General features: G+C 68.1%; 37 protein-coding genes and 5 pseudogenes. 27 read left to right on the top strand and 15 right to left on the bottom strand.

Annotated elements, in window-relative coordinates; all coding sequences use genetic code 11:
- Nucleotides 1–1,060 precede the first annotated feature (1,060 nt).
- Both ACGFW5_RS33160 and ACGFW5_RS33155 read right to left on the bottom strand, forming a co-directional pair.
- Nucleotides 1,061–1,657, bottom strand: coding sequence for an MBL fold metallo-hydrolase (locus ACGFW5_RS33160; protein WP_393838038.1), 597 nt, complete (start codon nucleotides 1,655–1,657; stop codon nucleotides 1,061–1,063).
- A gap of 36 nt (nucleotides 1,658–1,693) precedes the next feature.
- Nucleotides 1,694–2,456, bottom strand: a pseudogene (locus tag ACGFW5_RS33155) (transposase); the annotation flags it as partial.
- An 871-nt stretch (nucleotides 2,457–3,327) separates the two neighbouring features.
- Between ACGFW5_RS33155 and ACGFW5_RS33150 the strand changes: the two are divergent.
- Together ACGFW5_RS33150 and ACGFW5_RS33145 are read left to right on the top strand one after the other, a co-directional pair.
- A complete protein-coding gene (locus ACGFW5_RS33150; RefSeq protein WP_393838037.1) occupies nucleotides 3,328–3,600 on the top strand; it encodes a hypothetical protein in 273 nt (90 codons plus the stop codon).
- 324 nt (nucleotides 3,601–3,924) lie between these two features.
- Nucleotides 3,925–5,046: an epoxide hydrolase family protein gene (locus tag ACGFW5_RS33145; protein ID WP_393838036.1), complete on the top strand. Its 1,122-nt coding sequence runs from the start codon at nucleotides 3,925–3,927 to the stop codon at nucleotides 5,044–5,046.
- A 1,349-nt stretch (nucleotides 5,047–6,395) separates the two neighbouring features.
- Here ACGFW5_RS33145 and ACGFW5_RS33140 read toward each other — a convergent pair.
- Nucleotides 6,396–6,524 carry a hypothetical protein gene (locus ACGFW5_RS33140; RefSeq protein ID WP_393838035.1) on the bottom strand — a complete coding sequence of 43 codons (129 nt, stop codon included), beginning with the start codon at nucleotides 6,522–6,524 and terminating at the stop codon, nucleotides 6,396–6,398.
- A gap of 638 nt (nucleotides 6,525–7,162) precedes the next feature.
- Here ACGFW5_RS33140 and ACGFW5_RS33135 point away from each other — a divergent pair.
- From ACGFW5_RS33135 to ACGFW5_RS33120, 4 genes are all read left to right on the top strand, one after another.
- Nucleotides 7,163–8,029 carry a helix-turn-helix transcriptional regulator gene (locus ACGFW5_RS33135; protein ID WP_393838034.1) on the top strand — a complete coding sequence of 289 codons (867 nt, stop codon included), beginning with the start codon at nucleotides 7,163–7,165 and terminating at the stop codon, nucleotides 8,027–8,029.
- A gap of 199 nt (nucleotides 8,030–8,228) precedes the next feature.
- Nucleotides 8,229–8,453, top strand: coding sequence for a hypothetical protein (locus ACGFW5_RS33130; protein ID WP_393838033.1), 225 nt, complete (start codon nucleotides 8,229–8,231; stop codon nucleotides 8,451–8,453).
- Nucleotides 8,453–8,965 carry an aldo/keto reductase gene (locus tag ACGFW5_RS33125; RefSeq protein WP_393838032.1) on the top strand — a complete coding sequence of 171 codons (513 nt, stop codon included), beginning with the start codon at nucleotides 8,453–8,455 and terminating at the stop codon, nucleotides 8,963–8,965. Before ACGFW5_RS33130 ends, ACGFW5_RS33125 begins: the two co-directional genes overlap by 1 nt.
- A 130-nt stretch (nucleotides 8,966–9,095) precedes the next feature.
- Nucleotides 9,096–9,875: an alpha/beta fold hydrolase gene (locus ACGFW5_RS33120; protein ID WP_393838031.1), complete on the top strand. Its 780-nt coding sequence runs from the start codon at nucleotides 9,096–9,098 to the stop codon at nucleotides 9,873–9,875.
- 626 nt (nucleotides 9,876–10,501) lie between these two features.
- Here the strand turns inward: ACGFW5_RS33120 and ACGFW5_RS33115 are convergent.
- Entirely contained in the window at nucleotides 10,502–10,813 is a 312-nt protein-coding gene (locus ACGFW5_RS33115; RefSeq protein ID WP_393838030.1) for a hypothetical protein, read from the bottom strand.
- 663 nt (nucleotides 10,814–11,476) lie between these two features.
- On the opposite strand from ACGFW5_RS33115, the gene ACGFW5_RS33110 reads away from it, so the two are divergent.
- The 3 genes from ACGFW5_RS33110 to ACGFW5_RS33100 all read left to right on the top strand — a co-directional run bounded on the left by ACGFW5_RS33110 (nucleotide 11,477) and on the right by ACGFW5_RS33100 (nucleotide 14,072).
- Entirely contained in the window at nucleotides 11,477–12,142 is a 666-nt protein-coding gene (locus tag ACGFW5_RS33110) for a DedA family protein (protein WP_393838029.1), read from the top strand.
- Between the two features lie 122 nt (nucleotides 12,143–12,264).
- The gene (locus ACGFW5_RS33105) at nucleotides 12,265–13,437 is read left to right on the top strand and encodes a sensor histidine kinase (RefSeq protein WP_393838028.1); all 1,173 of its coding nucleotides are present in this window, start codon (nucleotides 12,265–12,267) and stop codon (nucleotides 13,435–13,437) included.
- Nucleotides 13,437–14,072, top strand: a complete 636-nt coding sequence (locus ACGFW5_RS33100; RefSeq protein WP_393838027.1) for a response regulator — start codon at nucleotides 13,437–13,439, stop codon at nucleotides 14,070–14,072. The genes ACGFW5_RS33105 and ACGFW5_RS33100 overlap by 1 nt, the downstream gene beginning before the upstream one ends.
- Before the next feature lie 96 nt (nucleotides 14,073–14,168).
- Here the strand turns inward: ACGFW5_RS33100 and ACGFW5_RS33095 are convergent, their stop codons facing one another.
- Nucleotides 14,169–14,720 carry a hypothetical protein gene (locus tag ACGFW5_RS33095; protein WP_393838026.1) on the bottom strand — a complete coding sequence of 184 codons (552 nt, stop codon included), beginning with the start codon at nucleotides 14,718–14,720 and terminating at the stop codon, nucleotides 14,169–14,171.
- A gap of 822 nt (nucleotides 14,721–15,542) precedes the next feature.
- On the opposite strand from ACGFW5_RS33095, the gene ACGFW5_RS33090 reads away from it, so the two are divergent.
- Complete coding sequence (locus ACGFW5_RS33090) at nucleotides 15,543–16,358, top strand: RHS repeat-associated core domain-containing protein (RefSeq protein WP_393838025.1); 816 nt, start codon at nucleotides 15,543–15,545, stop codon at nucleotides 16,356–16,358.
- A gap of 166 nt (nucleotides 16,359–16,524) precedes the next feature.
- Complete coding sequence (locus ACGFW5_RS33085) at nucleotides 16,525–16,665, top strand: hypothetical protein (RefSeq protein ID WP_393838024.1); 141 nt, start codon at nucleotides 16,525–16,527, stop codon at nucleotides 16,663–16,665.
- A gap of 980 nt (nucleotides 16,666–17,645) precedes the next feature.
- Here the strand turns inward: ACGFW5_RS33085 and ACGFW5_RS33080 are convergent.
- A complete protein-coding gene (locus ACGFW5_RS33080; RefSeq protein ID WP_393838023.1) occupies nucleotides 17,646–17,930 on the bottom strand; it encodes a hypothetical protein in 285 nt (94 codons plus the stop codon).
- Nucleotides 17,931–18,407: 477 nt separating this feature from the next.
- Between ACGFW5_RS33080 and ACGFW5_RS33075 the strand changes: the two genes are divergently transcribed.
- Nucleotides 18,408–19,055 carry a hypothetical protein gene (locus tag ACGFW5_RS33075; protein WP_393838022.1) on the top strand — a complete coding sequence of 216 codons (648 nt, stop codon included), beginning with the start codon at nucleotides 18,408–18,410 and terminating at the stop codon, nucleotides 19,053–19,055.
- Nucleotides 19,056–19,479: 424 nt separating this feature from the next.
- Here ACGFW5_RS33075 and ACGFW5_RS33070 read toward each other — a convergent pair.
- Nucleotides 19,480–20,324, bottom strand: a pseudogene (locus tag ACGFW5_RS33070) (IS5 family transposase).
- Between the two features lie 114 nt (nucleotides 20,325–20,438).
- Here ACGFW5_RS33070 and ACGFW5_RS33065 point away from each other — a divergent pair.
- A complete protein-coding gene (locus ACGFW5_RS33065) occupies nucleotides 20,439–21,293 on the top strand; it encodes an IS5 family transposase (RefSeq protein WP_393838021.1) in 855 nt (284 codons plus the stop codon).
- 46 nt (nucleotides 21,294–21,339) lie between these two features.
- On the opposite strand, the gene ACGFW5_RS33060 is transcribed toward ACGFW5_RS33065, so the two are convergent.
- From ACGFW5_RS33060 to ACGFW5_RS33050, 3 genes and pseudogenes are all read right to left on the bottom strand, one after another.
- A complete protein-coding gene (locus ACGFW5_RS33060; RefSeq protein WP_393838020.1) occupies nucleotides 21,340–21,729 on the bottom strand; it encodes a hypothetical protein in 390 nt (129 codons plus the stop codon).
- Between the two features lie 251 nt (nucleotides 21,730–21,980).
- A pseudogene (locus ACGFW5_RS33055) lies at nucleotides 21,981–22,211 on the bottom strand (ATP/GTP-binding protein); the annotation flags it as partial.
- A gap of 1,577 nt (nucleotides 22,212–23,788) precedes the next feature.
- Nucleotides 23,789–24,001 (bottom strand): hypothetical protein, encoded by a 213-nt coding sequence (locus ACGFW5_RS33050; RefSeq protein WP_393838019.1) that lies wholly within the window; start codon nucleotides 23,999–24,001, stop codon nucleotides 23,789–23,791.
- 134 nt (nucleotides 24,002–24,135) lie between these two features.
- Between ACGFW5_RS33050 and ACGFW5_RS33045 the strand changes: the two genes are divergently transcribed.
- The 3 genes from ACGFW5_RS33045 (at nucleotide 24,136) to ACGFW5_RS33035 (ending at nucleotide 28,351) form a co-directional block, all read left to right on the top strand.
- Nucleotides 24,136–27,045 carry an NACHT domain-containing protein gene (locus ACGFW5_RS33045; RefSeq protein WP_393838018.1) on the top strand — a complete coding sequence of 970 codons (2,910 nt, stop codon included), beginning with the start codon at nucleotides 24,136–24,138 and terminating at the stop codon, nucleotides 27,043–27,045.
- Nucleotides 27,046–27,964: 919 nt separating this feature from the next.
- Nucleotides 27,965–28,102, top strand: coding sequence for a hypothetical protein (locus ACGFW5_RS33040; RefSeq protein ID WP_393838017.1), 138 nt, complete (start codon nucleotides 27,965–27,967; stop codon nucleotides 28,100–28,102).
- 102 nt (nucleotides 28,103–28,204) lie between these two features.
- Nucleotides 28,205–28,351 carry a hypothetical protein gene (locus ACGFW5_RS33035; protein WP_393838016.1) on the top strand — a complete coding sequence of 49 codons (147 nt, stop codon included), beginning with the start codon at nucleotides 28,205–28,207 and terminating at the stop codon, nucleotides 28,349–28,351.
- Between the two features lie 297 nt (nucleotides 28,352–28,648).
- Here the strand turns inward: ACGFW5_RS33035 and ACGFW5_RS33030 are convergent, their stop codons facing one another.
- Nucleotides 28,649–29,236 carry a PP2C family protein-serine/threonine phosphatase gene (locus tag ACGFW5_RS33030; protein WP_393838015.1) on the bottom strand — a complete coding sequence of 196 codons (588 nt, stop codon included), beginning with the start codon at nucleotides 29,234–29,236 and terminating at the stop codon, nucleotides 28,649–28,651.
- A 301-nt stretch (nucleotides 29,237–29,537) separates the two neighbouring features.
- On the opposite strand from ACGFW5_RS33030, the gene ACGFW5_RS33025 reads away from it, so the two are divergent.
- The 7 genes from ACGFW5_RS33025 (at nucleotide 29,538) to ACGFW5_RS32995 (ending at nucleotide 40,441) form a co-directional block, all read left to right on the top strand.
- Entirely contained in the window at nucleotides 29,538–29,822 is a 285-nt protein-coding gene (locus ACGFW5_RS33025) for a DUF4190 domain-containing protein (protein ID WP_393838014.1), read from the top strand.
- 532 nt (nucleotides 29,823–30,354) lie between these two features.
- On the top strand, nucleotides 30,355–31,002 hold the full coding sequence (locus ACGFW5_RS33020) for a hypothetical protein (protein WP_393838013.1): 648 nt from the start codon (nucleotides 30,355–30,357) through the stop codon (nucleotides 31,000–31,002).
- Between the two features lie 333 nt (nucleotides 31,003–31,335).
- On the top strand, nucleotides 31,336–32,493 hold the full coding sequence (locus tag ACGFW5_RS33015; RefSeq protein ID WP_393838012.1) for a hypothetical protein: 1,158 nt from the start codon (nucleotides 31,336–31,338) through the stop codon (nucleotides 32,491–32,493).
- Entirely contained in the window at nucleotides 32,490–35,834 is a 3,345-nt protein-coding gene (locus tag ACGFW5_RS33010; RefSeq protein ID WP_393838011.1) for a hypothetical protein, read from the top strand. The genes ACGFW5_RS33015 and ACGFW5_RS33010 overlap by 4 nt, the downstream gene beginning before the upstream one ends.
- The gene (locus ACGFW5_RS33005) at nucleotides 35,828–38,578 is read left to right on the top strand and encodes an RNaseH domain-containing protein (RefSeq protein WP_393838010.1); all 2,751 of its coding nucleotides are present in this window, start codon (nucleotides 35,828–35,830) and stop codon (nucleotides 38,576–38,578) included. The genes ACGFW5_RS33010 and ACGFW5_RS33005 overlap by 7 nt, the downstream gene beginning before the upstream one ends.
- An 834-nt stretch (nucleotides 38,579–39,412) precedes the next feature.
- A complete protein-coding gene (locus ACGFW5_RS33000) occupies nucleotides 39,413–39,697 on the top strand; it encodes a hypothetical protein (RefSeq protein WP_393838009.1) in 285 nt (94 codons plus the stop codon).
- 12 nt (nucleotides 39,698–39,709) lie between these two features.
- Complete coding sequence (locus tag ACGFW5_RS32995; protein ID WP_393838008.1) at nucleotides 39,710–40,441, top strand: helix-turn-helix domain-containing protein; 732 nt, start codon at nucleotides 39,710–39,712, stop codon at nucleotides 40,439–40,441.
- A gap of 574 nt (nucleotides 40,442–41,015) precedes the next feature.
- Here ACGFW5_RS32995 and ACGFW5_RS32990 read toward each other — a convergent pair.
- From ACGFW5_RS32990 to ACGFW5_RS32980, 3 genes and pseudogenes are all read right to left on the bottom strand, one after another.
- Nucleotides 41,016–41,327 (bottom strand): annotated as a pseudogene (locus ACGFW5_RS32990) (transposase); the annotation flags it as partial.
- Nucleotides 41,328–41,427: 100 nt separating this feature from the next.
- The gene (locus ACGFW5_RS32985; protein WP_393838039.1) at nucleotides 41,428–41,640 is read right to left on the bottom strand and encodes a hypothetical protein; all 213 of its coding nucleotides are present in this window, start codon (nucleotides 41,638–41,640) and stop codon (nucleotides 41,428–41,430) included.
- Nucleotides 41,641–41,687: 47 nt separating this feature from the next.
- A pseudogene (locus ACGFW5_RS32980) lies at nucleotides 41,688–41,810 on the bottom strand (transposase); the annotation flags it as partial.
- A 182-nt stretch (nucleotides 41,811–41,992) separates the two neighbouring features.
- Here ACGFW5_RS32980 and ACGFW5_RS32975 point away from each other — a divergent pair.
- Nucleotides 41,993–42,208 (top strand): hypothetical protein, encoded by a 216-nt coding sequence (locus ACGFW5_RS32975; RefSeq protein ID WP_393838007.1) that lies wholly within the window; start codon nucleotides 41,993–41,995, stop codon nucleotides 42,206–42,208.
- Nucleotides 42,209–42,436: 228 nt separating this feature from the next.
- Here ACGFW5_RS32975 and ACGFW5_RS32970 read toward each other — a convergent pair whose 3' ends face one another.
- Nucleotides 42,437–43,111, bottom strand: coding sequence for a hypothetical protein (locus tag ACGFW5_RS32970; RefSeq protein ID WP_393838006.1), 675 nt, complete (start codon nucleotides 43,109–43,111; stop codon nucleotides 42,437–42,439).
- Between the two features lie 789 nt (nucleotides 43,112–43,900).
- Here ACGFW5_RS32970 and ACGFW5_RS32965 point away from each other — a divergent pair.
- The 3 genes from ACGFW5_RS32965 (at nucleotide 43,901) to ACGFW5_RS32955 (ending at nucleotide 49,023) form a co-directional block, all read left to right on the top strand.
- Nucleotides 43,901–44,866 (top strand): hypothetical protein, encoded by a 966-nt coding sequence (locus tag ACGFW5_RS32965; RefSeq protein ID WP_393838005.1) that lies wholly within the window; start codon nucleotides 43,901–43,903, stop codon nucleotides 44,864–44,866.
- A gap of 318 nt (nucleotides 44,867–45,184) precedes the next feature.
- Entirely contained in the window at nucleotides 45,185–48,403 is a 3,219-nt protein-coding gene (locus ACGFW5_RS32960) for a type II toxin-antitoxin system prevent-host-death family antitoxin (protein WP_393838004.1), read from the top strand.
- The gene (locus tag ACGFW5_RS32955) at nucleotides 48,403–49,023 is read left to right on the top strand and encodes a hypothetical protein (RefSeq protein WP_393838003.1); all 621 of its coding nucleotides are present in this window, start codon (nucleotides 48,403–48,405) and stop codon (nucleotides 49,021–49,023) included. Before ACGFW5_RS32960 ends, ACGFW5_RS32955 begins: the two co-directional genes overlap by 1 nt.
- The last annotated feature ends 716 nt before the right edge of the window (nucleotides 49,024–49,739 follow it).

Here is a 49,739-nt window from a genome sequence, read left to right as displayed (position 1 = left end):
CGCTACGACAAGCGCGGCTACGTCTACCTCGGCACCGCAACCGCCGCAGCCCTCACCATCTGGCTCCGAACATGATCGGCAGGACAAGTCCTAGCCCCCGGCTTGTCACCGGTGTCCTTCCGATGTTCGTCAAACTGCGGCCTGGACGTGGCGCTGGACATGGGACCGGTTGGCTATTCGCCGAGTGTGACCTGTCAGTCACCACGAGCACAGCAGCGCGGGTCGAGATCTCAGCGCCCCGGGCCCTGCTCGCGAACAACGCATCGCCTGCTGTGCGCGACGGAGCGGCCCGGTCGAGCGAGGTGGGTGTCTCTCCTGCAGGCGAGGTGGCCGTTCTGGGCGGTGTACGTACGTACGTGGGTGGATGAGTCCGGGGCTTGCGCGTAGACGCGGTGGTCCGGCGTCAGGCAGGTGGCTTCGGGGGTGATGTCCAGGTCGGTCAGGAGTTGTTGCTGTTCGGGGCACAGATGTGTCCAGGCGGTGTGTTGTGCTCTGATCCAGTTTCTTGCGTCGGCGGGCGGCCCGTCGGCTGACGGCTGTGGTGTGGGCGCGGGTGTAGGCGCGTTGCCAGGTTAGGTCTCAGGGTGGGTTCCAGCGCGGGGCGATCGCGGTGAGGTTCTGGTGGCGGGCGTTGAGGGTGGTCTTGCGGCGGGCTTGTGGGCGTTGGTTGTTGAGCCAGCGCCGAGGGGAAGCCGTCGTGGACGGTTGGAGTAGGCCACGTCCAGGGTGTGGCGGGTGTCGGCGTAGGAGCGGGCATGCCGAGTGCGGTTTCGGCGTACGGGTCGAGAGCGCGGGTGTGGGTGGGTTTCGCGGGTGTGGCCGGTGGCGGGGAGGAGGCTGTGTGGGTCGGGGTGGGGATCGTTGTAGTGGGTGTGCTGCAGGCGTAGCCAGGGGCGCTGGGTGGGGGTGAAGTTGCGGGGGAGTGGTCGGCGTCGGGCCGGTGGTCGGTCGTGATCTGGTGGTGGATGTGTTGCCAGGCGGGCTGCTGTGCCAGGTTCCAGGGAGGGCACCACCCAGAACAGACACCGTTGTAGTACTCAGGACTGTCCCGTAACTCGGCTCAGGCCGATTCGCCGGGTCTCAGATACCGGTAGCCGCTGTTGGTCTCCTCGGTGAGCCAGCCGTTGACGCTGGCGAGGCCGCGATCGTTGATTTGGGCGTCGTGGATGGCGAACGCCCGCTGCGGTTGGATGGCGTTGACGAAGTCGATCGCTTCCGCCGTCTTCATCCACGATCCTTGGACCGGGACCAGGAGCGTTTCGATCCGCTGATCGGGCACGTGCAGCGAATCTCCGGGGTGGTAGACCGCCTCATCGAGGATGTAGCCGAGGTTCGCGCAGTCTGGTTGGCCTGCGTAGATGGACGCGTGGCGACCGCCGACCGCCCGTACGTGGAAGCCGCCAGCGGTGAACCCGGTGCGGGAGGACACCCTGATGAGGTCCACCTGTGGGATGTTCGCTTCGAGAGGGGCGTAGACCGGTACGCCGAGCCCGGCCAGGCGGAGGACATCGATGTGATCGGCGTGTTCGTGGGTGACCAGCACAGCGTCCGCACCGATCAAGGCAGCCGGCTCGCTCCAGGTCCCGGGGTCGATGACCAGCACGCGGCCATCGTGTTCAAGCCGTACACAGGCGTGGGTGTATTTCGTGATCCGCATGGCGCCCCAACGTACTCGCCTGCGGATTGCCCCCTGTGCGGCAAGGGTGGGGTTGTGCAGGGGGCGATGCCGAGTGCGGCGAGGTGGACACCGTCGCCTTTCAGGCGGCAGTCGCGGCGGGTTTTCCAGCACTTCATGCGGGCGAAGGTGTGCTCGATGCGGGCCTGGACCTGTGTGTGCGAGCGGTTGTGCTCCTGCTTCCATTCAGAATTCCTCGTCGGCCTGGCGGCGGTGGAGCATCGCAAGTCCGGTGCGCCGATAGCCGCCGTCGGCGATCGTCATGGTGTTGCCGACGGCGGACATGGCACCGGATTCCTCCCATGCCTTGCAGTCGCGGCGGGCCCGGCAGGGGCCGGCCGGCCACTACGACCGGGCGGGTGTCGGCGTCGATGACAGCCTGGCGGCTGGTGGAGTACCGGTAGTTCTTGGACTGTTCGGCGATCGTGTGGTCTCGGGTGGGCACCGGTGTGCCGTCCACGATGAGTACGGTGTGTTCGCGAGCGGCGCCTGGGCTGCAGGGCCAGGAGTGGACCGGGGCTGGTCGATGATCCGGTCGGCCGCGGGCTTCGAGACCTCGAAGAGAGAGTGGGGCGAGCCGGCGCGTCGTCACGTTGGTGCGCCAGTACGCCGCGACCAGAAGTACTCGGTCCTCCCACAGCAGACTCCACGGCTGGCCCCGGCCGATCGCGTCTGCCCCCTCACGGCGCAGCGCGGTCACCCACTTCCCGAAGCAGCGCGGGCTCGGCCCGCTGAACGGGGCTGTCCAGGACGGCTCCGACGCCGTGATCACACCAGCCACATCAAGATCATCTCATTCGTGACCAGCAGTTACGGGACAGCCCTTGGGTATCGCGATGAGGAAGGTGAGGTCCATCTTGTCGAGACCTGGGTGGCGATATTCGGCCGGGCCCAGGACGCTCTGGAGAGACTTGTCCTGGGCATCGCTGCGCGGCGTACCGGCTGAGGCCGGGACTTGTCAGGAGCGGGTGGCGGAGGGCTGTCGGAGAGGAGAGGACCGGCAGGTCGCCGGCGCAGAGGTCCAGGACGGCATGGGCAGCGGTGAGCACCCGCTGGGTCTCGCGTCGGGGCCGCCGGTTCGGCTGCCGTTCGCACGGGCGCTTGTCGGGCACGGCCTGGACGAGGTCGTGGACGGCGTCGGCGTACGCCTGGGAGCCGGAGCCGGAGCCGGAGCCGGAGCCGGAGCTGCCGGCCGCCAGGACGGGGTGCCTGCCCGGGGCGCGCCAGCCGGTCAGTTTCCGCCGGTGGGTGTTTTTTCGGCGGCGCCGGACATCGCGTGCTCCTGGCCGGGCCGGTCGGGCATTCCCGTACGGACGCCTCCACGCCCGGCCAGGCCGGCGGGGCGTGGACGTCCCGGACGGTGTTGTTCAGGTCGGGGAAGCGGCCCTCGCGGCGGGCGTTGGCCGGTGCGCGGACAGCAGCCGGTTACTTCGGCGCAGTGTGCGGCAGCGCCCCTTCGGGGACCGGGCGGTAAATGACCTGGCGCAGCGTGACGCCGACGCCGCCCTCGTGGTTCTCCACGATCTACCGGGCCCGGTCCACCACGGCAGGCCAGCGGGTGTGCTCGCGTGACGCACGGCGGCCGGCCCGGGGGCCGGCTGCAAGAGCAGGCCGACGGCTTGGACTTGACCGCGTTTCCTATGCTCAGACACATGACCGATGAGCCCATCGCACCAGCATCCTTACGCACCCGCAGCAAAACCGTCCTGGCTGCCGTCCTGGCCATCAGTATCGCCGGACTCGTCTGGGCAGCCGCCTGGCACTTTTTCGGATGGCGCTACTGGGGCATCGCATGGCTCGCTTCGAAGGCGGCGGTCAAAGCAGTTGTCCTCGGCCCGCCTCTGGTGGCAGGGGTCATGATCTGGCTGCGTCAGCGCTACAAGAAACCGTCCTCGCACGATCCCGTAGACGAGCAGCACTCCTGAACCGCCGCAGGCAAGTCTCCGACGTTCCGCCACCCTGACGGAAGCGGCAGCGGTGAAGGCGCACCGGCTTGTTCGCGTCGCTGCGCTGCCGGTCAGCCGCCTCAGCCGCCTCAGCCGCCTCGGTCGCCTCGGTCGCCTCGGTCGCCTCGGCCGTCTCGGTCCTCGACCGCGGCGGCGGGGTCGGGGGAGGCGAGCGGTGTTGCGTCCGCTCGCCGACCGCCAGGTGCTGCGGGCGGCGGTCCGGCCTGTGTCGTGGCGGCCGTCTGCGCTGGACTTCCGCCCGTATCCGATCCGACAACGCCTTTACCAGGAAGGAGCCTTGTCATGGCCGCCGAGCCATTCGAGGTGAGCATCACCGAAGCCGAGATCGCGGACCTGCGTGAACGGTTGCGACGGACACGGTGGCCCGAGCGTGAGCCGGTGGACGACTGGTCACAGGGTTTGCCGCTGGCGTATGCGCAGGAGCTGTGCCGCAGCTGGGCCCAGGACTACGACTTCGGGTTCGCCGAGCGGGTGAACGTGTTCCCGCAGTACCGCGACACGATCGACGGGCTGGGCATCCACTTCCTGCACGTCCGCTCGCCGGAGCCGGACGCGTTCCCGCTCGTGCTCACGCACGGGTGGCCGGGTTCGGTGCTTGAGTTCCTGGAGGTCCTCGGCCCGCTGACCGACCCGCGCGGACACGGCGGTGACCCGGCGGACGCGTTCCACGTGGTCGCGCCGTCGTTGCCCGGATACGGCTGGAGTGACAAGCCGTCGACGACCGGGTGGGGGACCACTCGTACCGCGCGCGCCTGGGACACGCTGATGGTCTCGCTGGGTTACGAGCGGTACGGCGCGCAGGGCGGTGACTGGGGTTCGGCGGTGTCCGCGGTGCTGGGCGAGGTGGCGCCCGAGCGGGTCGCCGGCGTGCACCTGAACCTTGGATCCGTGGCGGCGGGCACGTTCGAGGACCCGACGCCCGCGGAGCTGGCGAATCTCGAAGCCGAGAAGGAGATGCAGCGCACCGGCCGGGGTTACTCGGCGATCCAGGCGACCCGCCCGCAGACGCTCGGCTACGGTCTCACCGATTCCCCGGCGGGGCAGGCCGCCTGGATCGCCGAGAAGTTCTGGGCGTGGACGGACAACGACGGCCATGTTGAGGACGCGTTGTCGCGGCAGACGATCCTCGACGAGATCTCGGTCTACTGGTTCACCGCCTCGGCCGCGTCGTCGGCGCGCCTGTACTGGGAGAGCTTCGCCCACTTCCGGGACAGGGTGACCGCGCCATCCGGGCTGTCGGTCTACCCGCGTGACATAAGCCGCCCCTCCAGGCGGGAGGCCGAGTTGCGGTTCACCGACCTGCGCTGGTTCGAGGAGCTGCCGCGTGGCGGCCACTTCGCCGCGTTGGAGCAGCCGGAGTCGCTGGTCGAGCAGGTGCGCGGGTTCTTCCGCCTGTTCCGCTGACTGTCCGTGCCACCCCATGGGCTGCCCTCGCCCCGGGGGATGACCGGTCCTCGAAGAACGTTCGAGAAGAACGGCAGAGAAGCACCGTAGAGCGGTAGTGCCGAGGAACGTACTGAACTGTGCGCTGCCCTGTGGCGCGGTCCCCGACCTGCTTTCCTCGGAATCGTACGGACCCAGGCCGACGTTCCCGGCTCCTGCCCATCCTCCGTAGAAATCGGACCAGACACGGCGCTGCTGCTTCCTCGCGGGCCATCCGCTGCGCGAGGAGCAGCACCGCGACGATCGCCACACTCGTCGAGTACGAGCAACTCCCCCTATGCGGGTGAACCGTTGCCCGCCGGCAAACCGTACCCCCCGCACCGGCGCCGGCACGTGGGCTCGGACTTCTTGCCGCCATCCCCAGGTGCCGATGTCGTCCCCGTCGAACGCACGCCGGGTGCGCAATGTGGGGCCGATCGCAGCCAGTTCCTTCGCGCGTTCCTCCGCCCGCTCCGGGTCCTTCCCAAAACCACCCTTGCGGCGGAGGTCGGCAACGGAGCCCAGGACTGGCGCGGCGCCGCCGGGGCGGGTTGGACTGGGTTGCCTCCCCAGGTGTCACTCCGGAGGCGACGGCTGCTGCGGCGGTATGCACGAGGGCCGGTCGTTCAGATCGGCGCTGTGGCTGAGGTGGCCCAGCAGGGCGGGCCACTTCGGCGCTGGTGCCGCTGTGCACGCCGCCGGCTCCATCAGCTGTCCACGCGCCTACGCGATGCGGAACCGTTGTTCGGGGGAAGCGGTGGCCTGCCAGCGGGTTCCCGTTCCGCCCGACTGGGTTTCTGCCGCCCTGACGCGCACCTGGCCGGCCATTGTGGCGGGCCGCTGTTCCCGCTTCGGGTGCCACGGATCCTCCTGCCAGCCCGGCCGTCCCGTCTCGTGGCGGCGGGCGCGCACGATCGCGCCCTGCCGCGCCCTTCCAGCCGTTCAGCGGGCTGCCGTGGCCAGCCGCGAGTTCGGCGCCCGGCCAGGTGCGGTCCACCCGTTCGCGCAGCCGGTGACAGAACGCATCGTCGGCGCCCCGCACCTGAGGCTTCATCCCGCCGCTGGCCGGCCAGGCCACCTCGGCCATGGCCGGCTCCAGCAGCGCCTGCGCCACGGCCACCACCTCCGGGAAGATCGCCGCGTCCAGGCCCTACGATCCGTCACCACGCATACTGTGACCGCGCGTTGCCGCCCGCCGGGCAGGAACGGACGGCGCGGGCAGATCTCCTTCTGCTCCGGGTACAGGGCCTGCTCCCACCAGCGGGCCGCCCTCGCATGCACCAGGGTGGACGCCTGCTCCGGCTCCACTCCGGCGCGCACCGCACGCCGTGCTACGCCCGGCCACCGCCCTGCCCAGCCACCGCCGCTGCGCGGGCCACCACCTGAGCCGCGCCGCGCACATCGAGATGTTCCAGCGGCTGGTCGGCGTCCGCGTCCAGCAGCCCGCGTCCGTGCCTCACGTAGACCCGTTGCTGGCGTGGCAGGTAGCGCACCGCTCGCAGTGCCTGTCCGGTGCGCCGCACGGTGCACAGCCGGTAGCTGCCAGCCAGCAGCCGGACGCGTCCGGACCCGCCGCCGACCGTCCGCCGCCGTGCCCGCCGCCCGCCACCGTGCCTGCGCCACCCCGGCCTCCCGGCCGGTGCTGATCTTGGGGTCGTCCAGGGCGAAGGCAGGCAAAGCACACGCCAGTACCGTGGGCTCCACCCTGCACAGCTCGGCAAGTACCCGCCACCCGGCCCGTTGAGGACGACCTCAGCGTCTGCCCGCGCACCGCCACCGCCGTGCCGGGCGGGGGAGTTGCGGCATGTCCACAGCCGCAGGACCCCGGCGGTCGGGAGACCGTAGCGGGCCGCCACACGGCTGAACAACGATGCGGTCAGCTCCCCGGCCAGACGTGTCCAGGACCGCCGCCCACTACGACCTGCCCGGCGACAGGGCCCCGATGAGGGGTACGGCCGGCATGGTCCGCCCCTCGCGCTGTGGTGGTGGCAGACGTCGGCCAGCAGGTCCGGAAGCCCGGCCCGCATCGAAGCTGCCTTTCCCGGGTGGGTGCAGCGCACCCACGCCCCGGCGGCCGTCCGCGATTAGCGTGACTGCCATGGAACGTGAGAACGAACTCGGTGACTACCTGCGCGCCCGTCGTGCTGCGCTCGCTCCGGCGGATGCCGGCCTGCCCGACGACGGGCCTCGGCGAGTGCCGGGACTGCGGCGTGAGGAAGTGGCACTGCTGGCCGGGATGAGTACCGACTACTACATCCGGCTGGAGCAGGGCCGCGAGCGTCATCCGTCCGAGCAGGTGCTGCGGGCGATCGCCGGGACGCTGCGGCTGGACGACGCGGCGACCGCCCATCTCTTCCGGCTGGCCCTGTCCGTTGTCGGGCCGGTGGCTGCCCCGGCGACCGTCGCCCCGGAGTTGCTGCGGCTGATGGACGGCATCCGTGATGCGCCGGCCTTCGTGGTCGGAGCGGCGCAGGATGTCCTGGCGGCCAACGCGATGGCGCGTGAGTTGTACTGCGGTTTCGCCCGGTACGACAATCTGCTGCGGATGATCTTCCTCGATCCCTTCGCGCGTGAGTTCTACGCCGACTGGGACCACGCGGCGAGGACCGCGGTGGGCAACCTGCGGGCGTCCTCCTCGCAGTTCCCGCAGGACCAGCGGATCGAGCGGGTCGTCGGCGAGCTGAGCGTGCGCAGTCCCGCCTTCACGGGCCTGTGGGCGCGCTACGAAATCCGTCCACGTACCCACGAGGACAAGCACTTCCGGCACCCGCGGGCGGGGGAGATACGTCTGCACTTCGAGGCGCTCGCCGTCACCAGCGCCCCCGGACAGCACCTGTCCGTCTACAGCGCGGAACCCGGCAGCGCCAGCGCCGACGCACTGGTCCTGCTCGGCCGGCCGGTCGAGCAGGGAGCGGCTTCGACGGACCGGACCGATCCCGCGGAAGAAGGAGAATCCCGCTCATGACGGCGTCACTGGCCGACGCCGCCAGCACCTTCGAGACAGCCGGCAAGAAAGTCGGCCGTCCCGGTTTAGGCGCCATGCGCCTGACCGGTATGGGGGTGTGGGTGAACCCGACGACCGTCAGGAGTGCGTCCGCGTGCTGCGCCGCGCCGTCGAACTCGGCGTGCAGCTCATCGACACTGCGGTCTCCTGCGGACCGTAGGTGAGCGGGGAGATCATCTGTGAGGCAATCCATCCCAACCGCCCCTACCGCCCCTACCGCCCCTACCGCCCCTTCCGCGACGACGTGCTGCTCGCGACCAAGGCCGGACTGACCCGCAACGGACCGGACCCGACGTGCTCCGGAGCGACGGGCAACCGGTGCTCCTGGGCCCGGCGGCGTGACCGCCGGCCGGGCGCCCGGAGCATCTGCGGCAGCAGACCCTGATGAGTCTGCGCCGGCTCGGGGCGGATCACATCGGCCTGTTCCAGTTGGACCGCGTCGATCCGAAGGTCCCCCTGGAGGACCAGGCCGGCGAGCCGAAGAGGCTCCAGGACGAGGGCAAGATCGTCGCGGTCGGTCTGTCCCAGGTCACCGTCGCCCAGATCGAGCGGGCTCGCGCGGTCGTGGAGATCACCACCGTCCATAACCGCCACCACCTCACCGACCGCGGCTGCGTCGGCGTCCTGGAGTACTGCACCCGTCACCGCATCGGCTTCATCCCCTGGACGCCGGCGGCCGCGGGTGAGCCGGCCCGCCCCGGCGGCCCGATCGACCGGATCGCGGCTGCCCGCCACACCGGCCCGTCGCAGGTGGCGCCGGCCTGGCTGCCGGCCCGCTCCGGGGTCGTCCTGCCCCTTCCCGGCAACCCCAAGGTCACGTACCTGGAGGAGAACCTGGCGGCGGCGACCCTGCGGCTGAGCGACGCGGAAACCGGCGAACTGACCGCCGCGGCGTGACAGCCGCCCCAGGAAAGGGGAGTCTCCCGCGCCGGCACACCGTGAGCCGGCTGTCTTCCCGTTTCGCCTCCCCGCCCCTGTCCCCGACCTTGTCCCCACCGACTGTTCCCACCGAAGAAAGATGCTTGCCATGCTGCTGCCCTCCGATGAGATGGGCCGAGGCCGCCCCGTAGTCCTGCTGCACGCCCGCCCCACCGACCGCACCATGTGGGACGCCCACCTCCCGCTGCTCGCCGACGGGGGAGTGCGGGCCATCGCCCTGGACCTGCCCGGCCACGGTGACGCGGTCGTGCCCGAAAACCGAGAGGTGGCCCCCTGGACGGATGTACTCGACACCCTCGACCACCTCGGGGCCGACCGCTTCGTCCTGGCCGGGAACTCCCTCGGCGCCCTGGTGGCGCTCCAGGCCGCCGTCACCGCACCCGAGCGGGTCGAAGGCCTGGTGCTCGTCGGATACCGGCCCCACGACCAGCCGGCCTCCCCCCGCCTGCAAGCTGCCTGGGACGCCGAAAGGACGGCGCTCGCCGCCGGCGACCTGGACGCAGCGGTGACCGCCGGCGTCCAGGCGTGGACCTCGGCCAGCGCGACCGACGAAGTACGTGCTCACGCGGCCCATATGCTCCGCGGCCGGCTCACCGGACAACTCGCCCACGGCGAGCCGCCACTGGCGGCGGACCCGCTCGGCGAAGGAACGGCAGCGCTGCGCACCCTGACCGCTCCCGCCCTGGTCGGCGTCGGCGAACACGACATGCCCGACTTCTTCGAGGGTGGCGACGCTCTGGCCCGCGACCTCGACGCGGGCCGGACCGTGGTCATCCCCGCCGCAGGGCACCTCGCGCCGCTGGAACAGCCCTCCGCGTTCTGCACCCTGCTACTGGACTTCATCCGCCGTCTCCCGGAGCAACGCTGAGCGCTGAACCCGAGCCGGAGCCGGAGCCGGAGCCGGAACTGAGCCGTGCTGCCGGGGGAGCAGTTAGTCCGCCAGACCAGGATCTTCCAGGCACGGACGGCACGGACGGCACGGTCACCGCGGCCGCGCACCAGCAGGGCCTCTCACAGCCGGTCCTCGACCAGCTCCCTTCGGCAGTCCTCGTGCGATTCCGCTACCGGATCAAACAGCTTGTCGAGCAACCAGGCCAGTCCTGAGCGCCGCCCCGCCCACCCACATCCTCATCCGCCAACTCAAACCTCAATCACAGTCACAACCGGCTCAAGCCCGCAGGAGCCTCCACCTCTTGATCCGGTTTGTCGGGCGATGAGCGGCACCACATCGCCCGCCTTGGTCGTCGCGGACGGCAGCACCGCGTGGCAGCGCGTCTCGTCGGCGACCGGTGTCCGTCCCCGAATCACCCCTGGTCGGTGACCTTCAAGGTGCTGCCGAGCAGTAGTTGGCGGACCTTGTTGCCTGCGATCCTTCCTTGAGCCCACGGGCTGCGTACTCACGTTGATACCAGGTGCTCTCTGCTGCAGCTCCGGGTGACGGCTCGCGATGGTTGGGCAGATGCGCGAGGCGCATGCAAGGAGGACGGGATCGGCTCACGGACCGGGCCGGGGCGACGCGGCTCGACGGCGGTGCCCGCGCTCGGCAGAGCGCGCAGGGACGTTGAGGAACCCCTCGAACCAGTTGTCCGGATGCAGCACGGGCGGGACGGGAGAGGCCCCGGCGCGGTCTGCGTCAGGGGAGTTGTACTTGTTGTCGTACAGCCACAGCATGTCATGGTCCTGGAAGAAGAAATCAGAGCAGGTGTCGAAGTCGTAGTCGTCACGGCTCGCGGGCAGCGCCGCGTGCGCGCTGTCTTCGGCTTCCAGATGGGCGGGAGCGTCGTCGAGGGCGAGATGTAGGACCATTTCCTCGGCCGCGCGCCGTCAGGCCCTGGGAGCGTGCCCGTGCCGGCGTGTGGCCCGGGAGAGTGTGTCCGAGTGTGTCCGAGTCCTACCGGCAAGAAGCTCGGCGCAAGTCCGCCGCGTTGGGGCAGAGCATCGGGTTCGCCCCCTTCCGATCGCTGGACTTATTTCAGTATGTGATCGCCGACGGGGCGACGTTAGCCCTTCTCGCATTTCGGAGTCCACGAAAACCGAGTGCTGGCACCTTGCTGCCAGCGCGACAAGAATTCTGCCTCAGGGCTACCCACCCCCTCGCTCCCATACGGTGAATTCTTGCGGATAACCCGGCCCTTGATTACGGAGGAAGTATCACCAAGAAGAACCGCCATGCCGATGTCCGGTGGAGTTCCAAGCCCGCCCGGACCGGAGCCGAAACGCGCCGGAGGCTACGCGACGGCATCGATCCGGGCCGCAAGGAAAGAGCGTCAGTCGACAGGGCTCCTGGAACAAGCCACGCCGCACCCGCGCGCCGAAGACGTTGGGTGCCCTGCGGTTTTCCTCAGGTCGCAGGGTGCGGAAAACCCTGGAAGTTCGATGGCAATCCTCATACCGGTGCTGACCGGCGCTTTCTACCGTGGTGACACGTAACGGCACTCCGCCCGCGCCACCACCAGCCTGGAGAATCGCATGCATCTCATCCCCCTGGCCCTGCCCCAGGAGCCCGCCGACGGCATCGCGGGATGGGCAGCCGATCTTGTCGACACCCTGGGCGGCCCGGGTGCCGGCCTTGCCATCGCCCTGGAGAACCTGTTCCCGCCGCTGCCCAGCGAAGTGATCCTCCCGCTGACCGGTTTCGCGGCGGGGCAGGGCGTCATCAGCCTGGTGTCCGCACTGTTCTGGACCACGCTCGGCTCGGTTGTGGGCGCTGCGGTGCTCTACTGGATCGGCGCCCTGTTCGGCCGCGAGCGCATGCACGCGCTGTGGGGCAGGCTTCCGCTGGTCAAGGCGTCCGATCTGGAGCGGACGGAGGCGTGGTTCGCCAAACACGGCACGAAGGCGGTGTTCTTCGGGCGCATGGTCCCCATCTTCCGCAGCCTCATCTCTGTGCCTGCCGGGTTGGAGCGCATGTCCATGCCGGTGTTCCTGCTCCTGACCACCCTGGGGAGCCTGGTGTGGAACTCGGTGCTCGTGCTGGCGGGCTACTGGCTGGGCGACCAGTGGGACACCGTAGATACCTACGTCGGGATCATCAGCAAGGTGGTGCTGATCCTGGTCGTCGCGGCCCTGGTGTTCTATCTGGTGGTTCGGGTGCGCTCACGTAACTCCTCGGCGCGGCACGGCCGTTCCTCGTAAGCACCGCTGTGCCGTTCCTTGCGTCGCCCGCCGAGCAATATTGTCCTGGTTGCGCTGCCCGACTAGGCTCGGTATCCGTGCAGGGGGAATCAGTCGACATCACAGGGCAGCACCTCCCGAACATGCTTGGACCTGTGTTCTTGGGGGAGGCAGAAGCCACCTCTCCTCCTCCCGCATGGCCGCGCAGGGCTGTTGGCCTGTTCGTCGGCTGCTGCACGGCACTGATCGGGCTCCTCTACTTCATGGTGGTCGGAGCGATCCTCGGCCCGCTCCTGCTGTGGCCCCGCACCCGTAAGAAGGCCCTCGCCCTGCTGACCGCCGGGGCCCGGTGGCTCACCGCGTGGGAACGGCGGCGCCGTTCGGCCTGGTTCGGGGACCGCTTCCCCGTCCGCCACGCGGCCGACCAGCGGATACTGCGCTATCTCGCCATCCGCACGTACGTCGGCGTGCTCACCACAATCGTGGCCGGACTGCTCGTCTTCGGTGTCGTCCTGGCCGGCCTGCTCCTCGGCGGAGTCATGCGCGGCACGATGGACTGGCAGGAACTGCTCACCCAGGTGCTGCTCGGAGGAGTGCTGCTCTTCCTCGACGTGCAGGGGTTGCTCTCCCTGGAGGCGTTCGACTCACGGCTGGCACGAGAGTGTTTCGGCCCCTCGGAACGAGAGCTGCTTGAGCAGCGCATCAGCCAACTGGCCACCAGCCGGGCCGCAGTTCTGCAAGCGGTCGACGCCGAGCGCCGCCGCATCGAGCGTGATCTGCACGACGGTGTTCAACAGCGCCTGGTGGCCTTGGCCATGCTGCTCGGCCGAGCCCGCAGGAATCGGACGCCCGAGCAGGCCGACGCGCTCCTGCTGCAGGCACACAAGGAGTCGCAGGAAGTGCTGACCGAGCTGCGGGAGGTGGCCTGGCGGGTCTATCCGACCGCGCTGGACAACCTCGGACTCCAGGAGGCCCTTGGCGGGGTCTCCGAGAGGTGCAGCATTCCCATCCGGATGGATGTCGGGTTGCGCGGGCCACTGCCGTCATCGGTGGAGACCGCTGCGTATTTCGTCGTATCCGAGGCCGTGACCAACGCCGCGAAGCATTCGGCGGCAACGGCGATTTCGGTGAGTGTGCGACACCAAGGAGATGTTCTCGTCGTACGCATCGAGGACAACGGCGGCGGTGGCGCGGACCCGGCGGGCAACGGTCTGACCGGACTGGTCAGCCGCGTCGGCGCACTCGACGGCCGACTGCATGTTCACAGCCCCACAGGGGGCCCCACCACAATCATCGCGGAGCTGCCGTGCGCGTAATGCTGGCTGAGGACTCGACTCTTCTGAGAGAAGGACTCGTCCGTCTGCTCACCGAAGAGGGTCATAACGTTCTGGCCGCAGTGGGGGACGCGGACGCCCTGCTGCGCGAGGTCGAGGCGCTGCCCCCGGACATCGTCGTGGTGGACATCCGGATGCCACCGACCCATACGGACGAGGGGCTGCGCGCGGCGATCGAGATCCGCAAGCGGTGGCCCGACATCGGCGTGCTGGTGCTGTCCCAGCACATCGAGCGCAACTACGCGGCCCAGCTGCTGGCCGCGAACGCAGAGCGGGTGGGCTATCTACTCAAGGACCGTGTCGCGCAGGTCGAAGAGTTCCTCGATGCTCTGGAGCGCATCCATGCGGGTGGCCTCGCCATTGACTCGGAGGTCGTACGGCAGTTAGTGTTCCGCACCACGCACAGCGACCCGCTCGCCCGGCTGTCACCACGCGAGCGCAGTGTCCTTGAAGAACTGGTCCAGGGACACACCAACGCGGCCATCTCGCAGAAGCTGCATGTCTCCATGAGCACGGTCGAGAAGAACCTCAACGTGATCTTCGACAAGCTCGAACTCGCCCAGACCACCGGGTACAACCGCAGAATCCTGGCTGTGCTGCGCTACGTGGAGTCGTAAGGCCCTGGCGCAGCGAAGCGCCCCGCCCGGCGGGCCCCGCGCGGGGCCCGCCGGGCGGAGCGCTCAACCGCCCGATGTCAGCGGTCAGCCGAGGAGTCACTGAAACGAATACGGATTCAGCGCATCGTCGGGAAGGTGCTTGAGCTGCATCCGGTCCCCGATGCCGGCTTCCTCGGCGAGTTCGAGAAGCATGTCGAGAGCGATGTGGTCCTCAAGCGCGAAGCCGGTCGAGTCGAAAACGGTCGTACGGTCCTGGTAGCGGGCCGCGGCTGCCGGCTGCGCACACAGGTCCATCAGATCGGTCCGAGGTCGCCGAGCTCCAGCTGCTGGCATTCGCCCTCGCAAGGGACCCACCTGGGCCCGATGATCCGCCGTTACGAACGCCGACTCCAGGACGGCCTTCGGCACCTCGAACATGCCGATCACGTCGGCACCGATGGCGTTGATGTGGACGTTTGGCTGCAGGCATCCGCCGCGCAGGACCGGCCCCGCGCCCATGCCGACGGAGGTGACGGCGCAGATGACGTCCGCCGCGCCGCATCGAGGTCGTCGGGCTCGGCCCAGCATCACTGGGAAGCCCGAGAAGCCCGAGAAGCCCGAGAAGCCCGAGAGAAAGCCCGGCTCGGCGGAAAGCCGCAGGTGCCGCAAACAGCGGGAGTGTCGTACCACTACGACACCAAGGGCAACATGGACTCGGTCATCCCGCCCACTCGGACCGGCAACTGACCTACCACTACGATGCGCTGGGCCGGGTCACCGACTCCAAGGACGGCCGCGGCGTCACCACGCTCTACACCTAGGACGACCGGGACCGGATCAAGAAGGTCGACACCGGAAGCTACGACACCGTTACTTACGTCTACGACGGTGACGGCAACCTGGCTTCGCGCACCGACCGCACCGGCACGCAGACCTACCAGTTCGAACCGCTGTCGCGAGAGACCATCCGCACGCTCCAGGACGGCTCGCAGACGGTGCTGGCCTACACGGCCAGCGGCAACGTCGACACCTACACCGACCCCTCGGGCGTCATCGGCTACACCAGGGACAAGGCCAATCGGCTCACCGAGCTCAAGGACCAAGCGGGCCGCAGGACGACGTACGGCTACAACGACACCCGCACCAGCACCACCTACCCGTGCAACACGGTGCAGAGTGTGGACGTCGACAAGTTCGGGCGGCCCACCACCATCAAGACCACCTCACCCGAGGGCACCCTGACCAGCCTCACCCACACGTACGGCTATGGGACCAAGGGAGCGACCGACGGTACGAAGATCCGCACCGCGACCGATGTGCTGGCCGGGCTGAAGACGTCGTACACCTATGACGTGGCAGGCCGCTTCTCCTCCGCCAAGGAGGAGAAGGGGAGCACCCTCAACTCGGCCTGGCAGTACTGCGACGACCTCGTGGGGCAACCTCACCTCCCAGGGTACCGAGCCCGGATGCCCGCGCGGCACCACCTATACGGTGAACGACGCGCAGCAGATCACCGGCAAGAACGGCCCCACCCCCAACTGGTCCTACGACAAGGCCGGCAACGACACCGCAGGAGCCTCCACACCCGAAGGCACCCGCACCGCGGAGAAGGGGTCCGACTACTCCCAGCTGACCTCGCTCGCCGTGGGCGGGACCACCTACGCCGGGCAGTACCCGTCGACCGACCAGTCCGAGCGCCCGCAGCTGGGCCAAACCACCTTCCACAACGGCCCGTTGGGCTTCTCTGCGGAGACCACCGGCGGCGTCGACTCCGGATTCAACCGGGAGCCCGGGGGCACCCTGAACTCCATGACGACCGGGGGCAGGGCCTACTGCTTCCTGACCGACGCACTCGGTTCGGTGATCGGCCTCGCAGACGAGAGCGGCACCAAGGTCAACACGTACACGTACAGCCCGCGCGGGGTGTCCCGCACCACCACCGAGAAGGTCGCGCAGCCGTATCGATTCGTCGGTGGCCACCAGGACCCCACCAGGCTCTACCGCTTCGGCGCCGGCTACTACGATCCCACCATCGGCCGCTTCACCCGGCCCGACCCCTCCAGCCAGGAGAAGAACCCCGACCTCTACGCCGAAGGCGACCCCGCCAACCGCATCGACCCGAACGGGCTCAATGCATTGACCTCGTGCGCTTCGAAGGCCACGAAAAGGCTTGATGTGGCGGGCGCAGCAGTGAATGTCTACTCAATCGGGAGCCAGTTGGGTGCCAGGCGATTATCGTGGGGCCGCATCCACCGCAGTGGGGGTTCGGGTCTGAAATCGCCTTCAATGCCGGCTGTGATTATGTGAGTGGAGGGTCGCTTGCCCCAGCCTGCGCTGTTGCGGGGGATTTTGTTGGGAACAAAGCGAGCGAAGCATTCGACGACGCGACGACGTAACCGGACAAAACAAAAGCAGACATTTGGCCGGTATCCCGGCGTAAACCGCAGGTATACCGGCTGCAGGGAGAGGGCCAATGGACGAGAACATCAAGAATATGGCCGTAATTTTCCCCGGAGGCGGGCCATTTGATAACAATGTCTTTTCGACCATCGTGGTCATCGTTGTGGCTGTCGCTTTCATCGTTGTGGCCATACGAATGCGAAATACAAAGTAGCTGCATATTCACACGAGCGACGTCACGGACAGGACCGTTCCGCTATGACTGGCAGGCCTTCGGTGGTCTGCCAGCCTCGCCTTGCGGCCAGCGGACCGTGGAGCAAGGCCGGTGGGGGAGCCCGGCCCTGAAGTGGGCGATGTCGACGTAGTACGCGTAGTCACCGTCCCGGGTGGGGTCGTGCAGGTGCGCGAGTGAGGCGGCGGCGCAGTCGGCGGTGCCGCGCACGGCGTGGTGGGAGCACATCGCGAGTTCGAGGGGTGGCCTGCGCGGTGTCGAGGCCTACGACCGCGATGTCGGCGCGCAGCAGCCGAGTACGGTCTCCCAGGTCGCCGTTGCTGGTTCCGGCGTCGCGGATGAGGGCGGTGATCTGGAGGGTGATGCGGGTGGCGCGAAGGTTCAGTCCCGTCAGGTCTGCTCGGCAAGGTGGAGTTCGGCGTTGCCGGTCTGGGGGTTGGTGAACGCGGTGACACGAAGGCCAGTTGTGCCTGGGCGGTGGCGCGTTCGCCGCTGATGCCGTGCTGGTCGGCGTCGTTGCGGGCGGCCGTGTAGGCGGCGGCTGCGCGGTCCATGGCGCTGTGAGGCCGGTGGAGGTCGCCCAGGCCGCGGTTTTGCCGGCCCTCCCAGCCGAGGTGTTCGGCGACGTTCGTGCCGCGCCGTCCTGGGCGAGATGGGGGGGTGCGCGCCGCGCCGTCCCTGACGCCCGTCGAACTGCTGGCGGACCTGGCCGTCGCCGTCGCCGCCCTGCTGGATGCGGGTCCGCGATGCGGTGGAGCGGCCGAGGTCGCGGTGGGCTTTGGCCCGGTAGTACAGGGCCATGTCGTGCAGTTCAACGGGCAGCAGGGCAGCAGGGCAGTGTCCAGGACGGTGGTGAGAGGGGCCACGGTGGTCTCGCGGTGTTGTGTTGGCGGCGGCCGAGGGCGCTGAGGACGTGGACCAGGGCGTGACCGTACGACGCGGTCAGGGCTACATCCTGCGCGTCAGCGCCATCCCGGCGGTACATCGCCAACTCCTCGACCGCTGCCAGCCGCTCGACAACGCCCGGCCTCTGTGAGCCAGTCCAGCTCCAGGCGGTGTTCGCGGGCCAGCCGCAGGCCCTGGTGCAGGCAGCCCGCCAGCAGCTTCCTGCCGGGCCGGGGGCCGGCTGTGGTTGTCCATTGTTCGCCGAGCGCGGTCAGGGCGCGCTGGGCGGCGTGCTGCCAGTCGGTGAGGCTGCAGCGGTCGTCGGTGGGATTGTCGGCGGTACGGATGGTGGAGGCGACCACACCGTGCAGGTGGAAGGGCCCCAGGGCGAACGGGTCCTGCTGGACGTAGGGACGCTCGACCAGCGCAGTGCCGGTGTTTCGCGGGTCGGGCCTGCGGTGCAGGTGGCGAGCGTGACGTCGAAGGCGTCCAGCAGGTTGACCGAGCGCAGGGCATGGCGTTCGTCGGGTGTGAGGTCCTGCGGGGTGCGGGCGATCAGTGCGGCGAAGTCCGCCTCGAAATCGGCGGGGCGGGGCCCCCGCCCTGGCGGCGGATCTTGAGGAACCGCATCACCGACAGGTCCGGGTAGAGGGGGAGGGCGTGGGAGGGGGAGGTGATGACGGCGCGGACGGGCCCGTCATCCTTGAGGTGGAGCACCTGGATTCATAGTCGGCCGCCCGGCGGAGGCTGTTCGGTCCGCGGAGCGATCCTGACCGGCCTCTTCGGCTGCGAGTCTCGAAGCGCAGGGGCCGTTCCGGCCGTGGACGTGAGGAGTGTGGATGTTCCGGGCCAGGCTGACGACAACTGACGAACCGACAGACGCGTTACGCCACGAAGGCCGCCTGCGGCGGGCGTGGCGCACGGCGCACGAGCCCGCCGCAGGGGTGCCGCGCTGGGCCCGCCGGGTCGCCTACGCAGTGCCACTGGTGGTGCTCCCGTCCGGGGTCTGGCGCCTGGGATTGCTGTTCGCCCCGGACAAGCGTGGCGGGTCGATCGCAGACTGGGCGATGGACGGCTACCTTGTCTTCCTTACTCTCATCTCCGAGGTCCTCGCCTTCACGGCCCTTGGGCTCGTCGCCCGCTGGGGTGAGGTGTTCCCCCACTGGATGCCGTGGCTGCGCGGGCGGCGGGTGCCGACGGCCGCCGCCGTCGTCCCGGCCACGATCGGGGCGACGGTCCTGACCCTGGTCTTCACGGTCATCGCGATCGTTGCCACGGTCACCCAGTCCAAGGCCAACGGCGATCCACTGCCGGCCGACTTCCCGGGCAGGGCCGGTGGCTGGAAGACCGTCTACTTCTACGCCTCTTACGCCCCTCTGGTCCTGTGGGGCCCGATGCTCGGCATCCTGACGTACGCGTACTGGCGTCGGCGCAGGCCGGCGACGAACGGGGCGCTGCTGCCGTCGGCAGCGGGCAACACGCGGTAGGCGGCCATCCCAAGGCCCCAGTGCCCTTGCCAACCAAGCCGGTCGCCGCAGGGCAGCGCCCGGTGGACGACTGGCTTCGTTGTCCAAGGACACCGTGCAGCCGAATCGACTTCGGGCGACCGGGGCCGACGTTGCTGGTGAATCGGCAGGTCATCAGCTTGAGCCAAGGCACGCGAATCGGAACAACGTCGGTTCACAGAAGTTGTGCCAGAGCCCGAGATAGGACAGCAGATGTTCACGAGTTTGAGCAGCGTCGAAGAAGGCCGCTGTTCGAACGCTGCGGGGAGGTGATGTGGCCGAAGAGGGCATGCCAAGGCACTCCATCCGGTCGAGTTCTTGACGAAGTGCCAGGCAGTGAGGTGGGAGCCATTTCATGATCGTCAGAAGCGCCCTTCAGGGGTAGGGCTGGGCCGTTTCTTTTGGATCATCTCGCCGACCGGATGAAGATGGCAGCGAGGTGGAGTCCGGCGAGGTGGATGGTGGCAGTCTTGTCGTGGGGGGTGGCCAGGCGGCGCCATTGTTTGAGTGTGTTGATGCACCGCTCGGCCGTGTTCCGCTGTTTGTAGGCCTCGCGGTCGAAGGCTGGTGGGCGGCCACCGTGGCTGCCGCGGCGTTTGCGGGTGGCGGCCTGGTCGGCGGGGTGCGGGATCAGGGCGCGGATCCCGCGCCGGCGGAGATGCGTGCGGATCGCGCGGGACGAATAGGCCTTGTCGGCGAGGATCACGTCTGGTGTGGTCCGAGGCCGACCGAGTGGCTGAGGCACCCGTAGGCGGGCCATGATCTGGGCCAACGCTGGTGCGTCACCTGCCTGGCCAGGCGTGAGGACGAACGCGAGCGGGCGGCAGTTGCTGTCTGCGGCGAGGTGGACCGTGGTGGTCGGACCGCCGCGGGACCGTCCCAGGGCATGATGCTCCGGCTCGCCGGCCGCAGCCCCTTTTGACGGGCCCGGCGGCGTGCTGGTGGGCTCGGACGAGGGTGGAGTCGACCGCGACGGCCCAGTCCAGGTCGCCCTCGGTGTCGGCCTGGGCGAGCAGGGCGGTGAAGACCTTCTCCCAGGTGCCGCCGAAAGCCCACCTCCGCAGCCGGTTGTGGGCGCCCCTCCACGGCCCGAAGTGCCCGGGCAGATCCATCCACGGCGTCCCGGTGCGGTACTTGAACGCGATCGCGTCGATCACACGCCGGTGATCACGCCACCGCCCCGCCCCGCCTCGGCGTCTGGTCCGGCAGCAACGGCTCGATCCGCGCCCACTGGGCATCAGTCAACGACACACATCAACCAACGATCAGATGATCCGAAGGAAACGGACTAAGAGGGCATCTGATCTAGGTAGTTGGTGATTTGGGATGTTCTTGTGACTGCTGGCGATGGTGGGTCGTTGAACAGTGCGTGAGCACTCGTCGCCGTATCGCAGTGATGTGTCCGATGCCCGGTGGACTTTGATCGAGCCGGTGTTCACGGAGTGGCGGTCCGGGCGGACTGGGCCCGGTGTGGCGGCGCGGGTGCATGACCTGCGGGAGATCGTGAACGCGATCCTCTATGTCAACCGCACCGGCATCCCGTGGGAGTACCTGCCCCACGACTTCCCACCGCACAAGACCGTCTACGACTACTACGCGAAGTGGGAGGTGGACGGCACCACGGGGCGGGTCCATGACCTGCTGCGGGACAAGACACGCCGCGCCCACGGTCATGCCGCGGAACCGTCGGCCGCCGTGGTGGATGCCCAGAGCGTGAAGACCTCGGCAAACGTGGCCGAGACCAGCCAGGGCATCGACGCGGGCAAGAAGATCAAAGGGCGCAAGCGCCACCTAGTCACTGACACCCTCGGCCTCGTCCTCGCCGTCATCGTCACGGCCGCCTCAGTCCACGACTCCACCGGCGGGAAGCGACTGCTCGACGAGCTGGCGGTCACGCATCCCAGCGTGACGAAGGTCTGGGCCGACGGCGGTTACCAGACGGCCGTGTTCCAGCACGGTGCCGGCCTGGGCATCGACGTCGAGGTCGTCAAACGGCCGACCTCCAAAGGCTTCCAGCCGCTGCCGAAGAGGTGGGTGATCGAGCGGACCTTCGGGTGGCTGATGCAGCATCGGCGCCTCGCGCGGGACTACGAAACTCTGCCTCAACGGTCCCGAGCGATGATCCACTGGGCGATGGCTAACAAAATGAGCCGCGAGCTCACGGGAGAATCCACCCCAACCTGGCGAATCGAATCCGACGAATCGGTCAACACGGCCTGAACGCTGATCAGATGCCCTCTAAAGGGCTGACGCGGGTATGTGCTGGTCAGCGGCTTGGCGTCGGGGCGGGTCTGCGGGTCCAGTACAGGGCGGTGCCGATGTCGCGCGCGGTCCAGCCGTCGGCGCGTGCTCCGCCGTGGTGGAGGAGGTCGTCGAGGAGCTGGAGGTAGCGGCCGTAGCGTCCCGTTGTGGGGGTGAGGGGGAGGCGGAGGGTGTCGAGGGCGTGTTGGACGCGGCGGTCGTAGACGGCCATCCGCTGGGGTGCTGCTGCGGTCAGGACGGCTGAGGCGAGGGCGTCGCCGGTGCGGAAGCCGGGCAGTTCGGCGATGATGCCGCGTCCGGTGCGGGCGGCTTCGCTGCGGGTGAGGGTGGTGTCGCGGACGGCGGTGACGGCTCGCTCGGTGGCGGCTCGTACGTGGGTGTCGGGCAGGGACATGACATGAGTCTGTCACCCAGCGGGTTTGCGCGGAGAGCTGTTTCCAGACGACGAGGGCTGCGATGTCCGTCTTGCCGAGGTTGCCGGTGTGCTCGGTGCGCTGCGCGACGTCGTGGAGGACCTCGTCGTAGTGGGGTGAGACATTGGCGAGGTAGCCGGCGCGGGCGGGGATCAGGGTGTCCCAGGCCTGCCGGCAGAGGGCAGCGAACTCGTCGCCGCCTGGCGTCTCGGCGGTCGTCTTCATGTCCGCATCATGCCGTTCTGGCGGGTTGGCGGGTTCGGGGGCGGCTTGCTTCTTCGGCGAGGTGGTCGAGCTGGATGGCTTCGAGCGCCTTTTTGGTGATGCGTTCAGTGCCGTCGCAGATGGCGGTGATGGCTGCTTGGCGGATGAGGCGGGAGAGGCTTCCGATGCGGCCGGCGGTGCGCTGGTGGAGGTAGGAGGCGTGGCGGGGGAGTGTGCCGGGTGTGTGCTGGGTGAGGTTGCTGACTCTCACGCCGTCGCCCGGACTGCTTCTCAGTTCGATGTCTCGATGGATGGGTTGGGGATCCCGTGGGTGGCAAAGGTAGGGGTGCAACCGTGTAGGGCGCTTGGTGAGAATCGCCGTGGCACATTCATGAGAAGTGCCTGTTCGTCGAAGCAAGAATCGCAATACGGCTTTGATCTGCAGCCTTGTGCGCGGGTGAACGCCGTATGACGGGAGCGAGGCAGGCCGGCTGTAGGCTCTCAAGGGGTCCGCCTGCCCCCCTCTCGCGCGGGCTCTACATGAGGCCAGACCATCACCACGGTCGCAGCAGCGGGTCCCCCCCGCTCTCGCGCAGTCTCTCCTAGGTCCTCGTTCAGACGGCGTTCACGGCCGTCGGGTCCTTCCCCCTTTCGCGAGCCCACGGTCCGGCTCGCTGTGCAGTGGCCGGCGCACTGGTCACTCCCGCTCGCGCAGGCTCCAGGTCCACCGCAATCCGCACGACGTCCGCCAGATCGGGTCACTCCCGCTCCCTGCAGCGACAGCCGGGACTCGGGCCGGCAGCAGAGCAATCGCGAGCAGAAAGCGGACCGCAGCCCGGCTCGTTGCAGCCTCGTCGCCCTCAACACCGTCCAGGAGACCGGGTCACCCCCGCTTGCGCGGGCTCCCCTCGAAGGCGTTCGCCTGGAGGAAACGGACGGTCGGGCCACATACCTGGCAAGCAAGCATCTCTTCGCCGCCCCGGGTGCCGGGCGCGGACCCGTGGCGGTCTACAACCGGTCTATCTCGGTTCCGTCGTACGCCGCGTCACTCCCGCTTGCGCGGGCCCCACATCGACCCCTTCCCGCGCGATGCCGGCGAGGACGGGCCACTCCCGTGTGCGCTACGCATCCCCTCGCGCAGGAATCGCACATGAGGGCGGGTCACTTCCGCTGGCGAGAGTTCTACGCGGTGGCTGGCAGGCTCTACCGCCGGGACGGAGGATCACTCCCGCTCGCGCGGGCTCTACTGCCTGGCATTTGCCTGGCTGGCTGGGTAGTTGATGCCACGATAACGGTTAGTGCGATGCCGTGAGGTTTCTCAGCGAGGTGACCAACGACTCAGCAGATCAAGCGGCATGGGTCCGTAGTGAGGCCAAGGACCTTACAGAGAGGCCGGTCTGCGGCCGGAACGGGCGTGCCTGCCCGTCCGGACTGTTCAGCCTCGGTGATCAGCCGAAGACCGGTGGCGTGGAAGGTCTCCACATCGGGTTCGTGCGCCCCCCGGATCTTCCGCAAGGCCGCCACGTCGGCGAAGCCGCGGAACTCGGCCAGGCGCACAGCGTCCCTGTTCCTGTTCATCAGTCTCCTGTCACCGGGCCGGGCCTTCCTTGATCTTCACGATCAGTGCGATACGGCCGGCCCGGGTACTTCGTTGCCTGCTGCCAGGGCCCTGACCTGGGGCGACTAGACGGAAAGCCGCCCTAGTGAAAGCCCCTCAGGTGATGTGTCTCGACGCCCCGCCCCCGGCGGGCGATCCCGGCTGTGTCCTTCGTCATGTCCGGGCCAGCCTCGGCCGCCCGCGCGGACCGGAAGCGCCGACGGGGCTCTCGTACGGGGTCACCCCAGAGCTCTGATCCCCATGGCGAGCAGCGCCGTGATGAGGGTCAGGGTGCCGCCGAAGGCGACGCCGGCACGCAGCAGGGCGGCGGGCAGCGTGGCGCCGTCCATGCGGGCCAGCAGACCGGCGCCGACGGCCGCCAGGAGTGCGAGAAGCGTGGCGACGAGCAGCACAAGAGCCAGCAGCGTCATGGTGGTTTGCGATACAGGCACGGTTCTCTTCCGTTCCGTAGCGGGAGATTTTGTCGCAACGAAAATGGCGAGACGCACGTGCGGCAACGTGCGATTGGACGAAGATGAACGGATAGGTACCAAGGGGGCCAGGGCTGGCTGGAGGGGGAGACCGAGTGAGCGGGGGCAGGCGGGACGAGCTCGTCGAGCTGAAGGCGCACCTGCGGCAGTTGCGGGCAGAGCGCCGCTTGTCGATGTCCGGACTGGAACTTCGGGCAGGGCTGGGGCACACGACCGCAAGCCGGGCGATGAACGGCTCCACCGTGCCAAGTGAAGCCACCGTCGTCGCTCTGGCCCGCGCGTTAGGTACCGACGCCGGGCCGCTGCTGGCACTGCGCCGCCGGGCGCTGCCACAGGTGCCCGTCCCGAGCCGCATGCCTGTCGGCGAGGCGGTGGTCGACGACGCGGACGCGCGATTCGAAGAGCGGTACCGGCAGTACGTGGAGAACCGGCACGGGCAGCTGTCCGTCATCGGCCTGGCGCTTTCCCAGCCGGATCGCGCGTCATGGCCATTGGACACCTCCTACCTCAGTCTCGAACTCGCACTCCGCCCGGCCCCCGGGCCGGGAGTGCGGAGCAAGCCCTCCGAACCGGTATGGAAGTTCAACCTCGCGGAGGCGCGGGCAGAGCGGGCCGAGCAAGCCTTGGCAGGGCGACGACGCGCCGTGATCCGCGGGCTGGCGGGAGGCGGCAAGAGCACCTTGCTGCAGTGGCTCGCCGTCACGACCGCCCGTCAGGACCTGCCGGATGAGCTGGCGCATCTGGAGGGCTGTGTGCCCTTCGTGCTGCCATTGCGCACTCTGGTCCGCCGAGGAGATCTGCCCGGACCGCAGGAGTATCTGGCCGCCGTCGGCTGCCCACTGCATGCAGCGCAGCCGATCGGCTGGACGGACCGGGCGCTGGCCAACGGACGCGCCCTGCTTCTCATCGACGGCCTGGATGAGATTCCCCAGGAACAGCGGGCGCGCACCCGGCAGTGGTTACTCGAGTTGCTGGCCGCCTACCCCCGGGCGGCGTACCTCGTGACCACCCGTCCGACCGCAGTGCCGGAAGGGTGGCTGGCAGAGTACGAATTCGCCGAGTTGTCCGTCCGCCCGATGAGCGCCGGTGACGTGTCCGTGTTCATCGCCCGCTGGCACACTGCCGCGGCCGTCGGCACGAGCACCGCAGAGGAGCACTCCTACCTCACCTCGCTGGAGGAGACGCTGCGGGACACCGTGCGATCCCAGCCGGATCTCACCCAACTTGCCACCACCCCGTTGCTGTGCGCCCTGGTCTGCGCGCTCAACCGCGACCGGCGCGGTCACCTCCCGCACGGCCGCATGGAACTCTACGAAGCAGCCCTGTCCATGCTGCTGATGCGCCGGGACCGCGAGCGCGACATCGACGCTCCCGAGAACCTCGTCCTCACCGAGCACCAAAGTGTCCAACTGCTGCAACGCCTCGCGTACTGGCTCATCCGCAACGGCCAGACCGAGATGGAGCAGCGCACGGCGATCGACCTCATCGAGGACGCACTGCCCGCCATGCCGCAGCTCGCTCAGCAGAGCGACTCCGCCGGCGTCCTCACCCACCTGCTGGCCCGCTCCGGCCTCCTGCGCAACCCCGCTGCGGACACCATCGACTTCGTCCACCGCACCTTCCAGGACTTCCTCGGCGCCAAAGCCGCCCTCGACGCCCGAGACATCCCCCTCCTGATACGCAACGCCCACGACGATCAGTGGGAAGACGTCGTGCGCATGGCGGTCGCCCACGCACGTCCCCAGGAGCGGGTCACCCTGCTGCGCCGGCTGATAGCCCGGGGAGACCGCGCGGTCTCACACCGAACCCGCCTGCATGTGCTCGCCGCGGCATGTCTTGAGTACGCCACCGAGCTCGACCCCGGCGTACGCGGGGAAGTCGAACAGTGCGCCGCAGCGCTGGTGCCCCCACGCAGCGAGGACGAGGCGGCGCTCCTCGCCCTCGCCGGGCCGGTCATCCTCCACGTCCTGCCGGGACCCGACGGCCTGGACGACGACGAGGCGGCGGCCGTCATCCATACAGCCGAGCTCATCGGCGGACCGGCGGCATTGGCCCTGCTGAAGAAGTTCCGCACGCGCAATTCGGCACAATGGGCCCTTTCCAACGCATGGAAGAGCTTCGAAACCCGCGAATACGCCCGCGAGGTACTTGCCCATGTCCCCGATCTCTCGAGCGTGACCATCAGAACCCAGGAGGAGCTAAGGGAACTGCACCGACTGCAGCCCCTTGGTCAGGCCGCCTTCATGGGTGACTTCTCAGGCGCGGAGATGACGGCCCCCTTTGCAAAAGAGGACCTCCGGGTGCTGAACATCGACCGGAACGACACGGTACGAGAGCTGGACTTCCTGCACCCGTATCCGAATCTGACGCGCCTCGGGCTCTTCACATGCCCGAATGTCAGCGACTTGATGCCCCTGAGTGAGGTGCCCCTGCGGACGCTGGAGATCCACAGGTGCGGATCGACGCGCACCGAGGACCTCAAACACCTGACCGGGCTCGACATGCTGAGTCTCGATATGGAGCTGCCGGAACGCAGGATCGGTGCGCTGCCTGTCGATGCCGACCTGACACAGCTGATCCTTGGCCTGAAAGTCTGTCGAAAGCTCTCCCTGGAGGGCATCGTCCGCTGGCCCAACCTCACCAGGCTGGACCTCTCCGGTCCGCCCGACGATTTTGCCCGGATCACCGAACTGGGCGCACTCAAGAACCTTGTCCTCCTCGGCAATGCGGGCCTCTTCATGCTGGAACAGCTGCCGCAGGTGCCTCAGGTCACTGAACTCTGGCTCGGCAAGTGGAGTCGTGACGACAACCTCGCACTCGTGCACGCCAAGTTCCCGAACCTGACGGCCCTGACGATCTGGGCTGGATTCCAGCCAGTGGATCTCGCGCCGCTCGGGGGCGTGCCCGGGCTTGCTGTCCGCATCCACGACGCAAAAGAAGTCTTTGGCACCGAACATCTCCCGCCGGAAAACGTCACTTTCAAACGCCACCGGTACGCCGTGTGATTATTGTACGGGCAGGGCAAGCATCATTGGTCGGCGCGGTGCGGGCATCTGATCGAGGGCCCCCTGCTCTCTCCCCGTACGGGAAGGGGCCCTCCCGCCCCGCTTCCCACGGGCGGTGCGCCCACCCATCGGGGGGTGCCCCTATGACTTTGGTCAAGGGGTGATCGGGGTTGGTGGTTGGTAGAAGGTGCCGTCGCGGAGCATGGCGAAGAGGTCGCCCCATACTGCGCGCCAGATCTGGCCCGGCTGCGGGTCCTGGGGGCCGCGCTGGTTCGGTTCGGGCAGACCGCGTGCCTTGAGCGTGCTCTTGAGCTTTTGGGCCGGGCGGGTGTGATGGTGGGGTGGAAGAGGTAAGGGCCGGCCGTGGGGCTGTGCTGCCGAGGGGGTTGGTGGTGCGTCGTCTGCTGGAGCGGCAGCAGGCGGAGGAGCTGGCCACGCGGCATGTGCGTGCGGTGGTTGAGACGGTGGGTGTTTCGGAGCGGACGGTCTGGCGCTGGCTGGAGCAGGCCAAGACGACCGGGCAGGTGGAGGCGCCGGTCCGGCAGGGGTATGCGGTGTCGGACGAGGTGTGGGCGCAACTGGGCAAGGATCACCCTCCTCCTTCACGACGCACTCGAGGAGAACCCCGACCTCACTCTTAACAAAGACCTCATCCCCTGTGTACTCAGCCGCCTCGATCCCACCACCCGCCACACTCCGCAGCGCAGCTGACTGCACCAGCCGTAGCGGGAGACAGGACAACGGCGAATTTGCGAAGCCCCCGCGACGCGTCGCGCCCGTCCCCCGAACGTGCCTTTGCCATACGACTGCTTTCGGTGGATCAAGCCGCAGGTCGGGGGCGTTGATGTGTCCCGTAACGGCGAGATCCACAATTTCACCAGCCACTTTCGTCGTGCTGCCAACAGGCTCCCTGGGCACGGTGAGCGCACTGGTGAGCGTCAACCTCAACTCGGCGACCGGCGCAGTCACCTTCTCCAACATCTCGCAGGCCGCCGGCACCCAGCTGGCCACCGGCACCGGCTACGCCAACCTCAACATCTGCTACCCCATGGGTTGAGCGGACCCCCCTGATCGGCACGAGCGTTCGGCCGACAATTCGGCGCGCCACCAAGCTGCCGTAGTTGCTTGGCGGCGTGGGGCCACCGTGTTGAAAAGTGCCGTGTCCGCGCCGTCCCAGGACCCCACCCCATGGGAGCTGCTGCGTGCCATGCAGCAGATGCGTGATGACCTCTGCGCCGACTTCGCAATGTGCACCGACCGGTCGACGGAGATGCTCACCAAGTACACCGTCACCTCTGATGCCTGAGATTGGATCGCCGCCAGACCAGCGTGTACCAAGGAGATCTCACGCTCGGACAAGGCAAGGATGTCAGGCATAGACGCCGGGCCGTGCGGCAGGGGATCGGCAGGGGGAGCTGTGGGAGGCGCAGAGGCCGCCTGCGGTGTTGAAAACGGGCGCAGCAGTCGTCGGGGCACGGAGTTGTCGCAATTAGGCTTGCTGAACGCCGGACGGGCAGGGGCGTGATGGTTCAGGCGTTTGCCTTTCAGCCGGTCGCAGGAAGACGACGGTGGCCGTCTCCCCTCGCTTGCTGCGTCGGCTTCCTCAGAGTCGTTGCTGCAGCCTCGGCGCCTGCGGTATGCGGATGGCCAGTGCCAGGGGGTCGTCCGGGTGGAGGACGATCGTGTGCATCTCGGCGGCGATGGCGCTGGGGATGTCCGACAGGGGCTTTCCTGCATGGCGGCGTGCGGCCTCGATGAGACGTTCTTCGCCCTCGCACGGGTTTCTCCGACTCTTGGTCAGCCCATCGGTGTAGAGGATGAGCAGGTCACCGGGGTTGAGACGGGTCTGCAGCAGGCGCTCGCTGCCGGGCAGAGGGAAGCCGACGCCTCTTCCAGGCACTTGCAGATAGCGGGCTTGACCATCTGCTTGGAGGAGAAGAGCCGGCGGGCGGCTTCCGTTGGCCAGTTGCAGCACACCGCTCGTGGGGTTGATGCGGGCAAGGAGTGCCGTGGCCATCAGCCCTGGCGCCAGGGGCGTGAGCAGTTCATGGGCGCGCCCCAAAATGGACTGTAGCGGGTGGTCTTCGAGAGCGAGGGTGCGCACGGCATGGGTCACGTCGAGGGCGCTTCTGGTACTGCCCACCCCATGGCCGAGTGCGTCGACGGTACGCCGGCCAAGTCGGCTGCACAACGATCGAGTTCTGCCGCATCAACGCCACGAGGTGGCCACCAGACCCCCCGGGTTCAGAAGAGCTCAGCGTCCCACCGGCTGGGCGCTGTACCAGTGAGGTGTGACAGCTCGCCGTCTCTCCGTCGGCCCGCCTTGCGCTGCGCTATGCCGGTACGGAGGGCATCGGTCTGGTGGTCGCGGCATCGGTTGAAAGTGGAAGCGGGTCCCTCAACTGAAGTCTCTGAGCGCAAAGTTGGCTGCTCCCGAAGAACCTGGGCATCCGAAGCACACAGAACACGAACCTTGAGGGTGGGAGAGAGCGATGACAGAGTTCAACAACCCTGCAGCCGGCAACACATCACGCACCAACGGCCTTGCCGTCGCCGGTCTCGTGTGCGGCATCATCGGGATCTTCCTCCTGAATATTGTGCTCGGCCCGCTGGCCATCATCTTTGGCGCGGTCGCCTTACGTCAGTCCGGGGTCAAGGGAAGCGGAGGCATGGCGAAGGCCGCTCTCGCGCTCGGCATCTTCGACGTGCTGCTCTTCGTGGTGCTGCTGATCGTGGCCGCCTCCAACGGTGGCTTCCACTGGTACGTAGGCGGCTGACCCGCGACATGAGGGGGCGCCACGCGATATTGCCGCGTGGAGCCCCCTCGGCCTGTCACGACAACGGCGCCCGGCAAAGCCCCGGCGATCTGCGGCCACCGGTCACCGACGCTGAGTGCGTCAGCCCAGAGCAGGGGGCGGACTGGGGTAAACCCGTAACGAAGTGCGGGTCAGGGCTGGAGATTTCACCGCTGTGCGGCGGGAGCTCAAGGCGTGGCTACGGGGCATGCGGTCATCGCGAAGCCCCGTTTAAACGGAGCTGAAGCCCGCAGGCGGCCCGTAGCTGCGCGCCGGGCCCGACCGTGCCTGTGCGCAGCGTGGCCCGCCCGCCGGACGACTGCACCGTAACGCTGGCGCTCCAATGACCGCTTGTCAATAACAGTGCAGGCCAGGGCAGTTGGCTTTCGTTGTCCCACGTCAGGGTTTGCTGCGGCATCCCGGCAGGTGGGGGTTCGGCCAGCCGATCATCGTGGAGGTATGAACGATCCGCCCAGTGTTGTGCGCAGGGCCCCTGGCGCGAGGAGGGCGGCTCGTGACCGCGCTCGGCCAGGACATCGGCGTTCCTACTCCGACCGCGACCTGGCCGAGTTTCTCCCTCATCAGGCGCAAATCGTTGAGGCCGATGCCGAAGCCGTGGTTTGCGCAGACTCTCCAGAGATCGAATGGCAAGGAGATTCCGCCGCGCGCGGCGGTCGTGTTCGGGGCCGCGGCGCTGGCCACGCTGGTGGCGGGCGTGGCCATCGAGCGGTCCGGTGAGGAGTTCTTCGCGCGGCAGGGCCTGTCCGGCATCCTCTTCGGCGCCATGGTACTGGCTGCAGCGACCTTGCTGCCCGAAGTAAGCAACGGCCTGACGTCGACGAAACTCGGCGCCTACCAACTCGCCATCAGTGACATCTTCGGCGGCAACGCGTTCCTGCCTGTCCTGTTTCTGCTGGCCGCCCTCATTTCCGGCGAATCTGTCCTGCCTGCGGCGCACCACACCGACATCTACCTCACGCGGCATCGTCCTGACCGCCGTCTACGCTGCCGGTCTGGTCTTCCGGTTGCAGCGCCAGTACCTGCGCATGGGCATCGGCAGTCTCGCCGTCCTCGCCATATATGCCGCGGGCATCGCAGTCCTGGCCGCCATCGGCACCTGACGCCCTGGGTGGACAGGTGCTCAGCCACCCGGCGCTGCTGATCGCAGAGCTGGAAGCCCTGGACGTGATGTGGGTGCATACGTGAACCGCGAGGCGGGGGAGGGGGCATGCAGAGCGCGAGGCTCGCTTTTTGGTTCCGGCGAAGTGTCGACCGTGCTGTTGGCGCATTCACCCGATGGTGTGTTTGGTCCAGGTGTCCGCTTGGGTCTCCCTCGTGGAAACACTGCAGCTCAGCGCTCCTGTCGGTCTCCTCGATGCGACACGCCCGGGGGCTGAGCGTGCTTGTGTGTCGCGCCCGTCACGCATGATCTCCTTCGTCACTTAGTGCGCTCTGTCAAGAACACTCAGTAAAGTGTGATGGAGGAGATGTAGCGGTGCTCGATACTGCCCTGAGCCGGCGCAGGACGAAGATCTTGACGGCGGCTATTCGCGCGGCTCACGCGTGGACGGTCCGGCACGAGGAACCCCGGGCCTGGCGCGAAATCATGAGTATGACGGGAGTGGTCAACTCCCTGTGTCCGCAGCAGCGGGTGCTGACCCCAGCGGAGTTCGTCGACAGTCTGAGCCGGCCGATGATCCGGCTGGCGCCGGATGTCTTCGAGAACGATCCGCTGGGGAGCCTGACCGTTCTGGAGTGGGACGAGCTCAGCGATGACGTTTGGTCCGACGGCTGCACCGCCATCATGGAGCTGCTGCACAAGGGCGACCAGGGACGCGGCTGGCTGCCGAGCTGGACCTGGACCCGGCAGGAGGCTGTGCAGAACGAGGCCTTCCTCGCGATCAAGACCGGAGCCGACGACCGCTTGTATGTAGCCCGCCGCCGGTTCGTTGTCGAGCACCCGGTCGGGGGAGTGGGGGAGATCGCCGACCTGTGTATGGAAGCCGGTATCGACATGCCCGTCCCGTACACCCCGCTGCCCGCAGACCGCGTTCACGACGGCCGCTGGTGGTGGCCGTGCCCCGTGTGCAAGTGGCCGATGCGCGTCAATGGCTCCCAGGTCCGCTGCACCTACCAGTACCACCAGGCGCACTACAGCATCGGCACCGGCACGACCGCCGACGGTCGGCCCAGGCTCCAGCGCCGGGACCCGCGCGTACCGCGGACCCCCGCCGCACGCGAACGCCGCCTTCAAGGGCCACAGCGGACCGTGTGCGTCGAGCACGCGGTCTGGCGGTTCATCGTCGTCCCCGGCGTGGAGGAGCTCCGCCTCTACCTCAAATGGCATGGCAAAGAACCGCTGGAAGTCGCACTGTGGCCCAGCCGCGACCTCTACGACGTCGAATTCACCATCGCCTGCACCGGCTGGTCGCTGGCGGTCGACCTCAAGGACGTGGCCAGCGCGAGCGCCCTGGCCGACAAGATCAAAGACAAGCCCCTGGCGGCCAAGACCATCGTGATCCCCGACCACCGCGGCCACGGCCAGAAGATCGAACTGCAGGACCTCCTGCCCGACTACACCGTGTGGCTCGTCGAAGACGTCAACAGGGAAGTCGCCAAGCAACTGGCACGAGCGCGGAAGAAGCCCAAGTGACCACCACCGCACCCCAGCAGACGAAACGCCAGGAACAGCTCCTTCCCCGACTCCTTGCCTGTGCACTCGCCTGCGCCCAGGCCCACTTCCGTGCACCCGATGCCGCGACTCTCACAGCCGCTCACTACCTGCTCACGGGAAAGTACGACGCCTGGAGTGGCTACAGCGCCCTGAAGACGGACGACCAGCGGCGCCTTGCCAGGATGCTGCGCCACCGGGACAACGACGTCGCGAACGACAGTTCCTTCCGCTCCCACGCCGCCGAGCAGCTCGAGCAGGACAAAGTACCCGGGGTCCGGCTCCTTGAGGACCGCGAACACGTCCGCTTCCACCATGGCATCGCGCCCCGCGCGTTCGCCGACCGGCTCCTCGACGAGATGGACACCATCGCGGCCGAAGGAATGCGTCCGCAACCCATCGTCCGGGCCGGCGAGCACACCAACACCTTGAACGTCCAGATGGCTCCGGGCCTCAGAGCCCCGCTCCTGGCCTCCTACACCTTCGACGACGAGCACATCCCGGAACACCGGCCGCCCGCCCTGCTCCTCGCCACCGCCGAGGACCTGCCCGAAGTCGTCCTGGACGTCTCCGAGTTCCTCAGCCTCAGCAGCCGCCTGGACGACAAGTCCCGCACCGCGTTCCGGGAGCAGACCCTCAAGGCGTTCTTCGAGCGCATGCGAGACGGTAACGGCCGGCGTCTGGAGGGAAAGCTCGAACTGCAGGCCGGCCCCACCCAGGTGCTGAGCGCTCCCACCGGCTCCGGCAAGAGCGTCATGATGCGAAGCGCCGCTACATGGGCGCTGGAATCGGGACTCACGCTCGCTATCGTCGTCGACACCAACTCGGCCGCCCTCAAGACCGCACGACAGATCCAGGAAGACCTCCAGGCATCCGGTGTCCTCACCAAACTCGGTCTCGAGCCCGGTGACGCCGTCGTTCCGCTCATGTCGCCCAACAGCCTTGCCCGCGAACTGGAGCGTACAGTCCGCAACTCCAAGGACCGCGACTACGTCGACTGGGTGTTCACCCGGATCGGCTACTCCTGCCAACTGCCCGCATTGGCAGCCGTGGACGAAGAGGTGGACACCTGGTCACCCGGCAGCGAACCCTGCCGAAACCTCACCCCGGTGCGCCCGCCCCGGCAGGACGACTACCGCACCATGCCGCAGCCGAAGGTGTGCCCCTTCCGGCAGGACTGCAGCAAGTTCCGTCTCGCCCGCATGGCGACTACTGCCCGCATCATCGTCACCACCCACGCGAACCTCCACCAAGGGCGAATGCACATCCCTTTGGAACTCGCCGACGGAACAGTCAGCGAACGCGTCTCGGTCGAGGAATTCATCCTGCGCCGCTGCCAGATCGTGGTGATCGACGAACTGGACGCGTTCCAGTCGACCGTCCTCGCGCATGCGGGCCGGGGCCTGACCCTCGCCTGGGGGGACCGCTCGCACGACCGTCCGCTCATCGACATGGACGGGCAGTTGGTCGCCGCGTTTCACCGCCTGCCCGGAGCGCTGGAGGAACGCGCCCGGCTGAACGTTTCCGGGTGCCGCAGACTGGCCGAGACCTACTCCATGCACTTGGCCAGAGGTGACCTCGGCCGCAGCGACCACGTTCCGGACGAGCCCGCCGCGCGACCCAGCCGCCGCCTGCGACGCGATGCCGGCCGCCGGTGGATCGTGCCGCAGCGGTGGGACTCCTGGCTGGCCGCGACGCTTGCCCCCCTCCTCGACAACGACCCCGCACAGATCGGGTCCACCCCGCCACCCGCTGGCACGAGCAGCCACACCGTTCTCCTCGAAGCGGTGTGGGGGAAGACCGACACCCACCTGCTGCCCGAACACCTCCGCGACTTCGCCACGGCCGCCCGCGCCATCCTCGGCCACCAGGACGAAGCCGGCGCCCTCGACAACGCACGCCAGCGCCTCGACGACCTCCTGCGGATCTGGATCCCCGCAGCGAAAACCCGCCTCGACGCCATCGACCGGTTGGTCCGCCGCATGTTCCTGATCCCGCTGAGGGACATGCTCTACCGATTCGTTTACGACGCCCCTCAGCTCAAACTCGCCGGAGTGAGCGCAGCGGAAGAGATCGCCTCCGCCCTCGGCGGATACGAAGCCTGGCGCGCCGTCCCGCACGGCCCACTGGGCCGACTCGTCTTCGCCTTCACCGAGGACGTCAACACCGAAGCCCCGCAGAACACCCGCCTGTCCGCCGTCGCATTTGGCGGCGACCCCCACCGCTACATCACCGACATCGGGCAGACCACCGCACTGGCACACGCCGGACACCGCCGCATCGTGCTCGGCCTGTCCGCCACCGCCTACGTGCCCGGCGCGCACCGCCACCACGTCCACACCAAGCCTTCCTTCGTCGTCCCCGACGAGGGCAGCGAAGTCGTCATCGACCTCAGGGCGATCCCCGGTGAGAACACCGCCGAACTCCTGCGGATCTCCGGCCTCTCCGGGAAGAAACGACGCCAGGCCACCTACGAACTCGGCAAACGTCTCTGGAGCGAACTCAAACACGAACTCGACCAACTCCAGGCCACGAACCCTAAAGGCATCCAGGACACCATCCTGCTCGCCACCACCTCCTACGTCAGCTGCCATGACCTCGCTGATGGCCTGACCGACGCAGGAGCACCCCCGGGCCTCCTTGCCGTAGCCGTTCGCCCTGACCCCGACCCGAACATCGCCACAACAGTCCGCCACCGCCACTGGACCGAGATCTCAGCGGACCAACTGGAGGATTTCGGGAGCATGCCACAGGCTCGCATTCTCATCGCGCCGATCCAGCGAGCAGAACGCAGCCTGAACATTCTCGCCCCCGGCGAACACCGCTCCCGCATCGGATCGATCTGGCTCGCAGTACGCCCGATGTCCATCGTCGACGAACCCGACGAACTGCTCGCCCATGTCGGCGCGCGCGCCCTCGACGACCGCAGGGCCCACCATCGGCCCTGGACCGTCCTCGCCGAGGCCAAAGCGACCGCCAGCGCGTACTTCGACGAACTCCTGGCAGGGGAGCGCTACTTCAAGGCGTTGCCGAAACGCGCCAAGCTCGCCATTACCGCAGAACTCGTCGCCTCCATCATCCAACTGGTCGGCCGTGCCCGACGGGGAGGAACCCCAGGACGCCTGCGCCTCGTCGATGCCGCGTTCGTCGACGGCAAGGGAAATTCCGACCTGCCGACCCTCCTGCGCGAGCTGCGGGCGGCGTGGAGGCGCAGCGGTGAACTCGACACCGTCGTAGCAACCAACAAGGCGTCGACCGACGCGTTTTTCGCCTTCGCCGACCAACACGCCATCCACCGCGCAGACCTGGACACCGCATGCTGACGACTCTCACCTACACCCTGGATCCCAAGCGCCTGGGAAAGGTCGCGCTGTACTCCCTCAGCGAGGACTTCGCCCTCGCCTGGAGCCACCTCCCCAGCTACCGCGACCACGATGGCGCCAGGCCCGTCCGCCCTGCCTACGCAGCACTCGCGACGGCCCTGTCCGCAGTCACCAACCAGCCCGTGGTGATCATGCCGGACACGCTCGGGCAGCCCGACGCCGAAACCGCCGAGCCGACCATGCTCGCCACGACCAAGCCCATCGACCGCCGTCTGCTCCACCGCGCGGTCCGCGCCTGGGAGCGGCACATCCGCGGCGGAGACGACGCCAACACCCTCGCCCCGCTGCTCGGACAATGCCAAGAAGCCCGAAGGAACCTCGCCGACTTCATCACCGACGCCGCCACCGGCCGCCCCCTGGCCCCCCAATGGTTCTTCCGCGTCGCAGCCTGGAACCTGGCCGCGGCCCTCGCCAAGCACCGCTTCCACCTTCCCCCGCCCCCGCCGCCCCGGCCGAAGACCTGCGCCACCAGCGAACCAGCAGAACTGGAGGAGGAACCCGGTGCCGCCACACCACCGGCAACCGGCGAGGCCCCGCAGCCGGACACCCCTCCACCGCCTGGGCCGCACCTGGAGTGGCTCATGGACACCAACGGCAGCCTCCTGGCCTGGAACCACGTCCTGACCAACACCGCCGGGCGCCGCCAGACCACTGGCGCCGCCATGCACAAACTCGACTTCCGCGTCGTCACCCTGCCCGGCGAGTCCCGCATCGCCGTCCACATCCTGCCCACCTCCAGCCGCCTGGCCACCCACTGGGCCAGCACCCGCACCGCCTTCGTCTCCCGAGGCAAGAACACTGTGCTCCGGCTGCCCGTCGGCCACCGCCGCACCGAAGACGGATGGCAGCCCTACATCCGCGGCTACACTGCCCAGGTCGTCGACGCCTGCGAACTCGAAGGCATCACCCTGTGCAGCAACGCAGAACTCGCCGCCATCGGCGGCCCCGTCCGCGCACTCGTCCCCGCACCCACCGACCATCCGCTCGGCAAGGGCACCGGAACCCGTTTCAACCTCGCCCTCGCTCGGCACATCCACGCCGCCCTCGGTACCAAGTACGGCCTTGAGCAGGTCACCTACACCCGAACCGGCTACCAAGTCACCCGCACGACCAAAGGTCCCGTCCTGCGCGAACATCTCGACCAGGCGCTCGCCGGCACCGGACACCAGCACGTGCGCATCCTCGCCCTCTACGACCACGAGTACACCCGCGACCGGATGACCGCAGCCCTCGCCCCCTACGCGGACACTCCCGACGCCATCGAACACTGGCAGGACGAACAGGACTGTCCCCTGACCGGAAGGGTCAGCGTTCGGCTGCGCCGGCTGCCCGCGCTCACCGCCACCACCCGCCCCGACTGGGACCGCGAACTGGCCTTCCTCGACGACCTTCCCCCCGTGGGCCTAAGCGGTGTCTGGGTCGAAACCCTCTGGAACCCCAAGAAGAAGACCACCCGTCGCGACCATGCCGCTGACTACGACCCCAAGCGCGACTTGCGCCGACACTTCCACCAACGTGGCATGGTCTCCCAGTTCATCGCGCAGAAGGAGCGCCCCACGCCCAAGGGCGAGACCATCGAGGACAGTCCCCACACCGACAGCACTGACACCGCCCTCGACGCAGGCCTCGACCAAGCAGAGCCGGCCAAGGCCTCCCGCGCGCGGCCGCGCCTGGACTACCCTGCCATCAACGGGCTGAGTGACCTCCTGCTGCGCCTCGGCGCCATTGACCGGCGCATGGCCCACGCCGTCGGCCTGGACCACCCCGCCGTCCTCGTGGGACTGCACCTGCGCCAGCAACGCAGCAGCACCCGCACGCTCGGCTCCGCCGACAAGACCCAGATGGTCGAAGTCCTCACCGCCGTCCACACCCACCCCGACCCCGACGTACCGTGGCGCCTGGAGATGTACAGCCGCCGACACCACGCATGGCTGCCCGTCCCCGACGCGGAAGCGGCCTTCGGCTCAGGACCGATCGGCATCGACGGGCACGCCCGCCACCAGGACGGGGCCCAGCTCGTGCGCGAGGAGATCCGCGCCGCTCTCAGAATCCTCCCCGGCACCACCCCTGCGGTTATCTTCGTCGATGCCGAGGCTTGCCGCACGATCTGGCCGGGACTCCAACACGCCCGTCTCGGCGAGGGCGCCCTGCCGAGCGACACCCTCCAGGAGGAGGGGCGAATCGCCGCCACCGTCTGCGTCAACACCTCCTACAGCGAAGTCCCTACCCCGGTCGACCGCGCTGACGGCCGGCGCCGAGACCCACATCGCCCCGCAACACCGGACGAGTGGCTGCACCAACGCACGACCACCACCGGCGTCACCAGCTGGTACCTGGCCCAGGCCTCCCGGACCTACAGCGGGTTCGGGCAGACCTCCGTCAACGGGTCCCAGCACACGCGGTTCACCATCCCCGAGCACCAGCGCACTGCGCTCCTGGCCAAGGACTGGAGCAGCTTCACCGCCATCCAGATCACTGTCCCAGAGCCTGGACCGTACCCAGCCGAGAAACTCGCCGCCCTCGCTGCCGCCCTGTGCCACCAGTCCCTGGTCTGGGACTCCCGAACCCGTCACCCCGCCCCCCTTCACGTCGCCGGATGCGTCGATCGGAACCACTCCGAATACCGGGGAGCTACTCTCACGGACCAGGGACCAATCGATGAGAAGAACGCTGATCAGCCATAACCCCGCAACTTCGGCGGTCCAGTGATGCATTCCTGCCGCGCCCGCTGACCTGGATGCTCTGTCGTCGAAGTCGCACCGTGCTTTGACAGTTCCTGACCTACTCGCCTCTGAACCGGGGAGCCGAGCCGGGCCGATGCTGTGGGTGAAGCCGGTGTCCAAAGGGTGCTGGCCTTCGCCAGGACCGTTGCCGCTTTGTGTTGACTGCCTGTGCCGCGCACGCGGTGGCAGGCGAGATGCGAGGAAGATCCAGGAAGGCCGAGCTGCCGATAGCCGCGACCGGAGCTCTGAGCCCGTTGTATGCAGAAGGCCGGCCCCGCACTGGCGGGGCCGGCCGTTCCGTGCAGGTCATGCGCCAACATAGATCTGCCGGTGCCCTGGTCAGCTGCGGTTTGGAGCCAGTAGCAATCAGGGACGCGAGGCCCCATTCCACTGGGAGGAGCGCTCGCACGAGGAGCATCGCAAGGGATGGGGCGTACGCGCAAACACAGATGGGATGTCAGTGAGCATCGGCCATCGCAACCGAGGGAAATCTCTCCGACTCTACTCGATCGCACATCTGTGACCTGCATGTTTCCTGCAACTTTATTGCCTACCGCAGAGGTTGGTGACAGTGATGTTCTCCCGCGTCCCCCCGGGGATGCGAATGGACCGAAACACCGGGACCTTCACCCGCCGGGCATAGGAAGGCCGTTCGACCTGAGATGCTGGTCTGCAGCAAGGAGGGGAACCAAGCCCAGGCGCCGCCAACCGCCTTTGGTTTCCGCTGAATTGGAGCCAGTAGCAAGCCGTCCGGCGGACACATCACCCGCCGGACGGCCACGGAAGGGAACTACCATGGCGAACAACCCCCGCATACCCGATGTCGTACCACCCTCACCGCAGCAGCCCCAGCAGACTTGGGCGCCGGCCTGGCATCTCGGCGGCGCCGAGGCGGCCGTCATCATCGCCCTCGTCGTCACCGCAGCCGCCTTGGTCAGCGCCGGCATGCCGATGCTGGCAGTTCTCCAACTGCTGCTGGGTGCAGGGCTCATCTCCGCGGTCATCATCACGGCGCTGCATATCCGCTCCTCCCAGCGCCTGCGCATGGTGATCCGGACCGTCTTCGGCGCGATCCAGTAGGGGGGAGGAGCCATGGTCCGGAAAGAAAGGCCCCTCGAGCGCAGCCCGAGATACAACGCCCTGCTCGGGCTCTTCCTGCGCCAACGTCGCGCCAACAGCGGACGCTCCTACAACGAACTGGCCGGACGGTGCGCCTACAGCCGACAGACCCTGCAGCGAGCCGCAGCGGGCGGGCCGTCCGTACCTCCGTGGCCCGTCGTCGAGGCGTTCATCCTCGCCACCGCTGGTGACCAACCAGAACCCTGGGAGACGATGGACACCCAGAGGGCTCTGGAGAACGCCAAGTCACAGTGGCGCAAGGCCCGCTACGAGCACCGGCAAAAGATCCTTCCCCCGCGTTCCGAACCCCCCGTCCTAGCCCTGGTCCGGGACGAAGCCGATGTGTCGGCAGTGCTCATAGAGCTGTACGAGCTGGCCGGAGCGCCATCGATGCAGACCATGGAGAAGCAGGCCGGCGGCATGGGGCGTCTTCCTCACAGCACAGCCCACCGCATCATCACCAGGCAGGCACTGCCCAGTTCCTTTGAGCAGTTCAACGCCTTCCTTACCGCTTGTGAAGTAAGGCCCGCCAAGCGCGAGCCGTGGCACAAGATGTGGATCCGGGTCTTCGGGCAAGCCACAGCCGAGACAACCCCCACTCCGCCTTTTGACCTGAGGCCCGGCGAGTCCACTTCGTTTATCTTCCAGCCTCGAGGCCGCGGCTACTTCAACACAGAGCTGAGGTCGGGAACCGGAGACAGGTAGCACCCTCTGTTGCCAGCTCCGGGCACGGAGACCACCTCGAAACCGTCCTGCGCTCCCTCACCCGGACCCGGTCCGCGATGTACGCGGCATCGGCCACCTGTACCCCCTGTGAGCGGATACCTGCGGCGGGACGGTTGTCCACTGATGCCGAGAGATCTTGACCGTACCCGGGTCAGTGGGGGTGCGGTCCGAAGAAAAGCTCTGCAAGACGTCGCCGCTTGTCAGGGTTAGCGAGAGCGTCACCGGTGCTGTAGAAGGTGATCTTGCCGTCATCGCTGATGAGCTGCGGTGCATAGTACGGAAGGCCAGGGTGCTCCTTCATCACGGGGCAGGTCGATGAGTGAGGCAAGTGGTGACCGCCGAGGCCGCCGCATGCCGCGCAGCGGCCGGTGCGGTCTCGATGTCGCCCGTCTTCGGGCAATGGCGTTGTCCACCCTTCACCCTTCACCCTTACAGCTAGGGCAAATATTCTCTTTCGCATGGCAGTTGCAGGCTGCGGTGGCGTCGGCGACTGCAGACTTCATGGGGCCACGGTAGTTGCGTCAGCTTGGCCGCTAGGAGTTGTCGTCAAATGTCACGCCCGCATCAGGAGGGATGCGAGGGTGACGGCTGCCTGGTAGGACTCGGCGGTCTTGTCGTAGCGGGTGGCGATGCCGCGCCACTGCTTGAGACGGTTGAAGCACCGTTCCACCACGTTGCGACGCTTGTAGAGCTGCTGGTCGAAGGCCGGCGGGCGCCCGCCCCTGCTGCCGCGCCGGGTCCGGTTGCGGACCTGGTCGGTCCGCTCGGGGATGGTGTGCGGGATGCCTCGGTGTTGCAGCCAGGTCCGTATCGCCTTCGAGCTGTAGCCCATGTCGCCCAGCACATGGGCGGGACGTACCGGGGACGCCCGACACCGATCCGGGGCACCCGGATCGCCTCCATCACGGTGGTGAACTGCGTGCAGTCGTTGGTGTTCCCGCCCGTGACCACGAAAATCTTGCTGGTCAGGCCGCCCCGCGAACGTCCGAGCGCCGGGCTGCGGAGCCCCCTTTTCGAGCCCCTGCCGCGTGCTGGTGGGCGCGCACGACGGTGGAGTCGACCGACACCAGCCAGTCGAGGTCACCGGACGCGTCCGCCCGGGCCTGCGCGGCCCGGAGCATCCGCTCGAACGTGCCGTCCCTGGCCCACCGGCGGAAACGGGTGTGCAGCGTGGCCACGACCCGTACCGCTCGGGCACATCCCGCCAGGCCACCCCGGTACGGAACTTCCACACGATCCCGTTGAGCACCTTTCGGTCGTCCAGCCGCTCCCGACCCCGCAGGGACGCGGGCAGCAACGGCCGGACAACCTCCCACTCCGCATCGGACAGTTCATGACGACGTATCACCCGACCATGATCCACCACGCAAGATCATCATTTGACGACAGGCCCTAGGACGGGTCCCGAGATCCTGCCCCAGCCAGTACGGTGCACTCGCCGTCGTCGAGCTGAGGTCCGATCCACTGATCGTGTGGGCGATGGAAATGCACGCCGTGAACCTCGTCGACGGGCCAGACAACTCTTGAGACATGGAACCCGGCCTGCGAACCCTGCTGGAAGACCTCCCCAGTTGCGGCAACAACGGGTGGAGCAGCGGGTTCGGCGCCGCCAACGCCGCGCATCTGCTGCGGGAACTGATCGCCGACGGCGTAGACCGGGACATCATCCTCTCGTTCATGGTGGCCCGAGGACACGATGAGAAGTCCGTCGAATGCCTCGCCGCGATTATCAAGAAGATCCTGTGACCTGCCGCGGCAGAACCTGTCGCAATGTGCCCCATTGATTGCGGTCTGGCACCAGCCCCAGGTCCAACCTCTTAGCGGTCGTTCACCATGAAGACCCTCCATCCCGGCCTCCTGGTGCTTACCACCGGCCGGCCGTTGCCGCCCCGTCCACCTCCGTGGCGGCAACGGCTTACGCAGCCCCTCTCGCGCTCGGTTGGGCGGTCGGCGAGGCCCGCCGGCGGCCCCCGCCTACTCGTCAGAGTGCTCCAGCGGAATCGGGGCATCGAAGACATCGACGACGCACTCCGAGGTTCCGCTGCCCTCGAAGTCGACGTCGTAGCGGCTGTGCAGCAGCGTATGGATCCTCACCCACCGCCCCTGATCCGCTGCTTCCTCCGCCACCTGGAGTGCACCGCGAACAGGACCGACACCGCTGGCCCGCTGCTTACTCGTCCACGTCCGCGCGAGCTTCGCCCCTGCGGGGACAGCCCACGTTCGCGGCTCGGCGCTCGCCGGCACGGAAACCTCGTCACTGAGCAGCTGGATGACCCACCCCACGCCGCCATGGCGCTTCCGCTCGTTCGACATGCGGATGCCGAGCCCGATCGCGTACGCACCCTCGAGGTACTCCTCAATCTCATCGTCGATCCCGCCGAAGTAGACAGCCTCACGAACGACCTCAACCGGCCCGTACTCCGTGTAAGCCCCGACCACCGGCGGACACTTGTCTTTGAGGAATTGCTCCGCGGCCAAGCGCACAGGCTTGGGGACCCGATCCAGCACCTTCCCGAGGGCGCTCTCGTCGCGGTCGTACAGGAAGCCGTTGAGCGCGCTGACCAGTTCCCCGGTCAGGTGGAGATCGCCGGTTCCCAGCGTGGTCACCGCCTCCAGCTCGTCCCCAGGCCTCCTCACAAGGGCGAACACCCTGCTTCGCCCGGGACTCGTATGCGCGATGAACGAATGAACCATTTTTCTGTCTCACATCACATTTCAGAAGCGATCCCCGGCACGCGAACACGCGCCTGGGCCGCAGAAGAATGAGGGAACCCTGCCAACCGAGGTGTCGCACGGGCTACAGGCTCGTCCGCATGATCAGAGGTGAGTCGCTGTCAGACCCGGCACTTCAGCCCGGGATCCGCATGGCTACCGACAGACTACCCACGCGGCTCCAGGGGTGGCAACGAGGCACCCGCCGCCTCCCGGGTTTCGCTGCCACCAGGCCCGATCACGGAGATGCGTTTCGATCACCGAACACCTGCGGGGCCCGTACCGGCGCCTTCCGCCCGGCACGGCGACGGTCTCCCCGGCCGGTTCAGCCAACCCCGGACGCCTCCGGGGGAGAGCCGGCGCGCGCCCACACGCTTCCGGCCGCTGCTCGCCCGTTGAGACGCAGCCCGCTTCTCTTGGCCTTGCCGCGCAGGAACCGCAGGAATACGGCAGGAGGCGAATGGAAGCACGCCTCGTACCAACTCCCGCTCGCCCGGGACCAGCCAGTCCTACACGGGCAGCGCCAGCCGGCCGACCAGCTGAGGAGACGTTATTCCAACTCTCTGCGTCATGTAGCACAACACCCCAGGTGACGCTCGTCTTCATGTGCAGGCCGTGACTTGGCAAAGCTGCCGTGTCTGCCCTGCAGGACCGAGACGATGAGCTTGATGCGCGTGGCTGTCCTACGGCCGGTTCGCGCCTGGAGAAAGGAACGATGCGTTGTCCTTGACGTCCCAGATCGACTCGCCTGACAGTCCGTTCACTCGATTCACCGCGTTACACCTGCCGCGCCCGCGTACGGCGATGGACACATACCGGGCTGCAGCCCGTGCCGCGCAGCGGCCCGTGTCCTTGCCATTGCCACCCCCTGGGGTACGGCCGGCATGGGGCACGCTCGGCGCGGCGATCGACCACCGACTGCGCTATGCCTTCACTTGCCGGCAGGTGATCGACGGTGCGGTCCGCGAAGGTGTTGCGAGCGCGGCCGCCCGGTGCATGAGTTTGCGGCGCGCCGACGTTGCCGACGCGATTCTGGCAACCGGCCGTGACCTGGAGAATGAACTGCGTTTCCTGCTTGAGCAGGAGCGGCCTGACGGCCGGGGGCGGCCGATACTGCTGGCCGCCGCGGCTGAGGAGCGGCTGGCCCGTCTGTGCGTGGCGATGGTGTGGTTCGAGGAGGTCTACCGCTCCGGCGCCCTGTACCCGGGGTCAGCTATTGCGTGCCTGGCCGCCGAGCTGACGTTGCCCGCATTGCTCGCCCAGGTCCCCGACTACGTCATAGACGACCTCACGGCGCAGGTACGGCTCGCGCAGAACGCTCTCAGTGAGTTGCGAGCCGGCACCGAGGCCGAGGAGTGCTACTCGGGGCCCATCTTCGCCGGCTCACGCGCGGTGGGCGGCGCGGACGCGGACCTGATCGCCGGCCGACTACTGCTGGACTTCAAAGCGCTGAAGGATCCAGCCCGTCTCCCGCCTGCGGCGGCATATCAGTTGGCCGGATACGCGTTGCTGGACTTCGAGGATCTCTACCGTCTGGAGCGGGTCGGCTTCTACCTCACCCGCAGCGGGCAGCTCATCACCTGGGGACTGGGGGAGTTCACGGGCTTGCTGGGTGCACAGATTCCGGTGCCCGAACTGCGGTCTGAGCTGTCCGGCCGCCTCGCTGGCGAAGATCCGGACGCCGAGGCGTAATCGGGCGCTGGCGCTGTTTCCAGGATGCAACCGCGCGCGGGATGAGGGCCCCGCGCGGCCGCACCGCGAACAGGCCACCGTCAGGGCGCACCCCGCCCCGGACAGCACCACCTCCCCGCCCGTGCCCGACATGCTTCCCGCCGTCCGGCTGACTTTGTACCGCGCCAACCCGACGCCTACCCCATCCACTCCCGCGCGTTACATAAAGTCGTCCCCTAGTTATGTACCGGAGGGGTAGACTTACTCTCAGGCGTTACACCTTGCTGCGGTACGTGACCGACCGCTGCCCAACCACCTCTTCTGCTGCTGGAGTTGTCCGTGTCCTCCTCGCGTTCCTCGTCCGCAGCCAAGACCGGTGCGGCCCAAGGCCTCGTTCTGCCCCCTGCCGAGAACCCGGTCTGGACCGGTGTGCCCCTCGCACTGCGCCAGAACCTGTCCGGACACGCCCACCGCCTGGTGAATCCGCCGCGCGGCGGACTGGCGGAGAAGTCCGGCCGCCCACTACGCCTGGCGCTGAGTGCCGCCGCCAAGATGCGTCCCACCGGCGCGCACTGGCACGTGCTGCTCACCGCCCCCCGCTCTGCGTTCGGCGGCCCCATCAGCGACCGCGCCGAGCGGGCGTACGAGGTGCTGCAGCAGGTGGCCGACGAGTACCTGGGCCCCACCCTGGCCGCCGCTTCCACGGCCACAGCCGAGCCGGACGTCCCTGCCGCCGTGCCATCAGTCACCATCCCGGGCACGACTGCTGCCGGGTCCGCTCTGGTTTCAGATAGCGGCACGTCCCCTGGCAGCGCTGCGGAGACACCCGCCCCGACCGAGCCCGTCACGTCGGCGCCCGGCGGGATGGGCGCCGACGATTCCAACCAACCTGCGACTACCACGTCCGCCCCGATCCCGTCGGCGCCTGTCCCGCCTGTGCCCGCCGCTGCCCCAGCCACACTCCATCAGGCCCGCGCCAAACTGCCCGAGTTGATCCGCGCCGCCACCAACGGCACCCCCACCCCCCTGACGGCCCGAGACACCGACCACGCTCTCCTGACCACCCCCCATGCCGCCACCGCACGCGGCTGGGACCTCACCCACGCCCCCGTCCACGGGATCGCCGAGGCCCGCAAGAAACTCGGCGACCTCATCCACGAAGCCGCCCACGGCCACCCCCAGATCCTGCGCCGTCACACCACCCCCGTCGCCGTGCTGCTCCCCGCCACCACGCCAGCCCCGGTCGCCGCGCCCACGCTCGTACCGGAGCCGGCAGGTTCCACCACCGCCCCCGCCGCTCCCGGTACTGCGCCAGCCACGGTGGCGCAGCCTGCGTACCCGGGCCCCGCCGCCCTGCCTGCTGGCCCCGCCCCGGCGGCCACTGCGGCGAGCGAGCCGGTCCCGGCCGTGCAGCTTGCGCACCCGGGCGCTACAACCCCGCCTGCCGGGACCGCCCCCACCACCGGCATCGACGAGACCGCGGTCGCTGCCAACAGCCCCGTCGCGCCGCACGTGTCACGTCGTCTTGCCCCTCTCCACAAGGCCTTCGATGCTCTCCTGACTCCCACTACCCTGCCCGCCGACGCCCCCGCTGCCGTGTGTGGCCTACCGACCGGCATTCCCAGCCTCGACCACGCCCTCGGCGGCCTCCAGCCCGGCCGCTTCTACCTCGTCGCCGCCGCCCCCGGCACCGGCGGCAGCCTCCTCACCACCACCGCAGCCCGCACCACCGCCCTCGACCACCACCAGCCCGTCCTCTACGCCGCCTCCGGCCTCACCCGCGCCACCGTCGCCGCCCGGATCGTCGCCGCCCACCTCGCCGTCGACTACCGCCGCCTGCGCGCCGGCCAGCTCACCGACACCGAACAGGCCGACGTCGCCGCCCTCCACCACGACCTGGCCGCCGCTCCCCTCTACATCGACGACGGCACCGACCTCACTGCAGCCGCCATCGCCGAGACCATCGCCGACCTCACCGGCACTGCCCTCCTCGTCGTCGACCGCCTCCAGGCCGCCGACGACCCCCACCTACCCCTGTCCGGCCCCCGCCTGACCGACGCCGCCCAGACCCTCGCCCACCTCGCCCGCACCCACCACCTCCCGGTCCTCGCCGCCCTCGACACCGACCACCCCGACCTGATCAACACCCTCGGCCTCGACACCGTCCTGCACCTCACCCCCGACCCCGACCACCCCCACCACCGCGTCCAACTCGCCATCACCGAACGCGACCTCGGCCTCCAGACCACCCTCACCCTCCACGCCGACCGAGCCCACGCCCGCCTCACCGACCCCACCGACTTCGACCCCTACGCCCACAACCCCGAACCCCTCGAGCAGACCGACCCCGAGCCCACCCCCCAGGCCCCCGCCGCGCCCGGAGCCTCCGCCTGGCCGCCCGTAGCAGTCCCCGGCCGCTCCACACCCCCCGCAACCAGCGAGCCGACCAGCACCCCGCACACACCCGCGCCAGAACCCACTCCAGCCCCCGCGACCACCACCAGCGACCCCGCGCCGCACCACACCCAGCCGCCACGCACCACCGCCAGCAGCGGCACCTACGCCGGCCGCGACTACTCCCACTACACCGGCCAGATCACCCGCGCGGTCGACCAGGCCCTCCAGGAGCACGGCGGCGACGTCGAAGCCGCCACCGCTGCCCTGGTGAAAAAGGCCGTGCCCGACGCCATGGCCCTATTCAAAGAAACCCGCGTCGGCTCGAATTACGACCACACCGTCTATCCGGAACTCCTTGAAATTCTCCGCAAAAAAACCAAGGACGGCTCAGACGAAATCTGGGAAGGACGCCACAACTGGACCAACACCCACCTCACCGACCAACTCAACACCGGCGCCCTGGACCCCGTCACCGTCGACGCCCTCGACACCAACGCCTCCTATCTGGCCGCCTTCAAGACCCATCTGCCCATCGGCGCCCTCAGGCACGACCCCCACGGCGGCTTCGACCCCAAACTCTCCGGCGTCCACCTCCTCACCCAGCGCTCCACCTGGCACCACCCCCACCTCCCCGACCCCATCGGCAACCGCCGCGAGACGGGCCCCGTCGTCCTCACCGACGCCACCATCCGCCTCCTCATCCGCTGCGCCCGCTACGACCTGTGCGACCAGCCGGTGATCGCCGAGAGCTGGACCAGCGGCGCCAGCGAAGGCCTGCTGGAGAAATTCCGCCGCGTCCTCACCGAAGCCCGCCACACCGCCCTTAAACGCGAAGCCGCCGGATACGCCGACGGAACCGTGACGGTCGAATACGTCAAGGCTATGTACTCGAAATTCACCTCCACCCTCGGCGAATCAAACGCCAACCTCGAAATCCGCCGACCCGAGTGGATGCACATCATCCGCTCCCAAGCATTCGCCAACCTCTGGTACAAAGCCCACCGCGCCCACAGAGAAAGCCTCACCGTCGTCCGCGTCCGCGGCACGGACGAACTCCACGTCACCGGCGGAGACTGGCGTACCGTATTCACCGAAGGCCGCAGCCCCGCCGAAATGAAACTCAAGAACCAGTACACCCTGCCGAGGAAGACCACCGCCTGATGTCCACCGACGGATGGAAGAACTTCGGAAAATACGGCGCCAACCGCGACCCCGGAAACATCCACGGCAAATACGCCCTCGGCCGCGCCCTCGAAGACACCCTGGAACGCATGATCATCCATGGCGGCATCAGGTCCCCCGCCAGCACCCGCCGCGGCCTCATGGCCCGCATGAACTACCTCACCACCACCGGCGGCGGCGCCCAGGCCATGGCCGAAGCCGGCATCACCGCCACCCGCCCCACCATCCGCGCTTGGACCAGAGGCACCCGACACCCCCGCCCCGAGAACCAGGAAGCGATCGACACCGCCTACTGGAACCTGCGCGCCACCAACATCCTCAACAACCCCGGCGCCCTGAAACAGCACCTCAACCGCGGCGGCCACGGCACCGAACTGGAGATCCACCCCGTCAACCAGGACGTCGTCGAGGCACCGCGGCGCCGCAGCAACCTGCGCGTACGCCGCTTCCAAGTCCGTTACATCTGGGATGACGCGGTCGACGCCTTCGTCGCCGGCGACGTCGCCGGGCTCGAAGAGATCTGGGACGACATCATCGGCGAGCTCGACTCCGACTGGGGCGCCTACACCTACGTCTCCCACATCGGCCTCGGCGCCTGACCGGCCGGCCCGGCCGGCCCGGCCGGCCCGGCCGCCTCCAATTGGCCGGCCCGCAAATCCCTTCCCCACCCCCGGCGCCCTCCTCACGCTCTGCCTCGCACTGCAGAAAGACCTCACCACCGGAAAGCGCGAAAGACAGACCTAGCAATTCTCCACGTTCCGGGATGAGAATTCAGGCGGCAGAGAAGGCCGGTACATAACATATCCCCCCGGCAACAGCGTGAGAATGTAACGCCATTCGCAAACCCAGGTACATAATCAACGCCCACCCCCAATAGCCCGTTGTTCCAATTGCTAGAATTACCAAGAGGTCTAGATCTCTTGGAGAGAGGGACTGTAACGAAAAGTCACCGTTACAAAACTTGCGCGGTACGCAACGACGTGACATAATCAGGTACACAAGACGCCGACACCGGGAGCCCGACACGATGTGCAAGTGCGGATCAGACACCTACACGGGCCACGTGGAGCGCACCGGCCAGGGCTACCCGGCTCACGTCTACATGGGCCACTACTGGGCCCCCAGGGATGACCGATAGGGCGAGCTCGCAGTACGCGGCTGGCACCGCAGACGCTGACTCAGCGCTCCCGAAAGATGTAACGGCGCCCCGGAGCGCCACCCCCTCCACCTAGCCAGCGCTCTTGAGTCGCGGAGCGACGTTACAACTGTCCGTCGCGTAGTGACGGCGCGTCATGTCTCCGGAGGAGACGGCGCG

The organism is Streptomyces sp. NPDC048416 (assembly GCF_043200435.1).
Lineage (GTDB): Bacteria > Actinomycetota > Actinomycetes > Streptomycetales > Streptomycetaceae > Streptomyces.
This window is presented reverse-complemented; position numbering and strand designations above follow the sequence as displayed.

Excerpts from the sequence above, each read along its gene's own strand:
- ACGFW5_RS33160 (WP_393838038.1), bottom strand. The coding sequence starts at position 1,657 with ATGCGGATCACGAAATACACCCACGCCTGTGTACGGCTTGAACACGAT.
- ACGFW5_RS33150 (WP_393838037.1), top strand. The coding sequence starts at position 3,328 with ATGACCGATGAGCCCATCGCACCAGCATCCTTACGCACCCGCAGCAAA.
- ACGFW5_RS33145 (WP_393838036.1), top strand. The coding sequence starts at position 3,925 with ATGGCCGCCGAGCCATTCGAGGTGAGCATCACCGAAGCCGAGATCGCG.
- ACGFW5_RS33135 (WP_393838034.1), top strand. The coding sequence starts at position 7,163 with ATGGAACGTGAGAACGAACTCGGTGACTACCTGCGCGCCCGTCGTGCT.
- ACGFW5_RS33125 (WP_393838032.1), top strand. The coding sequence starts at position 8,453 with ATGAGTCTGCGCCGGCTCGGGGCGGATCACATCGGCCTGTTCCAGTTG.
- ACGFW5_RS33120 (WP_393838031.1), top strand. The coding sequence starts at position 9,096 with ATGCTGCTGCCCTCCGATGAGATGGGCCGAGGCCGCCCCGTAGTCCTG.
- ACGFW5_RS33115 (WP_393838030.1), bottom strand. The coding sequence starts at position 10,813 with ATGGTCCTACATCTCGCCCTCGACGACGCTCCCGCCCATCTGGAAGCC.
- ACGFW5_RS33110 (WP_393838029.1), top strand. The coding sequence starts at position 11,477 with ATGCATCTCATCCCCCTGGCCCTGCCCCAGGAGCCCGCCGACGGCATC.
- ACGFW5_RS33105 (WP_393838028.1), top strand. The coding sequence starts at position 12,265 with ATGCTTGGACCTGTGTTCTTGGGGGAGGCAGAAGCCACCTCTCCTCCT.
- ACGFW5_RS33100 (WP_393838027.1), top strand. The coding sequence starts at position 13,437 with ATGCTGGCTGAGGACTCGACTCTTCTGAGAGAAGGACTCGTCCGTCTG.
- ACGFW5_RS33085 (WP_393838024.1), top strand. The coding sequence starts at position 16,525 with ATGGACGAGAACATCAAGAATATGGCCGTAATTTTCCCCGGAGGCGGG.
- ACGFW5_RS33075 (WP_393838022.1), top strand. The coding sequence starts at position 18,408 with ATGTTCCGGGCCAGGCTGACGACAACTGACGAACCGACAGACGCGTTA.
- ACGFW5_RS33060 (WP_393838020.1), bottom strand. The coding sequence starts at position 21,729 with ATGTCCCTGCCCGACACCCACGTACGAGCCGCCACCGAGCGAGCCGTC.
- ACGFW5_RS33025 (WP_393838014.1), top strand. The coding sequence starts at position 29,538 with ATGACAGAGTTCAACAACCCTGCAGCCGGCAACACATCACGCACCAAC.
- ACGFW5_RS33005 (WP_393838010.1), top strand. The coding sequence starts at position 35,828 with ATGCTGACGACTCTCACCTACACCCTGGATCCCAAGCGCCTGGGAAAG.
- ACGFW5_RS33000 (WP_393838009.1), top strand. The coding sequence starts at position 39,413 with ATGGCGAACAACCCCCGCATACCCGATGTCGTACCACCCTCACCGCAG.
- ACGFW5_RS32995 (WP_393838008.1), top strand. The coding sequence starts at position 39,710 with ATGGTCCGGAAAGAAAGGCCCCTCGAGCGCAGCCCGAGATACAACGCC.
- ACGFW5_RS32975 (WP_393838007.1), top strand. The coding sequence starts at position 41,993 with ATGGAACCCGGCCTGCGAACCCTGCTGGAAGACCTCCCCAGTTGCGGC.
- ACGFW5_RS32955 (WP_393838003.1), top strand. The coding sequence starts at position 48,403 with ATGTCCACCGACGGATGGAAGAACTTCGGAAAATACGGCGCCAACCGC.